Source organism: Aerococcus sp. UMB1112A (assembly GCF_030230715.1).
In the GTDB taxonomy this organism is placed as follows: Bacteria; Bacillota; Bacilli; order Lactobacillales; family Aerococcaceae; genus Aerococcus.
On sequence record NZ_JASPDS010000004.1, the window covers coordinates 55,915 to 113,091 of the forward strand.

At 48.3% G+C, this 57,177-nt stretch carries 59 protein-coding genes (2 of these 59 cut by a window edge); 11 read left to right on the forward strand and 48 right to left on the reverse strand.

The annotated features are described in order from the left end of the window. The 4 genes from QP860_RS03530 to QP860_RS03545 form a co-directional block, all read right to left on the reverse strand. Positions 1-8, reverse strand: the 5' end (the start) of a protein-coding gene (locus tag QP860_RS03530; protein WP_284912194.1) for a CopG family transcriptional regulator. 166 nt of this gene lie to the left of the window's left edge; only the first 8 of its 174 coding nucleotides appear in the window; its start codon is at positions 6-8; its stop codon lies off the left edge, out of view. Positions 9-123: 115 nt separating this feature from the next. Beyond that, entirely contained in the window at positions 124-783 is a 660-nt protein-coding gene (locus QP860_RS03535) for a Fic family protein (protein WP_284912195.1), read from the reverse strand. Between the two features lie 270 nt (positions 784-1,053). Further along, positions 1,054-1,695 carry a Rha family transcriptional regulator gene (locus tag QP860_RS03540; protein ID WP_284912196.1) on the reverse strand — a complete coding sequence of 214 codons (642 nt, stop codon included), beginning with the start codon at positions 1,693-1,695 and terminating at the stop codon, positions 1,054-1,056. A gap of 235 nt (positions 1,696-1,930) precedes the next feature. After that, positions 1,931-2,143 carry a helix-turn-helix transcriptional regulator gene (locus QP860_RS03545; RefSeq protein WP_284912197.1) on the reverse strand — a complete coding sequence of 71 codons (213 nt, stop codon included), beginning with the start codon at positions 2,141-2,143 and terminating at the stop codon, positions 1,931-1,933. A gap of 119 nt (positions 2,144-2,262) precedes the next feature. On the opposite strand from QP860_RS03545, the gene QP860_RS03550 reads away from it, so the two are divergent. From QP860_RS03550 to budA, 5 genes are all read left to right on the forward strand, one after another. Next, entirely contained in the window at positions 2,263-3,111 is an 849-nt protein-coding gene (locus tag QP860_RS03550) for a helix-turn-helix domain-containing protein (protein ID WP_284912198.1), read from the forward strand. 93 nt (positions 3,112-3,204) lie between these two features. Continuing rightward, on the forward strand, positions 3,205-4,365 hold the full coding sequence (locus tag QP860_RS03555) for a tyrosine-type recombinase/integrase (protein WP_284912199.1): 1,161 nt from the start codon (positions 3,205-3,207) through the stop codon (positions 4,363-4,365). A gap of 729 nt (positions 4,366-5,094) precedes the next feature. Beyond that, entirely contained in the window at positions 5,095-5,706 is a 612-nt protein-coding gene (locus tag QP860_RS03560) for a hypothetical protein (protein WP_070617805.1), read from the forward strand. 137 nt (positions 5,707-5,843) lie between these two features. After that, positions 5,844-6,134, forward strand: a complete 291-nt coding sequence (locus tag QP860_RS03565; protein WP_070617803.1) for a CC/Se motif family (seleno)protein — start codon at positions 5,844-5,846, stop codon at positions 6,132-6,134. Between the two features lie 14 nt (positions 6,135-6,148). After that, the gene (budA, locus tag QP860_RS03570) at positions 6,149-6,856 is read left to right on the forward strand and encodes an acetolactate decarboxylase (RefSeq protein ID WP_070617801.1); all 708 of its coding nucleotides are present in this window, start codon (positions 6,149-6,151) and stop codon (positions 6,854-6,856) included. Positions 6,857-6,968: 112 nt separating this feature from the next. Here budA and rny read toward each other — a convergent pair whose 3' ends face one another. The 5 genes from rny to QP860_RS03595 all read right to left on the reverse strand — a co-directional run bounded on the left by rny (position 6,969) and on the right by QP860_RS03595 (position 14,347). Then, positions 6,969-8,540, reverse strand: coding sequence for a ribonuclease Y (rny, locus tag QP860_RS03575; protein ID WP_070617798.1), 1,572 nt, complete (start codon positions 8,538-8,540; stop codon positions 6,969-6,971). A gap of 280 nt (positions 8,541-8,820) precedes the next feature. Continuing rightward, the gene (recA, locus tag QP860_RS03580) at positions 8,821-9,906 is read right to left on the reverse strand and encodes a recombinase RecA (RefSeq protein WP_070617796.1); all 1,086 of its coding nucleotides are present in this window, start codon (positions 9,904-9,906) and stop codon (positions 8,821-8,823) included. 85 nt (positions 9,907-9,991) lie between these two features. After that, positions 9,992-11,233, reverse strand: coding sequence for a competence/damage-inducible protein A (locus QP860_RS03585; RefSeq protein WP_070617791.1), 1,242 nt, complete (start codon positions 11,231-11,233; stop codon positions 9,992-9,994). 154 nt (positions 11,234-11,387) lie between these two features. Continuing rightward, on the reverse strand, positions 11,388-11,966 hold the full coding sequence (gene pgsA, locus QP860_RS03590) for a CDP-diacylglycerol--glycerol-3-phosphate 3-phosphatidyltransferase (RefSeq protein WP_070617788.1): 579 nt from the start codon (positions 11,964-11,966) through the stop codon (positions 11,388-11,390). Positions 11,967-11,980: 14 nt separating this feature from the next. Further along, positions 11,981-14,347 carry a DNA translocase FtsK gene (locus QP860_RS03595; RefSeq protein WP_070617785.1) on the reverse strand — a complete coding sequence of 789 codons (2,367 nt, stop codon included), beginning with the start codon at positions 14,345-14,347 and terminating at the stop codon, positions 11,981-11,983. Positions 14,348-14,531: 184 nt separating this feature from the next. Between QP860_RS03595 and QP860_RS03600 the strand changes: the two genes are divergently transcribed. Continuing rightward, on the forward strand, positions 14,532-14,804 hold the full coding sequence (locus QP860_RS03600) for an acylphosphatase (RefSeq protein ID WP_070617782.1): 273 nt from the start codon (positions 14,532-14,534) through the stop codon (positions 14,802-14,804). A 65-nt stretch (positions 14,805-14,869) separates the two neighbouring features. Continuing rightward, positions 14,870-15,799: a membrane protein insertase YidC gene (gene yidC / locus QP860_RS03605; protein WP_284912200.1), complete on the forward strand. Its 930-nt coding sequence runs from the start codon at positions 14,870-14,872 to the stop codon at positions 15,797-15,799. 128 nt (positions 15,800-15,927) lie between these two features. On the opposite strand, the gene QP860_RS03610 is transcribed toward yidC, so the two are convergent. Then, positions 15,928-17,037 (reverse strand): sensor histidine kinase, encoded by a 1,110-nt coding sequence (locus QP860_RS03610; RefSeq protein ID WP_070617780.1) that lies wholly within the window; start codon positions 17,035-17,037, stop codon positions 15,928-15,930. Further along, complete coding sequence (locus tag QP860_RS03615) at positions 17,034-17,738, reverse strand: response regulator transcription factor (RefSeq protein ID WP_067972011.1); 705 nt, start codon at positions 17,736-17,738, stop codon at positions 17,034-17,036. Before QP860_RS03615 ends, QP860_RS03610 begins: the two co-directional genes overlap by 4 nt. A 120-nt stretch (positions 17,739-17,858) precedes the next feature. Here QP860_RS03615 and QP860_RS03620 point away from each other — a divergent pair, with 120 nt between their 5' ends. Continuing rightward, positions 17,859-18,011, forward strand: a complete 153-nt coding sequence (locus tag QP860_RS03620; protein WP_141744581.1) for a MerR family transcriptional regulator — start codon at positions 17,859-17,861, stop codon at positions 18,009-18,011. Positions 18,012-18,533: 522 nt separating this feature from the next. Here the strand turns inward: QP860_RS03620 and thiI are convergent. The 7 genes from thiI to QP860_RS03655 form a co-directional block, all read right to left on the reverse strand. After that, entirely contained in the window at positions 18,534-19,760 is a 1,227-nt protein-coding gene (gene thiI, locus QP860_RS03625; RefSeq protein ID WP_070617777.1) for a tRNA uracil 4-sulfurtransferase ThiI, read from the reverse strand. Between the two features lie 8 nt (positions 19,761-19,768). Continuing rightward, positions 19,769-20,920 (reverse strand): cysteine desulfurase family protein, encoded by a 1,152-nt coding sequence (locus QP860_RS03630; RefSeq protein ID WP_070617774.1) that lies wholly within the window; start codon positions 20,918-20,920, stop codon positions 19,769-19,771. Between the two features lie 75 nt (positions 20,921-20,995). Next, a complete protein-coding gene (locus QP860_RS03635) occupies positions 20,996-22,720 on the reverse strand; it encodes a septation ring formation regulator EzrA (RefSeq protein WP_284912201.1) in 1,725 nt (574 codons plus the stop codon). 251 nt (positions 22,721-22,971) lie between these two features. Then, complete coding sequence (rpsD, locus tag QP860_RS03640) at positions 22,972-23,586, reverse strand: 30S ribosomal protein S4 (RefSeq protein ID WP_067972024.1); 615 nt, start codon at positions 23,584-23,586, stop codon at positions 22,972-22,974. 210 nt (positions 23,587-23,796) lie between these two features. After that, on the reverse strand, positions 23,797-24,492 hold the full coding sequence (locus QP860_RS03645) for a 5'-methylthioadenosine/adenosylhomocysteine nucleosidase (protein WP_070617927.1): 696 nt from the start codon (positions 24,490-24,492) through the stop codon (positions 23,797-23,799). A 13-nt stretch (positions 24,493-24,505) separates the two neighbouring features. Next, positions 24,506-24,892, reverse strand: a complete 387-nt coding sequence (locus QP860_RS03650; RefSeq protein ID WP_284912202.1) for a hypothetical protein — start codon at positions 24,890-24,892, stop codon at positions 24,506-24,508. Beyond that, positions 24,885-25,442, reverse strand: coding sequence for an NUDIX hydrolase (locus QP860_RS03655; protein ID WP_284912203.1), 558 nt, complete (start codon positions 25,440-25,442; stop codon positions 24,885-24,887). The genes QP860_RS03650 and QP860_RS03655 overlap by 8 nt, the downstream gene beginning before the upstream one ends. Positions 25,443-25,612: 170 nt before the next feature. Between QP860_RS03655 and QP860_RS03660 the strand changes: the two genes are divergently transcribed. From QP860_RS03660 to QP860_RS03670, 3 genes are all read left to right on the forward strand, one after another. Continuing rightward, positions 25,613-26,179, forward strand: a complete 567-nt coding sequence (locus tag QP860_RS03660; RefSeq protein WP_284912204.1) for a 5-bromo-4-chloroindolyl phosphate hydrolysis family protein — start codon at positions 25,613-25,615, stop codon at positions 26,177-26,179. 14 nt (positions 26,180-26,193) lie between these two features. Further along, a complete protein-coding gene (locus QP860_RS03665; protein WP_284912205.1) occupies positions 26,194-27,357 on the forward strand; it encodes a toxic anion resistance protein in 1,164 nt (387 codons plus the stop codon). A gap of 76 nt (positions 27,358-27,433) precedes the next feature. Further along, on the forward strand, positions 27,434-27,682 hold the full coding sequence (locus QP860_RS03670; RefSeq protein ID WP_070429985.1) for a GlsB/YeaQ/YmgE family stress response membrane protein: 249 nt from the start codon (positions 27,434-27,436) through the stop codon (positions 27,680-27,682). Positions 27,683-28,452: 770 nt separating this feature from the next. On the opposite strand, the gene QP860_RS03675 is transcribed toward QP860_RS03670, so the two are convergent. From QP860_RS03675 to QP860_RS03820, 30 genes are all read right to left on the reverse strand, one after another. Beyond that, a complete protein-coding gene (locus QP860_RS03675) occupies positions 28,453-28,665 on the reverse strand; it encodes a cold-shock protein (protein WP_070617758.1) in 213 nt (70 codons plus the stop codon). A gap of 4 nt (positions 28,666-28,669) precedes the next feature. Beyond that, a complete protein-coding gene (gene ileS, locus QP860_RS03680) occupies positions 28,670-31,453 on the reverse strand; it encodes an isoleucine--tRNA ligase (protein WP_070617755.1) in 2,784 nt (927 codons plus the stop codon). 305 nt (positions 31,454-31,758) lie between these two features. Beyond that, positions 31,759-32,541, reverse strand: a complete 783-nt coding sequence (locus QP860_RS03685) for a DivIVA domain-containing protein (RefSeq protein ID WP_070617752.1) — start codon at positions 32,539-32,541, stop codon at positions 31,759-31,761. Between the two features lie 16 nt (positions 32,542-32,557). After that, positions 32,558-33,346, reverse strand: coding sequence for a YlmH family RNA-binding protein (locus QP860_RS03690; RefSeq protein ID WP_070617748.1), 789 nt, complete (start codon positions 33,344-33,346; stop codon positions 32,558-32,560). A 507-nt stretch (positions 33,347-33,853) separates the two neighbouring features. Beyond that, a complete protein-coding gene (locus QP860_RS03695) occupies positions 33,854-34,105 on the reverse strand; it encodes a YggT family protein (RefSeq protein WP_083294330.1) in 252 nt (83 codons plus the stop codon). Then, positions 34,098-34,634, reverse strand: a complete 537-nt coding sequence (locus QP860_RS03700) for a cell division protein SepF (protein ID WP_070617742.1) — start codon at positions 34,632-34,634, stop codon at positions 34,098-34,100. The genes QP860_RS03695 and QP860_RS03700 overlap by 8 nt, the downstream gene beginning before the upstream one ends. Before the next feature lie 11 nt (positions 34,635-34,645). Then, positions 34,646-35,317 (reverse strand): YggS family pyridoxal phosphate-dependent enzyme, encoded by a 672-nt coding sequence (locus QP860_RS03705; protein WP_070617739.1) that lies wholly within the window; start codon positions 35,315-35,317, stop codon positions 34,646-34,648. A 2-nt stretch (positions 35,318-35,319) separates the two neighbouring features. Beyond that, positions 35,320-36,585 carry a cell division protein FtsZ gene (gene ftsZ, locus QP860_RS03710; RefSeq protein ID WP_070485703.1) on the reverse strand — a complete coding sequence of 422 codons (1,266 nt, stop codon included), beginning with the start codon at positions 36,583-36,585 and terminating at the stop codon, positions 35,320-35,322. 28 nt (positions 36,586-36,613) lie between these two features. Beyond that, entirely contained in the window at positions 36,614-38,026 is a 1,413-nt protein-coding gene (ftsA, locus tag QP860_RS03715; RefSeq protein ID WP_070617736.1) for a cell division protein FtsA, read from the reverse strand. 429 nt (positions 38,027-38,455) lie between these two features. Beyond that, positions 38,456-39,727: a cell division protein FtsQ/DivIB gene (locus QP860_RS03720; RefSeq protein WP_070617733.1), complete on the reverse strand. Its 1,272-nt coding sequence runs from the start codon at positions 39,725-39,727 to the stop codon at positions 38,456-38,458. A 19-nt stretch (positions 39,728-39,746) separates the two neighbouring features. Next, entirely contained in the window at positions 39,747-40,850 is a 1,104-nt protein-coding gene (gene murG / locus QP860_RS03725; RefSeq protein ID WP_070617729.1) for an undecaprenyldiphospho-muramoylpentapeptide beta-N-acetylglucosaminyltransferase, read from the reverse strand. An 18-nt stretch (positions 40,851-40,868) separates the two neighbouring features. Continuing rightward, positions 40,869-42,266, reverse strand: a complete 1,398-nt coding sequence (murD, locus tag QP860_RS03730) for a UDP-N-acetylmuramoyl-L-alanine--D-glutamate ligase (RefSeq protein WP_070617726.1) — start codon at positions 42,264-42,266, stop codon at positions 40,869-40,871. Positions 42,267-42,275: 9 nt separating this feature from the next. Beyond that, a complete protein-coding gene (gene mraY / locus QP860_RS03735) occupies positions 42,276-43,223 on the reverse strand; it encodes a phospho-N-acetylmuramoyl-pentapeptide-transferase (protein WP_070617723.1) in 948 nt (315 codons plus the stop codon). Positions 43,224-43,248: 25 nt separating this feature from the next. Continuing rightward, positions 43,249-45,390: a penicillin-binding protein gene (locus tag QP860_RS03740; protein WP_070617721.1), complete on the reverse strand. Its 2,142-nt coding sequence runs from the start codon at positions 45,388-45,390 to the stop codon at positions 43,249-43,251. After that, positions 45,387-45,812, reverse strand: a complete 426-nt coding sequence (gene ftsL / locus QP860_RS03745) for a cell division protein FtsL (protein WP_070617718.1) — start codon at positions 45,810-45,812, stop codon at positions 45,387-45,389. The genes QP860_RS03740 and ftsL overlap by 4 nt, the downstream gene beginning before the upstream one ends. A gap of 25 nt (positions 45,813-45,837) precedes the next feature. Then, entirely contained in the window at positions 45,838-46,794 is a 957-nt protein-coding gene (gene rsmH / locus QP860_RS03750; RefSeq protein ID WP_070617715.1) for a 16S rRNA (cytosine(1402)-N(4))-methyltransferase RsmH, read from the reverse strand. A gap of 14 nt (positions 46,795-46,808) precedes the next feature. Then, positions 46,809-47,240: a division/cell wall cluster transcriptional repressor MraZ gene (gene mraZ / locus QP860_RS03755; RefSeq protein WP_070617712.1), complete on the reverse strand. Its 432-nt coding sequence runs from the start codon at positions 47,238-47,240 to the stop codon at positions 46,809-46,811. Positions 47,241-47,502: 262 nt separating this feature from the next. Next, entirely contained in the window at positions 47,503-47,880 is a 378-nt protein-coding gene (locus tag QP860_RS03760) for a DUF3397 family protein (protein ID WP_067972090.1), read from the reverse strand. A gap of 766 nt (positions 47,881-48,646) precedes the next feature. Further along, a complete protein-coding gene (rpmF, locus tag QP860_RS03765) occupies positions 48,647-48,832 on the reverse strand; it encodes a 50S ribosomal protein L32 (RefSeq protein ID WP_083272321.1) in 186 nt (61 codons plus the stop codon). Positions 48,833-48,856: 24 nt separating this feature from the next. Further along, a complete protein-coding gene (locus QP860_RS03770) occupies positions 48,857-49,408 on the reverse strand; it encodes a YceD family protein (protein ID WP_070617709.1) in 552 nt (183 codons plus the stop codon). A 114-nt stretch (positions 49,409-49,522) separates the two neighbouring features. After that, positions 49,523-50,728, reverse strand: a complete 1,206-nt coding sequence (locus tag QP860_RS03775; protein ID WP_284912206.1) for a nucleotidyltransferase family protein — start codon at positions 50,726-50,728, stop codon at positions 49,523-49,525. Position 50,729: 1 nt separating this feature from the next. Further along, positions 50,730-51,494 (reverse strand): class I SAM-dependent DNA methyltransferase, encoded by a 765-nt coding sequence (locus QP860_RS03780; protein WP_284912207.1) that lies wholly within the window; start codon positions 51,492-51,494, stop codon positions 50,730-50,732. A 1-nt stretch (position 51,495) separates the two neighbouring features. Beyond that, positions 51,496-51,855 (reverse strand): ribosome silencing factor, encoded by a 360-nt coding sequence (rsfS, locus tag QP860_RS03785; protein WP_284912208.1) that lies wholly within the window; start codon positions 51,853-51,855, stop codon positions 51,496-51,498. Further along, the gene (yqeK, locus tag QP860_RS03790; RefSeq protein WP_284912210.1) at positions 51,855-52,472 is read right to left on the reverse strand and encodes a bis(5'-nucleosyl)-tetraphosphatase (symmetrical) YqeK; all 618 of its coding nucleotides are present in this window, start codon (positions 52,470-52,472) and stop codon (positions 51,855-51,857) included. Before yqeK ends, rsfS begins: the two co-directional genes overlap by 1 nt. Further along, positions 52,462-53,100 carry a nicotinate-nucleotide adenylyltransferase gene (locus QP860_RS03795; RefSeq protein WP_070617697.1) on the reverse strand — a complete coding sequence of 213 codons (639 nt, stop codon included), beginning with the start codon at positions 53,098-53,100 and terminating at the stop codon, positions 52,462-52,464. Before QP860_RS03795 ends, yqeK begins: the two co-directional genes overlap by 11 nt. Positions 53,101-53,111: 11 nt before the next feature. Then, complete coding sequence (yhbY, locus tag QP860_RS03800) at positions 53,112-53,423, reverse strand: ribosome assembly RNA-binding protein YhbY (protein ID WP_067972107.1); 312 nt, start codon at positions 53,421-53,423, stop codon at positions 53,112-53,114. Between the two features lie 17 nt (positions 53,424-53,440). Continuing rightward, complete coding sequence (gene yqeH, locus QP860_RS03805; RefSeq protein WP_284912211.1) at positions 53,441-54,541, reverse strand: ribosome biogenesis GTPase YqeH; 1,101 nt, start codon at positions 54,539-54,541, stop codon at positions 53,441-53,443. After that, complete coding sequence (locus QP860_RS03810) at positions 54,531-55,064, reverse strand: YqeG family HAD IIIA-type phosphatase (RefSeq protein ID WP_070617691.1); 534 nt, start codon at positions 55,062-55,064, stop codon at positions 54,531-54,533. The genes yqeH and QP860_RS03810 overlap by 11 nt, the downstream gene beginning before the upstream one ends. A 208-nt stretch (positions 55,065-55,272) precedes the next feature. Continuing rightward, entirely contained in the window at positions 55,273-55,845 is a 573-nt protein-coding gene (locus QP860_RS03815; RefSeq protein ID WP_070617689.1) for a histidine phosphatase family protein, read from the reverse strand. Between the two features lie 163 nt (positions 55,846-56,008). After that, a protein-coding gene (locus QP860_RS03820) for a pyruvate kinase (protein WP_168162701.1) crosses the window boundary here: on the reverse strand, positions 56,009-57,177 show its 3' portion. Its footprint extends 271 nt past the window's final position; 1,169 of the gene's 1,440 nt are visible here — the last part of the coding sequence; its start codon lies off the right edge, out of view — the gene reads right to left on this strand; the stop codon is at positions 56,009-56,011.

Here is a 57,177-nt window from a genome sequence, read left to right on the forward strand (position 1 = left end):
TCGGCCATTAAGGTTCGTCACTCTCCTTTCTGTCGACAAAACTATAATAAGTTATGTCGACAAAACTGTCAATACCTTTTTTACAAAAAATACCCTCACTTTTTTAAGCAAGGGTACTTTTTTTTATTGAAATTGAGTGATTCGCTCTTTCTCGTATTGGTATGACTCTTCTAACATTTCCGCTAGTTGGTCAGTATCTTGGTTAGCTAAAAATTCCATATACTTCGCTCGGGAATCCTTGTTAATGATGACTGGGAGGCCTAAATATTTCATTGCTAGAAACAATAAAATCATTCGGCCCGTTCGTCCGTTTCCATCGCTGAATGGGTGGATTCGCTCGAAAATAATATGTGTATCAGCTAAGACGGTCAAACAGTCCTCACCGCTTTCAAGTCGGTAAGTGGTGTTCTCTGTCCACTGGCTCACTAGAAAAGGCGTTTCCTGTGGTGAAGCGGTTTTGAACTCTGCCCCAACAATTGCATTCTGGTAAGTCTTGAACTGTCCATGGTCATGTTGTAGGCGGTCAGTTAACAAAGCATGAACTTGTTTCACCATCTCAACGCTTAGACTTTCATCATTTTCTAACTGCTCTAGCAGGTATGAAAAGGCCTGTTTGTGGTTCTCGATCTCATAAAACTCCCTAATGCTCTTAGATTGATTGGGCAAGGCGTTTTCTACAATGATTGATACTGTTTCAGGTAAACTAATCGTATTCCCTTCGATACCGCTGGAATGGTAAGCCATTCGTACAAGTAAATCATTTAAATAATCAGTAGTAAACATTCTTCTTCTCCTTATGAGTGATTCTGTAACTACATCATAAAGCAATTTTACTCAATTAGCTAGCTTTGTACCCTTATTATTCAGTTGTCAAAGGTCTGTCAGTTCTTGCCGTCAAGCAAGCGTTTTGATATACTAGACGTACATGGCAACACATACCATGTTTCAATTTATCACTTTAGAAAATCTTTGTAACTATGTGCAATAGACGGCTGAAGACTTTCTATCTACAATCTAATTTTTAAGGCGTTAGGGTAAAACCTAGCGCCTTTTTTATGCGCTCTTTTCGGAATGCTGGCACAAGTTCCGCTTTAGCTCCTCATAGGTGCATTGCTGATTTAAGTACATGATGGCTAGCGTTGCCTGCTCTCGGTACTTGGTCAACTCGTCCCCGCTCATCAGGTCAAGCGCTGGAACTGTCTCGGGTGCATTTTCTCGTTCCCTTAGCTTAACCGTGGAAAGCCCTGTAATCGTTCGGCATAGAAGACTGGCAATATTACTATAGGCAAATTTGTTAACATACTGCCATCTGCTTATAGCTTCGTTCAGTTCTTTATGAATGACTTTTTCTATTTGTCTTTGAACTTCAAAATGCTTAATCTGTTCTCGCATTTGGTAGAACTCTTTGACAAGGGCCTTCTTGAACTCTCGAACTGGTTCGGTATTATCTAGCCAAGTGATAAGTAATGTTGCTTGCGGTTCAGTCAAACGGTAGTCCTTACCTGGTCGACCACCTTTTGACCCTTTTAGAGGTTTAGCATTTTGAAATGTCAAAACCCCTAATTCCTCTAAATCTGTTTTATATTTATAAATCAAATTCTTAACCGCTTTATGCTGTACTTCAGCACATTCGGCCACAATCGAACTTAATGTATATGGCGCTTCTTTACCGTTCTCTAAATAAACTAATTGCATAGCTATAGCTCCTTCCTATTTTGTATGTAAACGTTTTTTCATGAATTAACTTTTATTTCACCTTTTTAAATTTAGCTGATTGGCCAAGTGCTGGGCTTTTTTTATATGTTTTAGATACATATATTCTTATCTAGTTCAGTCTTGGGGGACTGGTTAATTTCAAGTGCTTTTGAAGTGCTGTTTTTCATACATACTTATCAATTTAGCCGTGGGGTGTATTGTGTAATTTCTGTAATTAATTATCAAAAAAAATATTTGCTACATTTAAACTTGGATCAATTTCCTTAAATATTTCAACTAACTTAATTTTTTCGTTGTCCTTAAACGGGAACTTCCCGCTTTCTTTATTTTGCATCGATGAACGACTGACTCCAATCATTGAAGCTAGTTGTGCTTGCGTAAGACCTAGCATTCTTCTGTACCCTGCTACTTTATTTACTTTTCTCATTTCCTCACCTCCTGTAATTTCTGTAATCAGTTTATCTAACAATTTAAGCCCTGTCAACAATTATTTGTGTAATTTCTGTAATTAGTATATACTAAGGGAAAACTTACAAGGAGGCATATATGAAAAAAGAAGAAGATATAAGAGTCGGGCAGAGAATAAAAAATATTCGTTCCACTCTTAAATTGGATCAAAAAACTTTTGCTAAAAAAATTGGTGCCACAGTCTCAGCGCTTAGCAATTGGGAAAACGGTAGGAATAAACCAAATGATATTAAAGCTAAAGCTATAGCCGACTTAGCGGGCATCACAGTAGATGAGTTGTTACATGGCCAACAAGATAATGAACTAGTTCAGATATACAATAAACATTCTGCTGAAGATTATGGGAAACTTTTCAAATACTACCGCTTAATAGACGGCATGACGATAGAAGAGCAGGCACAAGAATTAAGCACACCACATTTTATTGGATCAGTGCCCAAGGTGACTATATCAGTTGAGCGATTAGAACAAATTGAAGAAGGAAATATAAAGCCTTCACTAGATGAGTTAATGAGACTCTTTGCTAGCAACTCAAACGGCACTATGATGGATATGCTAAACCTTAGATTCATATTCAAATTAAACTTAAATAGCGTATATGATTTTTTGAAAAATATATCTTTTGAAGAAATTGACAAAAATAATGTTAAAAAGATGGTGGATACTCTGAATTTAGCTCCAGTTATTCGCTATGATACTTTTGATTTAGTAAATATCTATAATTACATGGTTTCCGAAAATCAGTTTCAAGGATTAGATATACTAAAATCATATTTTAGAAATACAATAGAAAATATATCTGAATTTCTATCTGATAAGGAAGATGGCCCCAGCTCCCAAGATATGGAAATGGATTTAATAATTACTCAAGGAGAATTAGCTAGAAACTTGAACAAAATTGAAGCTTATGAGGAAGTCTATCTATAATTACTAATCCCAGTATTCAAAACATTAACACCGCCAACATGTATTCTTATCTAGTTCAGTCTTGGGGGACGTATTAGAAAAGAGGATACATAAATGGCAAGCTATACACAATATCAGACAAGCAAGGGCAGTTTCTGGCAAGTTCGGGGCTACCTGGGCATTGATCAATCTACTGGTAAAAGTGTTAAAGTTAAAAAACGTGGATTCAATACAAAAAAGGAAGCGCAAGCCTACTACAAGCAATGTTTCATTGAATTTGAAACAAGCTCCTTTAAGGTTGCCCTTCCTAAAAAGATAAAGTTTAATCAAGTATACCATGAGTGGTTGGAAATTTATAAAAATGATGTGGAAGATTCCACCTATTCAAAAGCTAAGCGACAAGTTGAGTTGCATATCCTTCCAACTTTCGGGGACTGCTACATAGATAAGATCACCGCCAACATGATTCAGAAACAGTTGAATCAGTGGCATAAAGAATTTAAAAAATTTCGATTATTCTACAGTTATTTTAAAAGAATAATGAAGCTGGCCTATAGTAGAGGTTACGTTAAAGAGCTAGTTACTGATAAAGTCGTTACACCGAAAAAGCGTTTGAAGTATGATTGCGACAAGCGGGAAGAAGTACCCTACTACAACATTGATGAACTGCGCCAGCTCATGAAGATTTTAGAAGCAGAAGAAAGCCGCAAATGGCATGCTTGCATTCGCACGTTAGCCTATACGGGGCTTAGACGTGGGGAAATTCTGGCGCTGACCTGGAATGATATTGACTTCACCAACAAAACATTAACGGTTGATAAGGCGCTGGGGCAAAGAAACGGTAATGAGCTATATTTAAAAGGCCCTAAAAATGATAATAGCTATCGTACAATAAGCGTTGACGATACCACGCTAAATGTATTGAAAAGATGGCGAGCTGAACAAAGTCAGTCACTTTTGAAGTTCGGTTTTAAGCCCCTGGGCAAGAATCAACTGGTTTTCAACAACACTAAATCAAATAGCTTTCTGAATCTTACCGCTATTTATAACGCTTTTAAACGTATATGTCGGCAAAATAATTTTAGATTTATCAAACCTCACGGCCTTAGGCATACACATTGTTCCCTACTCTTTGAGGCTGGTGTCCCTATGAAGGATGTCATGGCCAGATTGGGGCATGGAGATATTCAAACTACTATGAACATTTACACTCATGTCACGGAACAATCAGAACAGAAAAGCGCCCAACTATTTGCAAAGTATGTTAATTTTTAGTGAAATAGCTTAAATGGGGTCACATTTGGGGGCACTTATCTTATATAGGTGATATTGAATCACTAGAAACGCTTTAGATACAAGCTTTCTAGCTTCTAATTTATTTAGAGTGTTCATTTCCCTTCGTCTCCTTTTTGTGAATTCTAGTGAGGGCTAGTAAAGGCCAATGTTGATTTATCGGGCTTTATCACACTTACTAATAGCCAGTAATGTCTAATAAATGCTAGTTTTTACTCGGAATTCTATAACATTTCTATAACTTTTGGACCGTTAACCAGCTAAATCAGCTGACGAATAGCGTCCATAAAAAAACAAGCAGCCCAGCAGGTCAATCTGCAAGGCTGCTTGTTTTCTGTTCATCCATCTCATTTGATTATTTCTATCTAAAGGAAACAAAGTCAATTAATTATCTTGGTCATTATTATCGCCATCTTTTGTCTTAAAGAAGCTTGACCAAAAGCCTCTTAAGGTTAAATGTTTGCAGAAATAGAACCATGCTAGCGTTACGAAAGATACAAACAACACATATAATACGAATAGTAGACGGTCTAGCATTTCAATCATTGCTCCCCTATATTTCAAGCACAACTAAGAATTTAATTTTTTTGCACTTTTATTATACTATATAACCAAAAAAGTACTTAGGCAGGCATCGTTATATTTCTTGACATTTTATTTCCACCTGGTATTGTGAATAAAAATATTTATATTTTACGAGGAGGAAAAGAAATGAAGAAATTGTTATTACTAGCGCTAGCCGCTGCTACTTTAAGTGCTTGCGGTGATCAGGTTAAGGAAGCCCCTGCTGGGAAGGTTGAACTGCAGGAAGAGAGTAAAGAAAATAAGCCTGAAGAACTCACAGAAGTCGGGCAAAAATCAAATGATCCAGAATTTGGCAGTCTCGAACTCAAAAAAATCGCCCAACCCGAAGAAACGCTAGATATTGCTCCCGAATTAAAAGCGACCATTCATAGTGTCAAACTTTTTCAGTCTGATAAAGGCGAGGCAGACCCTGTTTGGGACATGGTTGGGGGCAATCCAAAAGAGGGTTACTTCTTACAAATTGTCTATTCCATTGAAAACCTATCAGATCAAGAAATTATTGGTCCTCATTTTGATCGGCTAATTTTAGATAATGGTGAACAAATCGATGACCATGTCCTCCTCAATCAAACGACTGAATTAGCTCCTAAAGCTAAAGCCTCTGACCAAGTCATGCTGGTTGGCGTCCCGACTGAAAATTTTTCTGGCTTCTCTCTCGAAATGACCACTGCTATGACCATGGACGAGAATGCCATGGACCCCATGATTCAAAGCCAGGCCATTAATTTTCAATTTTAAATGCTAACTTTCTTAAAGTGCATACATATTTTATCGGACCCTAGAGCCAAACTTTAGGGCCTTCCCTTTTTTGCTCTGCCTTCATCCCTTGTGCTAAAATAAGCTTAAATAACTAAGGATAATAAAAGGAGGATGCGATGATTTCCAAGGCAGCTCAAGACTATTTAGAAGCTGAGGGGATCCATGATTTACGGGTGGAATACCCCCAGTCTGTATTCAATTCTTGCTGTGAAGCTAGTAATTTTGAGCCTGAGGTCAAGTGCGGACAGCCCGACCATCCGGAGAACTATCAGAGCTACCAAGCCGGGCCGGTAACGATCTTCCTGCACCGATCTGTCCGTCTCTCTGACCGGGGCGACTGGGAGATTGGACTCTTTCGCTTCTTAGGCTACAAAAAACTAGTTTTCTCTGGCTTTCGTCCCATTTAATGAAAGGAGTCTATATGTCTAAATTATTTCAACACCAAAGCTTAGGCGATTTGATGGCGGGGTTCTTTGATGGCAGTATCCGTTTCGGTGAGCTCCTTGACCATGGCGATACCGGTCTTGGCACCTTCCACGCCTTCGACGGGGAGTTTATCATGGTCGACGGCCAAGCTTATCAAATTCAAGCTTCCGGCCAGGTCGTAGAGGTCGAGCCTGAATTGACCAGCCCCTATGCTGCCGTCACCTTCTTCAAACCAGACCGCTTTGAAGAAATCAAGCGGCCCACGACCCTGAAAAAAATGCGTTCTGAGATTGGACAGATGGTCCAAAGCAAGAACGTCTTCTCAGTGATTCGGATTGACGGGCACTTCGATTATGTCCATACCCGGGCGGTACCAAAGCAAGAGAAACCCTATCCGCGCTTAGTTGAAGCCACCCGGGTCCAACCTGAATTCGAACAATACGATATCATGGGGACGGCAGTCGGCATCTATACGCCCCACCTCTACGATGGCGTAGCCAAGGGCGGCTTCCACTGCCACTTCATTAGCGATGACCGCAAGTTTGGCGGCCACATCCTGGACTACATCGTCACCGATGCCAAGGTCCAAATCCAAACCATCGATAGCCTAGAGCAACACTTCGCAACAGACTATACGGAATTTATGGAAAACGACATCGACTACGACAACCTCGCCGCCGAAATGGAAGAAGCAGAGGGCTAAAGGGTGAGAGCAAGAGCGTTTAGCTTTCCTTCACTGGAGCAAGTAAAGATAGCAAAAAGAGCTTGGAAATTCCCAAGCTCTTTTTGCTGCAAATTATAAGGGGTAATACGACTTAACGTGCATAGTCGACAGCACGTTTTTCACGGATTACCGTTACTTTAATTTGACCTGGATAGTCAAGTTCTTTTTCGATTTGCTTGGCTAAGTCATGCGAGAGTTTCACTGCTTCAAGGTCATCTACCTGGTCAGGTTGGACCATGACGCGGATCTCACGTCCCGCTTGAATCGCATAAGACTTGCTGACACCGTCGGCACGGTTGGCAATGTCTTCCAAGCTGCGTAGGCGTTGGATATAATTTTCAAGCGATTCTGACCGGGCACCTGGACGTGCAGCAGATAGCGCATCGGCAACTGCGACAAGCACTGAAATTGGTGAAATGGCTTCTACATCCCCATGGTGGCTTGCAATCGCATTGATCACGAGGTCATTCTCATGGTAGCGTTGGGCCAATTCGACACCAATTTCAACGTGGGTCCCTTCAATTTCATGATCCACGGCCTTGCCGATATCATGCAAGAGACCGGCACGTTTGGCGCAGGCTTCATCTAAGCCTAATTCACCAGCCAGAGTACCCGCTAATTTAGCCACTTCGATACTATGGCCCAGGACACTTTGGCCATAACTGGTCCGATAATTCAAGCGTCCCACTAGCTTAATTAAGTCCGGATGCATATCATGGATGCCGAGGTCGAAGACGGTATCCTCCCCAATGGTACGGATACGGGTATCCATTTCTTTGCGGGCTTTTTCCACTGCTTCCTCAATCCGGGCCGGGTGGATCCGACCATCTGCGATCAAGGCATCGAGCGCGATCTTAGCAATTTCTCGGCGCACCGGGTCGAAACCACTCAAGACGACAGCTTCAGGGGTATCATCGACAATTAAGTCAATCCCCGTTAAGGATTCTAGCGTCTTAATGTTCCGCCCTTCTTTACCGATAATCCGGCCCTTCATATCGTCATTAGGTAAGTGGACAACTGTCACTGAACTTTCAGATACAGTGTCCGCCCCACTCGTTTCAATGGCTTGAAGGATAATCGATTTAGCGATTTTATCAGCTTTTTCACGAATTTCTTGTTCAGCATCACGAATTTTAATCGCAACTTCATTACTCAATTCACGTTCTGTTTCAGATAAAATCAAGTTTTTCGCATCTTCTTGGCTTAAACCCGATACTCTTTGAACTTCTTCTTCACGTTTTTGGATCAATTGGTCCGCATGGGCTTCTTTTTCTTCAAGATTGGTCATGCGGTCACGCAAGGATTGTTCTTTGGAGTTGAGCTGATCTTCTTTATTATCTAGCGTGTTTTCGCGGCGGGTCATGCTTTCTTCCCGCTGGTTCAAACGGTTTTCACGTTGTTTAAGTTCATCACGATCAGCTTTTAAATCTTTCTCAGCTTCGGTTCGATAAGTTTGGGCTTCTTCCTTCGCTTCAACAATCATTTCTTTATATTGGGATTTGGCATCACGCTCGGCACGGTTGATAATATCCTGGGCTGAACGTTCAGCTTCAGCGAGGTCGGCTTCCATCCGTTCCTGGCGACGCTTGTCCCCAACATAGTTCCCGACTAAAAGGCCAACAATTAAAGCAACGATAACGAAGGCTATTCCTGTAAACTGCATAGTTCACCTCCGTTTCTATTTAATTGTAGTCTTAAATACTTTAAATATTTTTACTCAGTGTAAAAACTTTTACACCTATTATATATTGTATATTTTTGTTTCTAATCTGTCAATTGTTCTTTAAAGGCCCCTCAATTTAGACCAATGACTAAGCACAAAAAAGACTAGGAAAACTCCCAGTCTCTTTGTAAAAATTATGATTTACGAACGCTTATTCTTAATCTTTGGCAGTGCGGTTAATTGTTGCTACTGAAGGACTAAGAGGTCTTCAGCTCTGGCCCTATTCCTTATTGTCTTCCTTCTCGTCCACGTCTAAAGCAGCTTGCCCAGTGGCTTCTTCTGAGTCAGACTCAGCGGCTTCACCGCCAAAGCCATAATGGGCACGGACTTGTTGGTCCACCGCTTGGAAAATATCCGGATTTTCCTTCAAGAAGTTCTTGGCATTTTCGCGACCTTGGCCGATCCGGTCATCCCCGTAGGAATACCAAGAGCCTGATTTTTGGATGATATCCAAGTCAGCGGCTAGGTCAACCAATTCGCCAGCTTGGGAAATTCCTTGGCCGTACATGATATCAACCTCTGCCACGCGGAAAGGTGGGGCTACCTTATTTTTGACAATTTTAATCTTGGTCCGGTTACCGATTACTTCCCCTGCGGCTTTCAGTTGTTCACCGCGTCGAACTTCTAAGCGGACGGTAGAATAGAACTTCAGAGCCCGACCACCTGGTGTAGTTTCAGGGTTTCCGAACATCACGCCCACCTTTTCACGGATCTGGTTGATAAAGATGGCAATGGTCTTCGTCTTGTTAATAGTCCCGGATAGTTTACGGAGGGCTTGCGACATGAGTCGGGCTTGTAGACCCACGTGGGCATCCCCCATCTCCCCTTCAATTTCAGCCCGGGGCACTAGGGCAGCGACAGAGTCAACGACTACAATGTCGATGGCCCCTGATGAAATCAAGGCATCGGCAATTTCTAAGCCTTGTTCACCCGTATCAGGTTGGGACAGGAGCAATTCATCAATATTGACCCCTAAGTGTTTGGCATATTCAGGGTCTAGGGCATTCTCCGCATCGATAAAGGCTGCAATGCCACCCCGCTTTTGGACTTCAGCGACCGCATGAAGGGCCACCGTTGTTTTACCTGAAGATTCTGGACCATAGACTTCAACAATCCGGCCCCGAGGATAACCGCCGACCCCTAAGGCGATATCGAGAGTCAGTGACCCAGACGGTACTGTTGATATTCTTTGGTCGGCCGTGTCACCTAACTTCATAATGGCACCCTTACCAAAATTTCTTTCAATTTTTTTGAGGGCTTCGTCAAGGGCTTTTTGACGGTTGGAATCGTTGTTGGATTTACTCACAGTACTTCCTCCTTGTCGTACATTTACTCTAGCTATATTGTAGCGGGCTTCTGCTCAAATAGCAAGCAAAAAGCGAACAGTTGTTCTAATTTAATTTTTGGATAAGGGCCAGGCAAGCGGCATGGACTGCTGACCGGCGGATGTTCTCACGCTGGCCTGATAAGTGCAGACGGTGGACTTGGCAGTCGGCGGGACCGGCTAGGCCAATAAAGACCGTTCCGACATCCTGACCTTCCATCTGGTCTGGACCGGCAACCCCCGTAAAACTCAAGGCATAGTCCGTCTGAAAGAGCTGGCGGCACCTCTCTGCCATTTCCTTGGCGCAAGCCTGGCTAACCATGCCTTCTTGGTCCAATGTTTCAGCGGAGACGCCTAGGACATCGCGCTTGGCTTGGAGGCTATAGGTCACGACGCCCCCTTCAAAAATTTCTGAAGCGCCTGGGCAGTCAACAATAGCAGCTGCCGCCATCCCACCCGTTAGGCTTTCAGCAACTGAGACTGTTTTTTGCTGGGTCTTGAGGGTCTGGACCAGGGCCTGGCTGGGCATATAGTCCAGGCCTTGGCCATAATAGTAAGCCCCGAGGCGGTCATTAATTGTTTCTTCGAGGGTATCTAAGAGGGCCTGGGTCGTCCCTTCATCCGAGCCACTAGCCGTCAAGCGCAGGGTCAGAACATTATGCTTAGAATAAGTTCCGATGGTGGGATTTTCCTGGCTTTGAATCAAGTCATCTAAGCTTTCGGCTAGCTGGGACTCCCCCAGCCCATAATAATTCAAGTAGCGCGAGCTCAGTACCTGCCGGCTATCTTCAGCTATAAAGTCTTGGATTAAGGCCTTGCCCTCTTCAAGGAACATGGCCCGCATCTCCTTAGGGAAGCCAGGTAGGACTATATAAAGTCGACCATCCTTGACCAGGGCCGTGCCCACCGCTTGCCCCACAGGATTTCTGAGACTTTTCCCCCGGCTAAAATAGAGGGACATGCGTTGGTTCAAGTCCGACATGGTCGCTTTACGCCGGCTAAAATCTTGGCGGACCCGATCTAGATTCTCCTCATCATAGACCAAGGGCTCATCGAGATAGGCAGACAGGGCCTGCTTGGTCAGGTCATCTCGGGTAGGCCCGATACCGCCTGAATAAATAATTATATCAGACCGCTCTTCTGCCTGCTTGGTGACCGCTGCTAGGCGGTCGGGATTGTCACCGATAGCCGTTTGGATATAGTGCCCCACCCCCAGTTCTGTCAGTTGTTGGGCCAAAAATTGGGCATTAGTGTTCAGGATTTGCCCCATAAGAATTTCCGTCCCAATCGCAATAATTTCAGCTTTCATTTCTTTCCTCCTTATTCATATATAGACCATTTTTTCCAAAATTCACTTTTATTCTAACAAATTTTTAAAAAAAGCTTGGGCCAAAAGTCCTTGCCTGATAAAAAAGTGACTAGGAGCTTGACCTAATCACTTTTCTTTTTTCTATGCTGAGCCCTTAGAGGCCATCACTAAATACTTTTTTGTTCTTAATGAAATAGTCAAAGCCCGAATAGAGGGTGAAGAAGAGGGCGAGGTAGAGCAAGACCTGACCGATTGAGAAGGGTAGGAAGCCAAAGGGCGCATCATCAACCAAAAGGAAGATGACAGCGAACATTTGCGTCATAGTCTTAACCTTGCCGATAAATTTAGCTGCCATGACCTCCCCTTCTTGGACCAAGATCAAGCGCAGGCCAGAAACAGCTAATTCCCGCATGAGAATCAGGCTGACCACCCAACCTGGGGACTTACCCAGAGTCACCAATTCAATCAAGGCCGTCGCGACGAGCATTTTATCAGCGATGGGGTCCGCAAACTTACCGAAATTAGTGACTAAGTGGTCGCGGCGAGCAATATAGCCGTCCAACCAATCAGTAAAGCTAGCAAAGATAAAGACCAAGGCCGCTAAAAACAAATGAGGGTCGATCGCACTGCCTAAGAAATGCCAGGTCCCCCAATCCAAGGGGAATTCCACTAAGAGCAGGAAGACGGGAATCAGTAAAATCCGAAATATCGTTAATTTATTAGGTAAATTCATCTCTCAATTCTCCTTTAATTTGCTTGTGAAGGCTCATCGCTGTTATCGGAAATGTTGACAACCCGTGGCTTAGATCCATTAGCCGGTCCGATAATTCCCCGCTGTTCCATATCATCAATGATACGGGCGGCCCGGTTGTAGCCGATGCGGAAGCGGCGCTGCATCATGGACGTGGATACTGTATCCCGACCCTTGACAAATTCCATGGCGTCAGACCAGATCTCATCAAGTTCATCAGCTGGATTATCTTCACTGGCTTCACTGGGCATCATCGCTTCAACATAATTTGCTTCTTGCTGGGACTTCACAAAATCAACTACGCGTTCCACTTCATCATCATCAATGAAGGCCCCTTGGACTCGGATCGGCTTGCCCTCACCCATCGGCATGAAGAGCATGTCGCCGCGACCTAGCAACTTCTCGGCCCCATTCTGGTCGATAATAGTCCGCGAATCTGTCCCACTGGAGACCGCAAAGGCGATCCGAGAAGGCACATTAGCCTTGATAATCCCTGTAATAACGTCAACAGAAGGTCTCTGGGTGGCCAGGATCATATGGATACCAGCTGCTCGGGCCATCTGAGCTAGACGGATGATGGCGGCTTCCACTTCCTTGGAGGCGACCATCATCAGGTCAGCCAATTCATCAACGATGACAACGATATAGGGCAGGCAGGGATCGTCCGTCCCCTCTTCCCGGTTCTTTTCACGGATATGTTGGTTGTAGCCCTTCATATTCCGAGCCCCCGTTTCAGCAAAGAGTTCATAGCGCCTTTCCATTTCTGCCACAATCTTATTCAGGGCTTGGGCAGCCTTACGAGGGTTGGTTACAACAGGGGTTAAAAGATGGGGGATGCCGTTGTAGACATTCAATTCCACCTTCTTAGGATCGATCATCATTAACTTAACTTCATGAGGTTTGGCCTTCATCAAGATCGAGATGATAATCCCGTTAATACAAACCGATTTACCCGATCCCGTAGAGCCCGCTACCAGCAAGTGGGGCATCTTGGCCAGGTCAGCCATCTGGATGGAGCCCGCGATACTCCGTCCCAGGGGAACTTCCAAGAGTTTGGGCGACTTGGGAGCATTCTCCAAGCTATCACGCAGGGCGACCAGGCTGACTTGTTGGTTAGGAACCTCAATCCCAATGGCCGATTTGCCAGGAATCGGCGCTTCAATTCGAATATCCTTGGCTGCTAGGGCCAGGGCAATGTCATCCGCTAGGTTGGTGATCTTGCTGACCTTGGTCCCGATAGCTGGCTGGATTTCAAACTTGGTCACAGCTGGTCCCAAGTTAGCCTTGACTACCTTGGCATCGACATTAAAGCTCTCGAAGGTCTCCTCTAATTTCTCAATATTGTGTTGGATCACACTATATTCGCCGGACTGGTCCGTTTCTTCCCGATCATTCAAGAGATCAGGCTGAGGCAGGCGATAATTAGGATTCTCTTCCTCGGCTTCCATTTTCATGTCAGCCAGGTCTTCATGGTCCTCCTCTTCTTCCTCATCGTATTCAAATTTTAAGGGAATATTTTGGGCAGGCGCGCCGGCTTGAGCAGGAGCTTCTTGTTGACTCGGACTCGACTTAGCCCGGCTCCCTCCTGAAGACTGGGAAGAGGATAGGCCGACGATTTCCACCGGCTCTCTTGGTGCAGGCTGGGCCTCTTGGTCAGTCCTTTCTTTTTTAGGCCGGATGCGGTTCTTCTTTTCTTTGGGCTCAGACTGCTTAGCCTTTTGCTTGGCCTTGGCCTGGCGCTTCTCTGACTGCTTCTGCAAGTTCTCCTTACTGTCTGCCAGGAAATTGGAGAACCAATCTGAAAAGACCGTCCAGAGCATCTGGATGCCTTCCAAGAATTCCTGCCAGGAGATATTCATGACAAAGCAGAGCAGGACCAGGATGGCGATAAAGATGAGAACATAGGTCCCCACTTGGCCCAGAGTAAAATAAGAGACAGTGTAAAGCAAGGCCCCAAGCATGCCCCCACCCAAACTCTGGCTGAAGGTCCCCTGGCGGAGGGCTTCCGCCGCTAAAGACCAGGTCACATTAATCAGAGACTGGCCCTGATCCGCAAAGGCTGAAAAATACCAAGAATGTAAGATCAGTGCTAGCAGGGGCAAGAGCCAGAGACAGGCTTGGGACAGACGGTTGCGCAAGTTAGGGCCCTGACCTGTTAGAATCAGCCAGACCATGGCCAAGGCCAAGCCAACAAAGACCGGCAAGTAAAGCTCGCCCACCAATAAGCGCATAACCTGGGCAATGAGCCGGCCGACAAAGCCTAAGCGGAAAATGCCAAATAAAGTCACCACAAGCATGCCAAGGGCAACCGCTTCATTTTTAAATGTACGTTTTTTTGTTTTTTTCCTTCTTCTTTTTGCCATTGACTTCCGACAACATCCTTTCTCGACTAATCGATTCGACGATTATACACTCTATATTATATACAATTTTCAGCTTTTACGCAGCTTATGGGCTAGGAATAATTTCCCCACAAGTTAGATTTCTTTACTAGCTATTCCCCCAGCCCAACAAAGCATGCTATGATTAAGGAAAGGAGGTTGCAAGATGTTAACCAGTAAACTTCGTATCAGCGGCCGGGTCCAAGGGGTCGGCTTCCGTTTTCACTGCAGTCAACTAGCCCGCCAGTGGCACTTAGGGGGTTCGGTTAAGAACGAGGCAGATGGCAGTGTCAGCCTGGTCCTCCAAGCAGATGCCCAGACCCGAGAGGAATTTCTCCAAGCCCTCGAAAAAGCCAATCCCTATGCGCGGATTGACCAGGTCGACCTGATAGCCGAGGAAGACTTAGACTTTAAAGATTCTTTTGAAACGCTTTATTGAAATCATAAGCGAGTTTCGATAGAATAATAGGGTAAGTTTTATCAAAGATTAAAGGACGTGACATATTGTTTAAATCATTGACAGGCAAGCGGGCCAAACTGCTTGCCCTGACGCTAACTAGTAGCCTATTACTAGCTGGCTGTGCCAACCCAAATAATCCGGACGGCTTTGGCTTCCGTTGGTTCGCCATGCCGATCAACCGTTTACTCAACTGGTTTGCTGAGATCTTTAATGGAAATTATGGCCTAGCCATCATTACCATGACCATCCTGGTGCGTCTGGTTCTTCTACCGCTCACCATGCGCCAGTTGAACTCCACTATGGAACATTCGGTCCGGATGAAAGAATTCCAGCCCTATATGAAAGAAATGCAAGAGCGGCAAAAGAATGCCAGCTCTGACGAAGAGCGGATGCGCCTCGCCATGGAGCAGCAAGAATTTCTTAAAGAAAATAATATCTCCATGCTAGGCGGGATGAAAGGCTGCCTGCCTCTCCTCATTCAATTACCGATCTTCTCTGGCCTCTATGCAGCAATCCGAACCAGCCCTGAAATCAAGGCCTACACCTTCTTTGGCATTCCTCTAGGCGAACCAAGCCTACTCTTCGCCATCATTACGATTGCCCTCTATGCCCTGCAATCTTGGGTTTCTCTCCAAGGTATTCCAGAAGAGCAACGGGCTCAAATGAAGATGTCGATGTTTATGATGCCAATTATGATGGGCTTCATCGTCTTCAGCGCACCTGCTGGTCTGACCCTTTACTTCATTGTATCAGCGCTCTGGGGTGTTCTCCAATCGCTCTACACCAATCTCATCTACCGGCCACGCATCACAGCCCGTATTGAAGAAGAGATGAAGAAAAATCCAGTTAAAGTGAAAACTAGTCCAAGCACACAAGCCAAAGACGTCACCCAAAGCGTCAAAGACGACGCTCCTCGTCAAATTGACAAGGGTCCGAAAAAAGGTCGGAATGCCGGCAAGCAAAAGCGTAAGTAGACGCTAGCAATTCTTGAACATCTGTAACTTAATGACCAAATTCAAAAAAAGAACGGATGCTCACTTATCACAAAAACAAAATTAAATGCCTTAAAGCAGCACACTCTGTCCTGCTTTAAGGCATTTTTTTAATTTGCATCTGAGTCTTCTTCCACTGACCGGACCTTATCATCAACTTCCTCAGCTAAGGGCAGGCGGATGTGGAAGACCGAGCCGCTATTCAAGGAAGATTCTACGAAGAGCTGACCCTTGTAACCCTCGATCAGCTGACGAGCAATGGGAAGGCCGAGACCATTGCCACCTCTTTCCCTAGACCGGGCCTTATCCACCCGGTAGAAGCGGTTAAAGATCTTATCCTGGTCTTCTTGAGAAAGCCCTTCGCCAAAGTCCTGGATGGCGATTTCCACATAGCGGATCACATCCGTAGATACCGTAATATGAATCAAGGGGGTATCGGTGGAATACTTGACTGCATTGTCCAATAAGATAATGAGGCACTGCTCTAAATGGTGGCGGTTAATGGCCACATAATAAGGCTTAGAGAGCTCATTATTCAAGATGAAGGTGAAGTCAGGGTGGAGCATCTTGAAGTTCTCATAAGACTCTTCCACCACCATACCGGCATCAACCGCCTCATCTTGGTAGTGAATCTCCACTTGGCCAGCCCGCGACAGGTCGAGCATCTCTTGGACCAAAACGCGCATGCGCTCAATCTCACTCAGAGCCGATTGGATGGATTCCTGTAAGACTTCTGGATCATCTTTGCCCCAGCGGTTGAGCATCTTTAAGTGCCCCTGGACAATCGCAACTGGAGTCCGCAGCTCGTGAGAAGCATCCTCGACAAAATGCACCTGCTGGTCGATATAATGGGTCATCCGGTCTAAGAGCTGGTTAATCCCCAGGGAAATATCCGTCAGCTCATCCTGGCTATCGCGGATGATCACCCGGGTATCGGCAATGCTCTTAAAGGAGATCCGGTCCAGGGTGAATTTAATATCACGGATGGGCTGGAGCATCCAAGATGCCGTTAAGAAACCTGCCACCCCTGAAGCAAAGAGGAGGAAAAAAGCGATAAAAGTGAGCGAGACCACCAATTCTCCTGGACTCAAGATCACAATCGCTATTGGTACCAGCATGGCAATGAGCCAGATAATCCCTGATAGGCAAAGCCCCCATTTCCAAAAAAGTGAAATTCGCTTTTTCTTCTCTTGGTTATCAGGTTGATTATCTAATTTCATTGTTCAGTCCTCATCACATAGCCTGTTCCGCGCACAGTTTGAATATAAGAAGGTTGGTCTTTGCGGTCAATCTTATTGCGCAAGTAACGGATATAAACATCCACAACATTAGTTTCAATCTCAGTGTCATAATTCCAGACCTTATTGAGTAATTCCTGGCGGGAGAGGACGACGTTGACATTCTCCATCAAGGTGACTAAGAGCTCGTATTCCCGCTTGGTCAAGTCGATGATATCATCCCCCCGGTGAACAATCCGGTTTTCTTTTTCGACCGTGATATCCTTAAAGGTCAGCTTGGTTTGCTTCACTTGGAATTCACTCTCTGCAATATTGATGCGACGAAGCAAGGCCCGCATCCGTGCCAGGAGTTCTTCAATCGCAAAAGGTTTAACAATATAGTCATCGGCACCCTGATCCAAACCAGACACCCGGTCAATAATAGAATCGCGAGCAGTCATCATAATCACTGGTGTCGTCTTCTCATGGCGCAGGCGGCGGCAGACTTCCACCCCATTAATTTCTGGGAGCATGAGGTCGAGCAGGATAATATCCCAGTCTTCTTCAAGAGCGGCCTTGAGTCCCGTCCGTCCATTGTAGCAAGTTTCCACTTCATAGCCCTCGTATTTCAGCTCCAATTCAATGAAACGGGCTAAATTCTTTTCATCTTCAATAATTAATACACGTGTTGCTTCTTCACTCATCTCATTCACACTCCATCTCCATAATATTTAGTTTTTGTGAAAAAATATTCCTTAAGCAATTCATATATCCCTATGCTATAATAAAAAGCGTACAGCTTACAAGAGAAAGCGAGGTTTCTTATGCCACAGCACATGCCAAAATCTAAAATGTACAATAACAAAAAGAAGAAAAAACGTCGTGGCCAAATCTTAATCTGGATCGGCCTCATCGCCATCATCGGCTCCGTCGTCTTCGCCACCGCCATGGCCCTCTACGGCTACTACGCCGGGTAAAACAAGGGTGTGAGCAAGAGCGGTTAGCTTTGGCTGCTTGGAGTAAGTTGGAATAAGGGCAAGCCAGGCTTGCACGTTTCCAACTTGCGAAAGCACGCCAAAGCTGCTCTTGCAAACCCAACTAACAAGGGTGTGAGGGCTGGCGCTTAGCTTTCCTTCACTGGAACAAGTCACCAGAGCAGTCTGCAAGACTGCGGCGGAGACTTGTGAAGTGACAGGAAAGCTGCCAGACCGAACCCGACTAGCAAGGGTGTGAGCAAAGGCGTCTAGAAAGGGATGACTGGAGGAAAAGCGGATAAGAACGGCTTTAGCCGGTCGTTCCACTTTTCTGAAGTCACTCCCTTTCTGCCTTTGCGAACCCGACTAGCAAAGACTGGGAATCCCCCAGTCTTTTTTGTATGCTCCCGACTTTTGTTACACTCTAATAAAACCTGTTCCAAAAGGCAGCTCTAGCAGCCACTTCACTCATGATGATGATCTAGAGCTCCCAACTTTTATCACACTCTAATGCTTACTTCTATTTTACAACAAATCTTCAAATTCATCTGCAATATGCTCAGCTTCTTCGACTTGGTCTTGCCATTCAATCCGCTCAAACTTGGTCTGGTCGACTGCTGCTTGGACGAGTTCATCGATGGCTAAGCGTTTTTCCAAGTATTCCACCTCGTCCAAATGGGGCTTGGTCTTAGGCGATGGCGGCGCAAAGACGGTACAGCAGTCTTCGAAGGGTTGGATGGATAAGTCATAAGTGTCAATTCTTTCTGCAATATCGATAATCTCAAGCTTATCCATGGTCACTAGGGGACGAAGAATCGGGGTTGAGCTGACTTCATTGATGGTGTACATACTCTCTAGCGTCTGAGAAGCCACCTGGCCTACCGATTCGCCGTTCACAATAGCCAAGCCGTCATACTGGTCCCGCAAGCGGTCTGCCACCCGATACATCATCCGCCGGGTCACGGTCATCAGGTATTCTTTAGGGATTTTTTCTTTGATTTCTTCCTGTATCTCGGTAAAAGGCACTTCTAAGAAGTTAATCCAGGCCGAAAAACGACTAAGCTTGCCGGCTAATTTTTTAGCCTTTTCTAGGGCTTGGGGGCTGGTATAAGGCGGTGAGGCGAAATGGAGGGCGGTCACCCGGATGCCCCGCTTCATGGCCAAGTAGCCAGCTACCGGCGAATCGATACCTCCCGACAACATGAGCGTCGCTTTGGCGCTGGAACCCACGGGCAAGCCACCCAGCCCTGGCAGCCAATCCGTCGATAAGAGGAAGTCTTGTTCGCGCACCTTCACCCGCAAGGTCAGATCAGGTTGCTTGAGCTGGACCTTGAGCTCTGGATAGGCTGCGCCGACATGGGCACCTAATTCCCGGTTGATGGCATTAGTATCTAGACGATAGGAATGGTCCGAACGCGAGGTAGCAATCTTAAAGGTCTTAATATCAGACTTGGCCATCTCCTTAGCGACTACTTCAACAGCCACTTCTTTAAGTTTCTCGAAGTCGCGTTCGATAGTCAGAGCCGGACTGTAGGACTGGATGCCGAAGACATCCTGCAGGCGCTCGAGAATCTTGTCTTGAGGGGCATCTTCAAGATGTAGGAACATAAAGTCGTGTTGCTGGCTAACTTTAACTTGGGGATAGTCATAGAGGGCGCGCTTGATATTATCCGAGAGTATCCGAATAAAACGGCGCTTATTCTTACCCTTAATGGACAATTCCCCATAGCGAATCATAATAATTTTTTTCATAGGACCTCCTATTGGATTTTAGCAAATTTGTGGAGTAAGCGGCGGTAGACTTCGATAAAGTCTTCCACTTCTTCCATTCGGTTGTCATATCCGAAGCTCAAACGGATAGCACACCGGGCCAGGCTAGGATCTACCGGCATAGCGGCCAGGGTCGAGGATCCTTGCTGGCTCTTCCGGCTGGCACAGGCAGAAGTCGTTGACACATAGATGCCCTCTTCTTCTAAGGCGTGGACCATCACTTCACCACGAACGCCTTTGAGAGCAAAGCAGAGAATATGAGCCGCACCATCCTGGGGACTGAAGACAGTTACCTGGTCCCCCTCTTCCGCCAAGAACTGACGGAGCCGGTCTTGGAAGGCTTGGTGTCTCTTACTTTCCTCATTAGCGCCTTCCTGGGTCAAGCGCATAGCCTTAACGGTAGCCACAATGGCGGGCAAGTTCTCAGTCGAACTCCGGAGCAAGTGCTCTTGGCCGCCCCCATCTAAGAGGGGCAGGATCTGCCGGTTGGCCTTCTTATATAGGATACCACATCCCCTAGGCCCATTGAACTTATGTGCTGAAAAACTCATCAAATCCACCCGGGAATGGATAAGGGGAAGTGGGGTCTTCATGAAACTTTGAACCCCATCCACATGAAAATGGATGCTCGGATAGTCTTCTAAGACCTCAGCCAATTCCGCGATAGGTTGCTGGCTCCCAATTTCATTGTTGATGGCCATCACAGAGACCAAGGTCGTATCAGGACGAATGGCCGCCTTCAAGTCTTCGGCATGGACCTTGCCCTCCTTGTCTACAGGCAAGTAGGTCACTTCAAAGCCTTGTTTCTCAAGGGCCTGCATGGTATTCATGATGGCGGGATGTTCGACCTGACTGGTGATCAGGTGCTTGCCTGCTCCAGCTTTTTCCAGGGCTGTTCCTTTAACCGCCCAGTTGTCTGACTCCGTTCCCGATCCCGTGAAAAAGACTTCCTCTGGCGAACAGCCTAAGATATCAGCAGCCTGCTTGCGGGCTGAGTCTAGGAGACGGTGGGCCTGGTTACCCAAGGCATGGAGGCTGGAAGGATTGGCATAGTAAGTCTCCATCGTTTTAAGCATAGACTCTGCTGCTTCTTTAAAAATCTTAGTGGTGGCACTGTTGTCAAAATAGATGGTTTTTGACATAAAGTTAGCTTCCTTTCTCTTAAAACAGTGAACCCTCTCCAGATTTCGCCGATCGGGAGAGGGAACTTGACGATACTAATAATTATATTTGTTCTTATCTGCGCGGTAAATTTTCTCGATTTCGCTCTGAGCTTGGCTATCGAATTTCGCTACACAATCCACGATGGCCTGGTAGGCTCCCTGATAATCGTAGCGCTCATTGAAGAGGTAGTGGGAATAGTCCACCGCATCATTAATCTCAGGATGGTTAGCTCGGTAACGGTTGGCATATTGGATAGCTGTCTCGGTCAAGCGCACATAGTCGAGGGTCTTCTCAATTTCCGTATCCAAATATTCAATATCCTCAGAAGCAATTTGGCTCAAGCGGTTGATTTCTTCCATATCCAACTTGACTCGGTTGAGCTTGGAGCGCATGGCATCCAAGGTATCCTCACAAGCAAAGAAACGGTCCAGATAACTTGGATCTAGGCCAGGCAGGTGGTACTGGCCAACCTTGCGCTTGATATTGCGGAGGTCGAGCTCGTAGAGATAGAGCTGGTCGCGGGCTTCCCGCTCCTGCTGCTTGAGACCAGCCAATGACGAAACAATCTTGGACTGGCCTTTCTCAATCTCAGCTAGGGTCTCATAACTATCCCGGTAGCGGGTTTCCATATCGCTGTAGGCAATGGTATGGTTGCCTTCCTGCTGGTTAGTATAATCGATCGTTTCCTGGAGGCGGTCAATCTGATCAGCATAGTCACGCATCTGGGACATCTCGCTACCCGATAGCTGGTAATTCTGAGCAACACGGTCGATCTCTAAGATGGCATAACGGTTGGACTGGTGAACCTTACTTAGGGTTTGTTGCATGGCCCCCTGGTTGCCGCCGATGTATTGCTTGGCTCGAAGTTCTGCTTCCATCAGTTCATAGGTCCGGTCAATCTGTACTTCCGCCCGCTCCATAATGGCTTGGGCTTCATCCAGGTCAGCCCGAGCAATGGCTTCCTTGGCATTATTGATGACCTTATCGACTTGGTTGATCTCTTCAGGAATATCCACATCCATAGGGAAACGATAGTCTTCATCCAACATAGCCTTATAGCCTTGGTTGAGGTCTTCATACTGGGCCAGGTATTCTTCATCAATCCGAGTCAAGAGGCTAGGAATTTCTTCCATCATCCCCTCTAAGGACTCAATGTCCTGCTGGATCTGTTCTAAGATTTCATGAGCTCCGATAAAATCCCCATCATTCATCAATTCATTGTATTTGGTGAAATCTAATTCAATATAGGACAAGTTCTTCTCTAATGTTTCCTGGGAAGGGCCGTAAGCATAGCTATGGGCAAGTAATTTCTTGCGGATCTTAGCATAGCGGTCATAGAGCTCTTCATGGTAGCTCGCATTGGCGTCCTCCTGGTCCAAGAGCTTCTCCAATCGCTGGTTAATCCCCTCGACTTCCGTCCGAGCTTCCTGGAGTAGGTCTTCCGCCTTGTCCGACATTTGCCGGGCTTTAATTTTTGAAAATAATTTATCTGTAGCGTCCTGGGCTGAGACGAGAACCGCTTCAATTTCGGGTAACTTGTACTGGGTTACGGTTTGCCAATTGGCCTGTTCGTTCTCGAGCGCCCGTCCGGTTTTACCTGTTACATTCTTGTTTTTGATCGTATAGAGTTTGTCAGCAACCGGAATCGCCATGATTTCTTGTTTCTGCTCATCCAGTTCCTGATTGGTCTTAGTCTGCTTCTTACTTAAATAATACAGTATGCCATAGCTGATGAGCACAATCAGAATCACGACGAGCAATGCGATTAATAGCTCCACATTCGCTCCTCCAATTCATTAATATTTTATCATGTCTTACTTTCTTATACTCATAAATTATAGCAGAAAAAAGCCCTTTAGCCTAGGGAGAGTCCATAAAAAGCCCTTGACTGCTCTTCTTTCTTTTCTGATCTTTTGTCAAAGTGTCTGCTTAAGCATCCAAAATTTTAATTTTGCTCTTTGGAAATTATTTTTTCCGACAAAAAAAGGAGCCAGCCAGGCTAGCTCCTTTAAATCGTTTAAGCTTAAAATTAAGATAATTGGTTGTAGTATTCAACGACGAGTGATTCATCGATATCTGGGTTCATTTCGTCGCGTTCTGGGTAGCGAGTTAATGAGCCTTCGAATTTTTCTTCATCGAATGATACATATGGAACGTGGCCGTATAAACCTTCAACAGAATCCTTGATCACTTGGATTTCTTTAGATTTTTCACGAACGCCGATCACTTGGTCAACATCCACTAAGTAAGAAGGGATATCCACACGTTTGCCATCAACTAAGATGTGGCCGTGGGTAACCAATTGACGAGCTTGGCGACGAGTTGAAGCCAAACCTAAGCGGTAAACCATGTTGTCTAAGCGACGTTCAAGTAAGATCATGAAGTTAACCCCGAGCTTACCTTCTTTAATTTTACCAGCTTTTACGAACAAGTTATGGAATTGTTTTTCAGTCATCCCATAGATGTAACGTAATTTTTGTTTTTCTTGTAATTGTAAACCGTATTCTGATAGGCTCTTACGGCGTTGGTTAGGTCCGTGTTGACCTGGTGCGTAAGGGCGACGGCTTAATTCTTTACCTGTACCTGATAATGAGATCCCTAAACGACGGGATACTTTCCATGTTGGTCCTGTATAACGTGACATTGATGAATTCCTCCATATAAATTGATTTATTGGAGTAAAATAAGTCATTCAGCTGATCGCATTCGTGCAGTCCGCTCCTTGGCTTTCTCCTATTGCAGCCGCGGATACTTGCTTCACCTATGTGGGAGGACTGTTGACGAGCTTGCTTCAACTGTGCTGCATTATTTTACACAAAAATTATCTTATCAAGCTTTAATCGGCTTGTCAAGCTTAATCTTTCAAATATTGGCCGATAAAGTTCAAAGTCAACCGGGCGCTCTTAGGCCCCACTTCAGAAATAAATTGGTCAAAGTCAATAGCCGCATCCTGCTCAGCAGTGTCTGACATAGCCCGAGCAATCAGGAAAGGAAGCTGGAACTGATAGGCGACATGAGCAATTGCTGCTCCTTCCATCTCGGTACAGAGGGCACCTGGAAGATTCTGGGCGATCTCTTCCACCTTGGCTGGGCTTGCTACGAAGCTATCCCCTGAAACGACTAAGCCTCGGTTGACTGTCTCGCCCTGGTCAGCCAGGCATTGTTCGAAACGTGAAAGGTAATTGGAATCTGCTTGGAAACGGGCAGGCAAGCCCTCAATTTGGCCATAAATCTGGTCAAAAGCGGTCATGTCAACATCATGGTAGGCTGCTTCCTGGGCAAGGACCAGGTCGCCCACTGCCAGGTCCTTGTCGACAGCTCCCGCTGAGCCATTATTAATAATCAGGTCAGGTCCGTCCATAGCCAGCAAAGTTGTCGCTAGGGCCGCATTGACCTTGCCAATCCCACACTGGGCAATGGCAAGCTCGTGGCCTTGGTAATGGCCCCGCCAGATCTTAACGCCTGCCTGCTGAGAAGCTTCGAGGTCCGTAATTTCATCTAAATAGTAGCTAATTTCCTTGGTCAAGGCTGCAACAATAGCAATCTTCAAGCTTTTCATCCTCCTATACAAAAAATGCAATCAAGGTAACAATGATAATTCCTAAGAGACTGAGCCCAATTCCCCAGTTGAGGTATTCATCAATCGGTCTTGGGTCAGGCTTCTGGTCGGCCTGGTCGGCCAGCTGCTTAGCTTCCTGACCCTGGCGCCAGTGCCAGGTCCTGCCCCGGTCTGAAGACTTAGCCGGCTTGGACTTGGTCCGGGGGCGCTGGCTCGCTTGGGAAGCGGGACGAGCTTTTTGCTTGGGCTTTTTGCTGGCAGCCGCTGCTTTCGGCCGAGACTTCTTCGCCCCTTGTCCGGCTTCCTGCTTGGCTTCTTCTAAGGCCTTTTCTCTTTTTTTCTTTTGGTATTTGCGATAAGACTGTCGAGTAATTAGAGGATCTTTAGCCATGGTTTCCTTCCTTCAATAGTTGCTTTTCTAGGTATTGGATGGCATAGATGGTCTTCATGTCACAGATCTCCCCGCTAGCGGCAGCTTGCTTGGCTTCACTCAAGTTGAGACGGAAGACTTCGATATGTTCATCCGCATCCTGGGGCCTAGGATTGCTGACTGTTTCTAAGCCGCGACAAGAGTAGATCTGCAGGTATTCATCCAAGTAGCCGGGCGAAACATAAAATTTATCCAGGGTCTGCCAGTCCTCGGCCTGAAGCTGGGTCTCCTCTTCCAGTTCACGCTGGGCAGCGGCGAGGAAATCTTCCCCGGGATCAACTAAACCAGCTGGAATCTCAAGAATCGGCCGTTCAATAGCCTTACGAAACTGCTTAACCAAGACCAGCCGCTGGTCCTCATCGATAGCAATAATGCCAACTGCTGGGGCATGGTGGATGATTTCGCGATTGGCCCTTTCACCATTGAAAATCTCCACAGTCTGCTTCTCTAAGGTCAGTAGACTCCCCTCATAAATCACTTCACTACTTAAAGTTTTTTCACCAAATTCCATGACCTACCATCCTTTCACAAAATTATCACTTTATATTATACATGGAAAATTATAAATATTCTTCTAAATCCACCCTCCCTTGCTAGCTAAGCAAAGTCATCCCTAAGACGGATGGGCCAGGGAGAATTCCTTGCTATAATAACATTAAAATTAGTAAAGAAGGCGGTTTAATGAAGAAAATATGTAAAAGAACTTGGGACCAGGTCCTCTACAGTCCCTTCAATGTCTTATTGATTCTAGCGGCCTGGTGGCTAGACTTAAAGTTCTGGCCGACCCTAGCGACCATCCTGCTAGTCAACTTTGCCATCTGCTACTATCTTAAAAAACGACATTCAGCCCCCCATCTCTCTCGGAAAAATTACCAGCACTATAAGGAACATGGCCTGTCCGACCAAGACATCCAGTATTTTCGCCAGGAGATGGCAACTAGCCTAGAGCAAATCGAACGGATCTTAGCCCTCCTCGCCCAAACAGGCAGGAAGTCGCATGGTCAAGTCAAGGCCCAAGAAATCAAGGCCTACTTCCACGCCATCCAGCAGGACCCCCATTTATTGGCTGATTCAGCGGACTTTCGCTACCAGCTCCTCCCTAGCTTAGAGAAGGAATTGCGCCACTACCAACTCTTAACTACAGCTCGGGAAGACGCCAGTGAACTGGCTGCCAGTCGCAAAGAACTCGACCGCTTAGGCAAGGAGATCCAAGCATCTTACAAAGACTTTCTTGCCCTCACTATCTAGAAGGAGTGTTGTTAATGACTCAGAATAATTTTTCTAATGATTTCGATGATCTATTAGCCCAGCCTTTTGCCCTCGACCAGGAGGAAGGAGAGCTCCAGACCCAAGCTCAAAAGCAGGATACAAGTCTCTTCGACCGCTTGTCGGATAAGGAAAAACAGCAAGCCCAGGCCATGGCCAAGATGATTGACGAAAAGAACATGTCCGGCTTAACCGCTTACGGCAGCAAGGCCCAATCCAAGCTCAACCAATTCTCCCATGCCATGATCGACCAGGTTCGCAATAAGGATACTGGAGAGATTGGGGTCAGCCTGCGCCAGCTCATGGATCGCTTAAATGAGAGCGAGTTGAACAAGCTCCAACAAAATGAGACGAATCCCATTAAACGTTTCTTCAACCGGTCCAAGCTATCTCTCTATGAGGCCAACGCCAAATTCCAACAAGTCGCCGTCCAAGTCGACCAAATCGCTGACCAATTAGACCGCCACCAGACCCAACTGCTCAAGGACAACCAAGACCTCGATGGCCTCTATGACGAAAACTACGAATTCTTCAAGGTGCTGAATATCTATATTGCAGCAGCCCAGCTCAAGTACCAAGAGCTCGAAGAAGAATTAATCCCTCAGAAGCTTCAAGAAGCCCAGGCAGCAGACAATCAAATGGTCGCCCAAGAACTTGCCGACCTCCGTCAATTCGCCAGCCGCCTAGAGAAGCGGATCTACGACCTCAAGTTAACCCGCCAAGTCTCTATCCAGCAGGCCCCGCAGATCCGCCTGATCCAAAATACCAACCAGGCTCTGGCTGAAAAGATCCAGTCCTCAGTTCACACGGCAATCCCCCTCTGGAAGAACCAGATGGCCATCCAACTCTCCCTCCAGCGGCAAAGCGATGCCCTCAAGGCCCAACAAGCAGTTACAGATACAACTAACCAGCTCCTCCGTCAGAATGCAGATATGTTGGAGCAATCTAGTTTAGAGATCAGCCGGGAAAATGAGCGGGGCATCGTCGACATCGAAACCCTGGAACATGTTCAAAAGAGCCTGGTCCATACCATTGAAGAGACCTTCCAAATCCAACAGGAAGGCCGGAAGAAGCGCCAAGAAGCAGAAGGCCGACTCATCAATATGGAAGACCGACTCAAAGAAAGCTTGCTCAAAGATATGGACCGCCGCCAGGCCTAGAAACTGGGCCTGGGGCTAAGAATTGCTTCAAATACACGAATGTACTATAATTGTTATATATTAAAGAAGGAAAGGGATGAATCACATGCTTTGGACACTTATCTGGGGCGGTATCGTTGGTGCAATCGCAGGATGGATTGCAGGCAAGGATATCCCATTTGGAATTATCGGTAACATCGTTGCTGGTCTCATTGGCAGCTGGATTGGCGGTAAACTCCTACCCGTCTTCGGCCCAGTTTGGGGCGGAATCGCTATTATTCCATCCATCATTGGTGCCGTTATTTTAGTCATCTTAGTTTCTTGGCTCATGCGCCGCTTCGCATAAAACGGTAGTATAAGCTAAGAAAAACACAGGCTGTGTCCCTCCGGATACAGCCTTTTTTATTTCAGGGTGTGAGAGGATGCGGGAGAAAGGGACCTCTGGAGTAAACGACCAGAGAAGACTGGAAGCCTTCGACGGTCATTTACGAAGAGGAGCCCTTTCTGCATCCTCGAACCCGACTAGACAGGGTGTGAGGGAGCGCGGGTAGAAGTGGACCTCTGGAGCAAAGCGACAGAGAAGACTGAAAGTCTTCGACGGCGCTTTGTGAAGAGGAGCCAGTTCTGCGCGACCGAACCCGACTAGACAGGGTGTGAGGGAGCGCGGGTAGAAGTGGACCTCTGGAGCAAAGTGACAGAGAAGACTGAAAGTCTTCGACGGCGCTTTGTGAAGAGGAGCCAGTTCTGCGCGATCGAACCCGACTAGACAGGGTGTGAGGGAGCGCTTAGCTTTGGATACTTGGAGTAAGGCGGAATAAGGGCAAGTCAGACTTGCTAATAGACGCCTCATTAGCAAGTTATTGCCAAGCTACTTGCTAATGGGAGGCTTGTCCACAAGTTACCAGCAGTCGACTCGCTAATAGAGGCCTTATTCGCTAGTTGAACCCAGCCTACTTGCTAATAGAGGGTCCATTTGCTAGTAGCCACCAGTCAACTCGCTAATAGTGGCTTTGTTCACAAGTTGCTAGCCCAAGTCATGCTCACTAACAGACTTTATTAAATACAAAAACTGTGCGAAACCTAAATCCTAGGTCGCACAGTTTTATTTTCTAGCAATTATTGGTCAAGATGAATGTTCACAGCCTGTGGGCCGCGCTCCCCTTCCGCAATTTCAAAGCGGAGTTTTTGTCCTGCTTTGAGTTGCTGGCTGAAGGCCCCTTGGAGGGCAGAAGCATGGAAGAAGAGACTATCTTCTTCGGGATTTTGTGGGAGGTCAATAAAGCCATAGCCCTTATCAGCTGAATAAGATTTCACAATTCCTTGGTACATGAATTTACTCCTCTTCTTCTACTAAAGCTTGAGGGAAGTGTTCGCTGACAATGTCATAGCAGCGTTGGCAAAGCGTTGGTGCTTCAGGGATTTGACCCACACTTGGGTAAACGCCCCGGCAACGCTGGCAAACTTCACCGTCTGCCTGGGTCACCTCCAAGGCATAGTGGTCATAGTCATGGGCTTGGTCAGTCTTCTCTTCTAGCGGCTTGATTTCAACTTGGGAGACAATCAAGTAGGTCCGGAGTTGGTCGCCAACTTGGGCCAGTTTGCTTTGGGTATCCGCATCGGCATAGATAATCAGGTCAGCTTCAAGTGACTTCCCGATTAACTTAGTATTTCTAGCTTCTTCCAAGCTCTTGTTGACATCGTCACGGAAATCGAGGAAGGCATTCCAGAAGTCCAATAATTCTTGGCTGTTGCTGTAGTCTTTTAGCTCAGGGAATTCAGCCAATTGAGCATAGTCCGCCTCTTCATCCAGATATTGCCAGATTTCTTCAGTCGTATGTGGGATAACTGGTGTAAGCAAGAGGGTCAGGTCTCTAACCACTTGGTACATCACAGTTTGCATCTTCCGGCGGGCTGGGCTATCCGCTAATTCGATATAGGTCACATCCTTGGAATAATCCAGGTAGAAGCTGGACATTTCCGTTGTCAGGAAGTTGAGGATACCTTGGTAGACGGTCATGAAGTCATAGCGGTCATAGGCAGCTTCCACTTCTTTAACCAGTTCATTGAGCTTGTTGAGCATGAATTGGTCGATGGGGTCTAAGTTATCATAGCTGACAGCATTTTCACTTGGTTTGAAGTCGGTCAGGTTACCCAGCATAAAGCGAATTGTGTTGCGGATCTTGCGGTAAGCTTCAGACACTTGGCCGAGGATATCGTCAGAAATCCGCACATCGTATAAAGTATCAGCAGAAGTTACCCAGAGTCTCAGGATATCGGCCCCGCGTTGCTTGCAGACATCATTTGGTGACACGGTATTACCTAAGGACTTACTCATCTTGCGCCCTTCCCCATCATTAACGAAACCTTGGGAAAGTACGGCCCGGTAAGGGGCTTGGTCGTTGACAGCAACTGAGGTTAAGAGGCTTGAGTTAAACCAACCCCGGTATTGGTCAGAACCTTCTAGATAGAGGTCGGCTGGGAAGGTTAAGTTATCCCGTGTGCCTAAAACGCCGGCGTGGGTTGAACCAGAGTCAAACCAAACATCCATGATATCCATTTCTTTAGTGAATTGGCCGTTAGGTGAGCCTGGATGGCTGAAACCTTCAGGGAGTAAATCTTTAGCCTCCCATTCGAACCAAACATTAGAGCCATGTTCGCCAACAAGCTCTGCCACATGGTTAATGGTTTCTTCGCTAATAATTTCTTGGCCATCTTCGGCATAGAAGATAGGGAGCGGCACGCCCCATACCCGTTGGCGGGAGATCACCCAGTCGCCCCGGTCGCGGATCATATTGTAGATGCGTTTTTCACCAGAAGGATGGAGCCAGTCCACTTCATTCTCAATGGCTTCAAGCGAACGGTCACGGATCTTATCAACGGAGCAGAACCATTGTGGGGTTGCCCGGTAGATGACAGGTTTCTTGGTCCGCCAGTCATGAGGGTAGCTGTGGGTGAAGTAAGACACATGGAGCAAGGCGCCAACTTCTTTTAACTTGGCGAGAACTTTTTCGTTCCCATCTTCATAGAAGACCCCTTCCAGGCCTGGCGCTTCGTCGGTATAGCAGCCTTGGTCGTCAATTGGCGACAGGGCGTCTAAACCGTAAGCTTGGCCAATGTAAAAGTCGTCTTCCCCGTGGCCAGGAGCGGTGTGGACCAGGCCAGTACCGGAATCTGCAGTGACATGGGTCCCTACCATAACAAGGGAATCCCGGTCATAGAAAGGATGCTGGGCCACCATGCGGTCCATATCAGAACCTTTAATTTCATCAATTTCTTGGTAGTCTTCCCAGCCTAAAGTTTCCGCTACGTCTTCTAGGAGCTCTTTAGCAATCACAAAATGACGGCCATCCACTTCAACCACGGAATAGATAAAGTCAGGATGGACGGAGATCCCTAGGTTAGCTGGCAAGGTCCAAGGGGTCGTGGTCCAGATAACGAGTTCGCTATCTTCTGGCAACTTACCATGACCATCCTTTAACTTGAAGGCCACGTAGATACTTGGGGATTCTACATCCCGGTATTCCACTTCAGCTTCGGCTAGGGTCGATTCGCTAGATGGTGACCAGTAAACCGGGCGCTTGCCCTTGTAGATAAGACCCTTGGCGGCCATCTTCCCGAAGACACGGATTTGTTCTTCTTCAAATTTTGGATCCAAAGTCACATAAGGTTTGTCCCATTCACCGGCAACCCCTAAACGTTTGAAGTCTTCCCTTTGGCCTTCAATTTGTTTCCAAGCATAGTCTGCGCAGATCTTACGGAATTCTGCGGTTGACAAGGCCTTGCGGTCAACACCGGAATTGGTGACAGCTTGTTCAATAGGCAGGCCGTGGGTATCCCAGCCTGGCACATAAGGCGCCCGATAACCCGACATGGACTTGGAACGAACAATAATATCCTTGGCAATCTTATTCATAGCATGGCCAATGTGGATAGCGCCATTAGCATAAGGAGGGCCATCATGGAGGACAAAGGGTGTCTTGTCCTTGTTTAAGGCTTGGCGCTTGCCATAGATATCCTGTTCTGCCCATTCTTTTTGTCGTTCAACTTCTTTAACTGGTAGGTTCCCACGCATTGGGAACTTGGTTTTCCCTAAATTAAGGGTTTCTTTCATCTTCATGTTTTTCCCCGCTTTCTTTGATCCATATCCTGTACATAAAAAAAGCTCCATCCGCAAGGGACGAAGCGATCGTGGTACCACCCAAATTTAGTTGCAAGCAACTCTTAAAGCGTTAACGCCGCTAACGTCTCTGCCTACTCCAATTCAGCAGAGCCTCATTCGGATGATAATCTTAAGCTTAGCTTAGTCTGCTTCACAGCTACCGCAGATTCTCTGATAAGCGCCCCTTAAGACCGTGTTCCGTTCTGTTTTATATACATGGCTAATGATACTAAAATTCTTCTCATTTTTCAAGCCTAGACTTCTTAATCGTCCGGCTCGTCCGCATTCTTAAAGACTAATGCTTGCTTTTGCTCAGGGGCTGCCCCTGTTCCCTCCTGGCTTGGCGCTTCTTCTTCGGCGGCTTGGCCTTGGGTGAGGTGCTCAACATCTTCGGGCTCGAGGACCTCCTTGACTTCATCAGGCATCACAGCTACTTGATCATTGTTGAAGAATTCTTCTTTCTGCTTGGCTTCATCGACTTGGGCATTGGCCAGGTCAAAGATCTCTGCCGCCTTGTCATTACGCACAGGCAGGTCCAAGTCAGCAATCAATTCTTCCAGATTAGGGCACTGGCCCCGGGCTTCTTCGCGAGCGGTGAAAATCTTATCCCAGCGTTCATCTTCTAAGCTCTGTTGGCTATTGTGGATGAGTCCTAAGAGCTGCCCCCTTAGCACCTGGCCGTGCTGTTGGAGATAGGTTGTTTCGGTATCGACAGCCACAGCCCGTTCTGCTGCCTGGGTCAAGAGCTCATTGGCCGATTCTTCAGCCCGGCTGACAATCAGCTCAGCCTCATTGAGGGCTTCTTCTCGCAATTTATCTGCGGCTTCCTGGGCCACCACGATGGACCGGTTGAGGGCTGATTCCTTGCCCCGGAATTCATCCAATGCAGCATTCTTTTCGAAGATTTCTTGTTGCATGTACTGATTTAAGGTTTCCAGATTATCCATGGCGTGTCTCACTTCTTGCAGGAAACTATCTACCTCTTGTTTGTCATAGCCTGATAATTTACTCTTGAAAGTCTTATCCTTTAAATCACTTGCATTCACTATCATCAACCTCTTTTCATTGATTCGCTAAATACTGGATGGCCAAGCGGACCTTGCCCTTCTTGGACTGGCCGAGAATCTGGTCGATATAGAGCCGGCCGTAGCCGCGGACACTGAGGGTATCGCCAACAGCCACTTCCCGGTCTACCCGGTCTTGGACCTGCCAGTTCTGCTTAATGGCCTTAGCCTGGACCAGTGACTTGGCCTTGGTTCGAGACAAGTTAAGAGCTTCAGCCAGGACTAGGTCCAAGCGCAAGGAGGCCGCACTAATCGTCCGCTCTTGCCAGTTCTCCTGACTCTGGACGCGGTCTGACCAAGGGACGGGCTGGAGCTCCACCTTGGCCCGGCCCACCCGGTCGACTTCCTGGATGAAGAAAGGCAGGAGCTCTTGGCTGCTAATGAATTGCCATCGCTCGCCATCGCTAAGGATATCTCCTAAAACCTTGCGCTCGAGCCCCTGTCCCAGCAAACTGCCCAGGACCTGGCGGTGGCTCAGCTGGTTAAACTTCTTGGCATAGGAAATCTCAACCAGGACCAAGTCGTAGTCCCCTTCTTCCGCTTCAAGATAAGGAGGATAGATGAAGAGGCGCTGGCGCTCTGCCTGGTCATAGCCACCCCAGAAAGCATAGCGATAGTCTGAATGCGACTTTCCCAGAACTGTTTGAGCAATTACCTGTTCTCTCGGATCGAGAAAGTCGGACAAAATAGGCCGGTATTGGTCAAGAACCTGGCCTTGCCAGTCTAGCACTTGTTCGACGAAATTTTTTTCTTCTGCAGGAAAATGTTGGAATAGGTCTCCCGACAAATCGGAGCCCTCCTTTCTTCACTCTTTCCTTTATTCTACACTAAGACTTGCCCAAGTGGAAAGAATTCGTTGAAAATTGCTGGCAAGATTGATAAAGTTCACAGCAGACTATAGGAAGTTGTGCTGGTTCTTTTATCAATTAGCTTGCTGGGCGTCCCTTGTGTCTAGCGACTTGCGAACAAGCCCTCCATTCGCAAATAGGTTTGCGGCAACTTGTTAACAAGGCTCGCATTAGCAAGTAGGCTAGCGGCAACTTGCGAACATGGCCCCTATTAGAAAGTAGCTTGGGGTCAACTTGCGAATAAAGCTCCCATTAGCAAGTCGAAACTCTGTTAGCAAGATGCCTGAGATCACCATAACGAAAACAAGCTAGCAAGGTTTCTGCTAGCTTGTTAATTCTCACTTTAATCACTAATTCGGTTCATATCTAGTCAGGTTTGCAAAGGCAGAAAGGGCTCCTCTTCATAAAAATCCCTTTCGCATGCATCCTCTCATATCCCTGTCCTCTTAATAAAAGATTGTCAGGCCGCGTTGGGCTAATTGGAGCACGAGCAGACCAATCACTACATTGAAACTAATTCCTCCGAGTGAAGGAATGAAGGAATCAAAGAAGGAGATATAGGGCTCGGCCAGGCTATTGATCAATTGTCCTAACTTGCTATCTCTTGCCCCGGGAAACCAGGAGAGAAGGGCATAAATAATGAGAACAAAGCTGTAGAGCTGGATCAGTTCTTGTAGTAACCAAATGATATTAGTCATGGATGTCTTGTTCCTCCTTGAAAGGGTCATAACGGCGGTCGGACTCGTAACGATAATGGCTCGGATCGACTTGGTCTTCGTAGACCCCTTGGATATCAATCGTCGCCGGAACAGCTAGGAAGACATCCTGGCCAATTCGCTGCATGTCACCATGGATGGCAAAGACCACACCCGCGATATAGTCGATAAAGCGGCGAGCATCGGCATCGTCCATCCGGTCAAAGTTCAAGATCACACCCTTGCCTTCTAAGAGCAGGTCACCGATACGCTCCGCTTCGCCAAAAATTCTCGGCAGGAAGATTTGAATCGTCTGTTGGCTTGCTTGACGGCCCCCATCCATACGAATTAATTTTTGATTGGTCTTCTTTGCTTGGTCAGCCATCTGAACATCCTCCTCCGGTTCAAAATCTTCTCTAGCCAAGGCATCTACAGCTTCTGGGGAAGCCGCTAGGTCATCGTCGAAGGCGTAGTCCTCCACCTCTTGGTCGTCATTGATAAAAATCGATTGCACAAAGTCTTTAAATGCCATAAATCCCCCACTTATTCTTGGTACAAGGCAGAGCCTATCCGGACACAGGTCGCCCCTTCAGCAATAGCTAAAGGATAATCCGAACTCATTCCCATGCTCAGTTCTTGGCAAGGGGCATAGGCTAGCTTCTTAGCTTGGATACTTTGCCCCAGCTCACGCAAGCGGCCAAAGTAGCTATGGATGGCCTCGTCGCTGGCGTCATGGGGGGCCATGGTCATTAAACCGACCACTTCCACTTTGTCAAACTTGGCCAGGTCTTCGATAAAAGCTTCTAATTCTTCTGGAGCCATTCCTGACTTGCTTTCTTCCCCTGATACATTGACCTGGACGAAACACTTGACGACATGGTCGGCTCGCTTTTGAATCTCTTTAGCAATCTTTAACCGGTCCAAAGCATGGAAGTAGTCCACTTCATTAATAACATCCTTGACCTTACGCGATTGCAAGGGGCCGATTAAGTGCCAAACACAGTCATCAGGCATGGCTGCCTTCTTCTCTAAAAGACCATCCACATAATTCTCAGCATAGTCTCTCAGTCCCACTTGATAGAGTGACATGGTCTCTTCCACCGAATGGTACTTAGAAACACAAATCAGCCTGACATCCTCAGAGGCCAAGGCTGATTCCTGCTGCACAGTTTGAATCCGTTGGCGAACGGCCTGTACATTATCTTGGTAGGTCATGCTTACCGACGACGCTTTCTAAAGAATGGTGGGGTATCTAATTCATCCTCACCTAATTCATTGCCATAGCTTTCGTTCGGTGCATTGTAGTTGTTGTAGTCATCTCCAGCTGGGCGACGGTTATCGCGTGGTGCTTCCCAATCATCATAGTTATCTTGACGGCTTGGACGGGCTGGACGACTTGGGGCTTGTTTTTGCTCAAAGTGTTCAGGACGGTTGCCATAGTCACGGCTGGCTGCACTTTGGGCACCAGTCTTGAAGGCAGAGCTTTGACGGCTAGCTTTCTTTTCTTCATGGCGACGTTCTTCGTCAATCCCAGTCGCAATGACCGTTACGATAACTTCATCATCCAAGTCTTCATTGATTGTTGTACCAAAGATGATGTTCACTTCTGAAGAAGAAGCAGCAGAAACAATATCAGCAGCATCTTGAGCTTCGAAGAGGGTCAGGTCTTCGCCACCAGCGATGTTCAAGAGGATTTGTTCTGCCCCATCGATAGATACTTCAAGTAATGGCGAGGAAATGGCCTTCTTGGTCGCGTCAGAGGTCCGGTTTTCACCTTGGCCAGCGCCAATCCCCATTAAGGCTGTCCCTTGGTCTTGCATCACGGTCCGTACGTCCGCGAAGTCCAAGTTCACATAGCCAGGCGAGGTAATCAGGTCAGAAATCCCTTGAACCCCTTGGCGTAAAACATTGTCAGCTTCACCGAAAGCTTCCCGCATTGGAGTCTTCTTGTCAACGATTTCTAATAAGCGGTTATTGGAGATTGTAACCAAGGTATCGACATGTTCCTTCATCTTGGCAATCCCTTCCGCAGCTGAGCGGCCACGCTTAGGTCCTTCGAAAGTGAAGGGACGGGTCACAACCCCTACCGTTAAAGCGCCTAATTCTTCTTTAGCGATTTGAGCGACGATCGGTGCGGCACCCGTACCGGTCCCACCGCCCATACCAGCTGTGATGAAGATAAGGTCTGCCCCTTGCAGAGCTTCACGGATTTGGTCTTCACTTTCTTCAGCGGCTTTGCGGCCAACTTCTGGTTGGGCCCCAGCACCGAGTCCACGGGCAATCTTAGGCCCGAGGTGGATCTTCACGTCAGCGCTTGAGTGCGCTAAGGCTTGGGTATCGGTATTCGCTACAATGAACTCTACGCCACGTACATTTTCTTGGATCATGCGGTTAACCGCGTTGTTACCGCCGCCACCAACACCAATAACCTTGATGTTAGCGCCGCGTTCAAAATCTTGTAAATTGTCAAATTCTAAATCCATCTTTTATCCTCCTGAATCATTACTCGTCTTAGTTAAAGATATCTTCAAAAAAGCTCTTCACTTTATCAGCGAAGCCTTCATTGCCTTCTTTAGCCGCATGGTCGGCTGCTTGGCGAGTGCCCCTACTTTCTTCTTCATGAAGCTCTTCTTCATAGCTAGCATAAGGCGCTTCAGGAACGCTCTCTGCTTGAACTTCATGGTCGACTTCCGGCTCGTAAGCCCGGACTTGAGGGCGGGTATAGCTTTCTTCCTCTTGCTTGGCTGCGTCCCGACTCCGGTTGTCAAAGTTATAACCTTGGGCCACATGGTAAATTTCTTCGAGACCCGAAGCATATTCCACCAGGCCAACTGCTGTCGCGAACATCGGATTGCGCAAACCTACATGCTCAGGAATATAGAAACGCACTTCCGTTTCAAAATACTCTGAAGCCAGGTCAATCACGCCAGGCAGAGCAGCTGCCCCACCCGTGATAACCACGCCACCAGGTAGGTCAAAGGCTTCGACTTGGTCTAAGGCACGCTTAATCGTTTCCAAAATTTGCATCACGCGAGCTTCAATAATTTCAGAAAGATAGTGTTCGTCTACCTTAGCAGGTTCTTTCTTACCGATAATTTCAACCGGGAAAAATTCATTCTCGCTGGTATGGCGGGAATCCGCATAGCCGTATTCTAACTTAATCTGCTCTGCATTCTCGATGGTTGTGTTTAGGACAGTAGAGATATCTTTAGTGATATACTCCCCACCCTCTTGGTCGATGTAGGCAAATTTTAATTGTTTGTCATGGATAACGCTGGCGCTTGTTTGGCCACCACCCATGTCGATAATAATCGTTCCGAAATCTCTTTCCCCTTCAGATAAGGCTGCAGCTGCTGTTGCTAGGGGTTGAACGACCAAGTCGGCAATATTCAAACCCGCATTCTCAACACAGCGGCGAATATTGTGAATAATCGTCTTGGTCCCCGTAATCATGCTCGCATAGAGTTCTAAACGAACGCCAATCATCCCACGTGGGTCGCGGATGCCATCGAAACCATCAACCACGAACTCTTCAGGGATCACCGAAATGATCTCCCGTTCTGGTGGAACTGCACGTACCTTAGCTGCAGATAGGACATTGTTGACATCTTTGTCCGTGATTTCACGGTTCTCATTTGCCACTGCAATCATCCCATAACAAGGTTCTATGTTCACTTGATTACATGGTACGCCAACAATGACGTTTTTGATTTCACAGTTTGACTTGCGTTCAGCTTGACGGACAGCACTCTTGATGGCTTCGACCGTTTTGTCGATATCCACAATCACACCCCGGCTCAAGCCTTCTGAACGTTCACTCCCAACACCGATGACATTCAGGTGTTGGTTCACATATTCGGCAACAACAACTTTTACTGAAGTGGTTCCAATATCGAGACTCGCATAAACTTTTGGTTGCACCATGTAATTGAAACCTCCAAATTCTTTAATCAATAATCAAGATATGTCTATATCGCTTCTATTTTAACATAAATAAAGTAGCAAAAGCAGTAAACTTTTCCTAAATCAATGAAAGAAAAGAAAGCTAGCAAGTGCCAAGCTTTCCTCTTGATAAAGAGACTAGGACCTGCTCCAAAAGCCAAGTTTTACTTCAAGTTCAGCAATGATAAATTCCCTTACCATCCTTGCAAAATCCAAAGCATGTTAGCTTTTGTCACACTTTCCTCTTCATAGAAGCTATAAATATCAGATTATAATCAAGTTTACCATACAGAAATACCTATAGCAATCAGAAGCAAGCACCCCAAGAGGAAAAGCTGGGTTTTGTCAAGAAATTCAAAATAAAAAAGCGAAAAGAAAATTCCGCTTCTGACTTAATCGACTGAGTGTCTGCTATTGGGCCTGGCTGCTGGCATGAGCTCCGCTTGCTTGGCTAGCTGGTGGGACCTGACTAGGCGGATCCTGGTCAGGAGTCGCCTGGCTGGCCGTGCTCGCTGCACTGTCTGTGCCAGATGAACCAGCTGTACTAGCCTGACTCTGGCTCGAAGCGCTTGATGACTGACCCGCTTCAGCACTTGCCTCTGCTTGGTCTCCTTCCGCCTTAACTTCAATTTCTTGCCGGTCCTCCTGGGCAGGCGATGGGTGGGCGGCTTCATAGGCTTCCTTCTCTTCTGGGCTGGCAAATGGATTATTGTCTGGTGTCAATTCGGTAAAGAAAATGCCCAGGTCCATATCCAAGAGCCCTTTTTGCCCGTCCAAGATTTCCAGGACTTGGTCATAGTATTGGAGATAGTCCACAAATTTCAGCATAAAGCCCGTGACAATATTCCCGTCCCGCATCTTTAGAGCGAGATGGTTGGGATAATCAGCCGTTGAGATATTGTGGATCGATCCAATCTGCTGGAGGATACGGTCTGGCAACTTGCCTAACTGCTCCGCAAGTTTAAGGATTTGACCGTCATCGAAGTCTTCAAAGACCGGCAATTGCTTGTCGGGTTCAGACAAGGCCTTATCCAAGATCATCTGGTTTTCCAAGACCGGATAGTAGAAGTCCTTCTTCTTCACGTAACCGACTACCCGGTGTTCTTGGACATTGATCAAGACATTGCGCTGGTCGTCCAATTGGATGTTCACGCTCTGGACCTGAGGATAGGCGGTATTAATCCGCTGCATGGCGCTTTCCTGGAGGGATTCCACCCGGCCTAGGCTCATGGAAGGATGGAGGCCGGATACCCGGACCAGGTCTTCTTCCTTGATTTGCCGCGTCCCCCGCACTTGGATGTCGCGCACATGGTTGAGCGGCGAGGCCAAGTAGATGGCGACTAACAGAAGAAAGATAAAGAAGCCATAGTAGGCCCAGCGTGTCTTAGCCGGCACCTTGGCTTTTTTCTTTTGCTTAGGGGGCTTAGGCTTGGCCTGGCCCTTGTCCTGACGCCCGAATTGGTCTTTGACCGACCGCCAAACTTTAAACCGCCGCCCCTGCTTCTTTGGAGCTTGGGGCTTTTGGCTGGCTGGTCGGGCCTGCTTTTTCGGCTGGGCTGCAGAGCTTGCTTGCGACTGGTGCGAGGAAGCTGGCGACGGCTGGCCTTCCTCCCGGCCACTAACCCGGGATCTTGAGGGATGTGCTTTATTTTGATAACGTCGTCTTTCTTTCTCCCAGTCCATGCTTTTCCCCCTTTAGGCTTTATTTTTCTTCGATGGCTGTCTCCAGGACCCGGCGGAGACGGTCCGCTGCATCTGGTACTCCGAGCAGTCGGGCTTGTTGGCTCATCTGTACCCGCTGGATATCGTCGGCCATCAATTCGTCAATCATTTCCAAGAAGAGGTCATTATTCAGGTCCTCTTCTAAGAGCATCTTGGCTGCCCGGTGGTCGACCAGGGATTCGGCATTGCGCTGCTGGTGGTTGCCCGTCACATTAGGGCTTGGAATCAGCAGACTCGGCGTCCCCAGAGCCGTTAGTTCAGTTAACGTGGTTGCCCCTGACCGGCAGACGACTAAGTCCACCGTATTAAAGAGTTGGGGCATATTCTTGATATAAGGGACCACCTTGACATTGGTCAGCTGGTCCAAGTGATCAAATTCTTTTTGGTAGTCGTCGTAATAGATCTCACCCGTGGCGATCAGGACTTGGTAGGGCCGCTTGGTGAAAGCTTCCAGCGAGGCCATGACCGCATCATTAATCCGCTGAGCGCCCCGGCTACCCCCGAAGATCAGGAGCGTCGGACGATTGTTGACCAGGCCATATTCCGTCAAATCAACCTTGTCAGAGATAGCAGCCACTTCCTGGGCTCGAGGATTGCCGGTATAGACAATCTTATGGGCATAGCGGCTAAAGTCTGCCTTGACCCGGTCGAAGCAAATTGCAATCTTATCCACATAACGACTTAAAAACTTATTAGTAATCCCGGCTACCGAGTTCTGTTCATGGATCACGGTTGGCAGGCCCAAGTGTGAAGCGGCGTAGAGGACAGGCGCGCAGACATAGCCCCCTGTGCCGACTACTACGTCAGGTTGGAAGTCTTTCAAGAGTTTGCGGGCCGCTGACACACTCTGGAGCATATAAAAGGCCGTCTTCAAATTATCCATTGATAACGACCGTTTCAGGCCTTGGATTCGGACTGTCTTGAAGGGGATCCCCTGTTCTGGCACAATCTTCGCTTCCATTCCCTGGGCGGTCCCAATATAGAGGAATTCAGCATCTGGGTAATGGGCTAGTATATTCTTCTGTAAGGCAAGAGCGGGATAGATATGGCCTCCCGTTCCGCCACCCGATAAGACAACGCGCATGCTTTCCATCCTTCCTAGTTAATGATCCTTTTTACTTTGGGCTAAGTGCTTGGCCGCTTGGACAAAGCGCTCGCCCCGCATTTCGAAATTGAGGTACTGATCCCAAGAGGCACAGGCTGGCGAGAGCAAGATCACATCGCCGGCTTGGCTTTGGGCATAGGCTAAGTCAGTGGCTTCTTCGATATTCTTGGCATGGACATAAGGGATTTCCATGTCTTCAGCCAGCTTGGCAAAGCGGTCAGCTGTCTGCCCCATCACGACCATGGCCTTGACCTGGCCGAGTTCGGGCTTCAAGTCCTCTAAGCCAAGTCCTCGGTCGAGGCCTCCTGCAAGCCAAACGATAGGGGCTTGGAAGCTCCGCAAAGCTGTCTTCGCGGCGTCGTTATTGGTTGCCTTAGAGTCATTATAGAAGCGACGACCTTGGTAGTCCAAAACAAATTGCATCCGGTGGGCGACCCCATGGAAGCTCTGGCAAGCGGCTTGAATGGCCGTATTGGAAACACCTAATAATTTAGCAATGGCCATCGCTACTAGGGCATTTTGGACATTATGGTCGCCAGGAATAAAGACCTGGTCCCGCTCAACAACGGCTTCTTCTCGCCACATCAAGCGCTGGTGATCCCGATCGTACCAAGCTCCTTCCCGGGACTGACCCGTTAGTGACACAGGAATAACTTGGGCTTGGGTCTCATGACGCTTGTCCCAGAGCACTTCCTGGTCGGCGTTCAAAAGCAGGTAATCGGAAGCCTCCTGCTGGGCCGTAATCTGCCACTTGGCCTCCAGGTAAGCTTCGATACTCCCGTGGTAGTCCAAATGTGTCGGATAAAGATTGGTAATGGCGGCAATCTTAGGCTTGAAGCTGCAGGTCCCCATCAATTGGAAACTAGAAAGCTCGAGCACCAAGCGATCGCTAGCCTTGGCATCCAGGGCCACATCCAGGGCCGCTAGACCGATATTCCCTGCCAGGTAATTCTTGCCCGACAAGTCCGTCGCAGCTTCTAAAATATGAAAGGTCAAGGAAGCGGTGGTGGTCTTGCCGTTAGACCCCGTGATACCAATAATTTCAGCTGGCGTCAGTTGGCCGACCAACTCAATATCCGTGTAGACCGGCAAGCCTTTAGCTTGGGCGGCCTGGACCATGGGATTGCTGTAGGGAATGCCAGGGTTTTTGACCATAAAGGCAAAGTCTTCCTCCAGCAATTCCACCGGGTGCGAGCCCGCAATGACCCGGACATTCTCTTCGATCAAGGTCTGGGCTTCCTTATTTTCTTCTAAGGGCTTGATATCATTAACAGTGACGAAGGCGCCCAGGTCCGTCAGGTGTCTAACCACACTCATCCCTGTCATGGCCAAGCCTAGGACCAGGACTTTTTTATTTTTTAGCGATTCCCGATTAATTTCTAGTCTTTCTTCCATAATTTCCTCCTAGAAGATAGCGATGGCGATCAGTGCGCCGATAATTTGAACAGCCCAGAAGACTAGGTCGACCTTCCATTCGGACCAACCTAGCATCTCGAAGTGGTGGTGGATAGGACTCATCTTAAAAATCCGCTTGCCCGTCAGTTTGAAAGAAGCTACCTGCAAGATCACGCTGGCCGTCTCTGCCACATAAATAATCCCAGCAAAGAGCAGGGTCCACGGGTTACCAATCAAAAGAGAGAGAACGGCGAGCACCGCTCCCAAGGCCAAAGACCCCACATCCCCCATAAAGATCTTGGCTGGCTTCACATTGAAGAGGATAAAACCGAGCAAGGCAGCAATCATGGTCACGCAGAAAAGGGCAATGCCTTGCTCGCCAGCTTGGAGGGCCATGGTCAAATAAGCAGCAAAAGAAATAATCCCACAACCTGACGACAGGCCGTCCAGCCCATCGGTAAGGTTAAAGGCATTAGAAAAGCCGGTGATCCAAAAAAGTAAGAAGAAGAAAATCAAGATGGGATGGCTCAGGCTGGCGATGTTGAAGATAGGAATTTCAACTTCCAAGCCAAAGAGGACAAAGATAAAGGACATCAGTGCCGATCCCAAGAGCTGGAGGACAAACTTCTGCTTGGAGGATAAGCCCTCATTTTGCTTCTTGAAAATCTTCAGAAAGTCATCCGCAAAGCCGATCCCGCCAAAGAAGAGGAGGGCGATGACAAGGGCCCAAGCACTGTTAGACCAGTGCTGTTGGACAATACTCATCATCAAGATGGTGACCACACTGGCCCCCAAAAAGACCAGGCCCCCCATGGCTGGAGTCCCACTCTTGGCTTGGTGCCAGGCCGGCCCTTCTTCACGGATAGCTTGTCCAAACTGTTTCTGGTGCATGTACTTGATAAAGAAAGGCATGGCCAACGTGGTGATGGCATAGCAGAAAATGAAACTTAATAGCATATCGAAACCCTTTCGTTGTTTTCAGTTAAGGTTGTTGGAGTTGTAGGAGGACTTGGTCGACTGATTCAATCGGTGTGTTCACATCCACACTCTGACCGACGACGAGCCCTTCGCCCTCAATCCGCACCGGGATGTTGAGGAGCTTGGCTAGTGCCTCGCTCTCGTTGCGTGTCAGACCGCTAAAGTCTGGCAGGCGGACGCCTTCATCAGTCAAGAGATAGACCTTCTTGGCCATAGAATAGTTACTCCCTGGCTTAGGTGACTGGTCGATGACCTGCTTGCCAGTTCCCAGGACTTCCACCTTGAGGAAGCCTTGGCGCTCTAATTCTTGTTGGGCAGCGCCCGGATTCTTCCCAGTCACATCGACCATCTCAGTCTGGTCATAGCCTCCTGTCTCAGCTAGCTTAGCATAATCTAGGGCCCGTGTTAATAGGGGAACAAAGATATCTGCTAACATGACTGCTGGTTGCTTACCATCCCCTGCCATCTTCGGTTTTTTGATGGTGAGGTAGAGGATGTATTGGGGATTATCAGCTGGCGCAAAACCAACTACCGAATAGAGGTAGTTAAAGCCTCCACTCAGATAGGTCTGCTTGTCCGTATCATAGATTTCAGCCGTCCCCGTTTTAGCCGCAATCTCGGTGCCTTCCACGGCATACATTTGTCCGGTACCTTGGGGATCTTCGACCACCCGGCGCAGGTATTGGAGAGTCTTTTGGGCCGTTTCATTGGAGATCGGGGCGGCAATCTTCTCGGGTTGGACCACTTGCAAGTCGCCCTGGCTGTTTTCCATCCGGTCGATAATTTGCAGGCGCATCATCTCTCCCCCATTAGCAATGGCAGTGAAGGCCTGGACCATCTGCCAAGGCGTCACACGGAGACCCTGACCGAAGCCGGTTGAGACTTTTTCAATTTCATAGTCATAGGACATAGACCCCGCAACCTCTTCCTTGAAGACGGAGTTAGGTTTTTGCATGAGGCCAAATTCGTACATGTATTCCTTCCAAACATCATAGCCCATATCGCCCACTAATTGGACAAAGAGCACATTGGAGGACCGGGCTACCCCGTCCAGCTGACTGATCATACCCCAGCCGACATGGTTGTAGTCGCGAATCACGCCGCCATCCACGCTGATAGCCCCTGACATATAGCTTGCATTAGGATCAAAGACCCCTTCTTCAATGGCAGCTGCCAGGGTCAAGACCTTCATGGTAGAGCCCGGCTCGAAAGATTCTTCGACGAGCAAGTTCTTCCACATGGTATCCAGCCCTTCCCGGGTCTGCGGGTTAAAGGTGGGGCGCTGGGTAGCCGCTGCGATCTTACCGGTCTTTGGGTCCACCAGCATGGCTGTTAGGTTCTCTGGCTTGTAGGTGTCATTGACCTGGGTCACCAGGGTCTCTAAATAGGTTTGTAAGCGAGAGTCCAGGGTCGTGTAGAGATTCTGTCCATCCACAGGGGCGATTTGGTCATCTGCCGCCTCCTCTTCCTGGTCGTTTTGCTCGGCCTTGCTGAAGCTCACATAGCCATTCTTGCCTTGGAGTTCCTGGTCCTTGTTCTTCTCCAGACCCAGCTGGCCGACTAAGCGGTCATCCATGGCATTCTCAGCCTGCTTGAACTGGGCATAGCCAACCAGGTGGGAAGCAAAGACCCCATTAGGATAGGACCGGCTCGGTGTTTCTCTAAATTCAATGCCTGGTAATTTTTCCTGGCGGATAGCATCCATTTGGGCATAGGAGAGGTCTGACCCCGCATTGCCGAATTCTACCTGGTTAACATTCTTCGTTGAGAGGATCTTCAGGATCTCTTCCTTATCCATATCCAAGTGCTGGCTTAAGACCTCAGCCGTATGGTCACGCGTTTCTGCGGTAACGTGTTCAGCGTCCTGCCAAGCCTCGGTCAAGACGGCATACAATGAATAAGAAGTAGCATCCAGGGCGAGGGGGTTGCCACCGATATCATAGATGGTCCCCCGTTTAGCCGTTAAGATACTACTTCGTTGATACATGGCTTGGGCGCTCTGCTCGAGGTCCACTCCATTAACATGGCCACCGAGCATAATAAAGGCAAATCTCAAGATCAAGCTAGCGAAGAGGACGGCAACAGCGATCAGCATCCAATGTAGGAATTGACGCCGCTGTTTTCTTTGCTCTTGGCTTGTTTTCATTCTTCCACATTCCTTATATTGTCTTCATCCATGGTCAAACCTTGGTCTTTAGCGACCTCCATGACCCGGTCATAGTTGCCAAGTTCGTTGACCTTCTGTTGGATATTATTCTTGTTATTCTGCACATCCGAAATTTGAGCCTGGATGCCTTTGAGTTCCTGGTCGGCCTGCATGTACTGGGCCTTGCTAGCGACGAGAAAGATCAGGCAGGCAGCAGTCGCCATGAACATACTGATCAATTTGACCCAGTCTACTGTCGTCAGAAAACGCTTCTGACTGTGCTGTTTATGGGCCGCCTTTTGGACCAGGTGGACCTGACTTTTCTTGGGGCTAGACGGTTGATCCTCCAAGGGCGCCGCCTTCTCAGCTGGCATGGCATAGGCAAGACTTGCTTGTTCTGGGTGTAGTGCGAAGAGTCCCATGTTTTTTCTCCCTTCACGAGTGTGATTAATCGTTAATTCTTTCGATAACACGCAATTTAGCGCTTTGGGCCCGTGGATTATGGGCCAATTCTTCTTTTGATGGATAGATTGGTTTACGGGTGACCAAGCGGTAAGAGGCCTCTTCCAGGTCCTGGGCGAGGATTGGAATATTGGCCGGTGGTTGGTCGACCGTCGAGGCGTCCTTGAAGAGCTGCTTAGCGATCCGGTCCTCCAGGGATTGGAAGCTAATGCAGGAAATCCGACCGCCGACCTTGAGCAAGTCCAAGGCCGCTTCTAAGGAATCTTCCACAGCGCCGAGCTCATCGTTAACTGCAATCCGAATAGCTTGGAAGACCCGTTTGGCCGGGTGACCGCCCTTGCGTCGGGCAGGAGCTGGAATGGCTTCTTTAATGAGCTCGACCAATTCGCCAGTTTCCTTGATCCGGTGGTCCTGGCGACGGCGCTCAATCTGCCGGGCAATCTGCTTAGCAAACTTCTCTTCACCATAGCGGTAGAAGATCTTAACTAGCTGGTCATAGGACCAGTCATTGACGACATCTTCGGCCGTCAAGGGAGCAGATTGGTCCATCCGCATGTCCAAGGGCGCGTTCTGGTGGTAGCTAAAGCCCCGCTCGACTTGGTCCAGCTGGGGGGAGGAGACGCCCAGGTCATAGAGAACCCCATCCACACCGTCAACGTCCAAACGCGCCAATTCTTCCTTAAGATAGCGGAAGTTGCGGTGGATCAATTGCAGTTTGCCTTGGGCGATTTCTTCGGCAAATCGTTCTTTTGCATGTTGGATAGCTGTGAGGTCCTGGTCAAAGGCGTAGAGCCGACCTTGGTCAGACAAGTGGTCTAAAATCAGCCGGCTATGGCCCCCACCGCCCAAGGTACAATCCACATAGATGCCATCTGCTTTCACCTGCAGGGCCTCCACGCTTTCCTCACGCAGCACGGTAATATGTTTAAAGTCTTCTGTCACCCTAGGACCTCCTCCTATAAACCTAAGTCAAATAATTCTTCAGCAATATCTTCAAAGCTATCATCAAGTTCGTCTTGGTAGGCTTGCCAAGTGTCGCTACTCCAGATTTCTACCCGGTCCATAACGCCCACAATCTGGCAAGCCTTCTCAATCTGAGCATGGTCCAACAAGACCTGGGGGATGTTAACCCGACCCTGCTTGTCGACCGAGACTTCAACCGCTGCTGAATAAAAGAAGCGGGTGAAAGCCCGGGCCTGGCGTTTCACCAAGGGCAGGTCCTTTAATTTCGACTGGATCTGCTCCCAAGTGGCCAAGGGATAGGCGAAGATGCAGGCATCGAGCCCCCGGGTAAGCACAAAAAGCTCCCCTAATTCTTCCCGCAGTTTCGCTGGAATAATTAGACGACCCTTGCTATCGATATTATGTTTGTACTCGCCCATTAACATCTTATCGTCACCCTCAGCCTCAGCCCCGATGGTTTAAACCACTTTTCAAAGATTTAATTCCTAAATTAAGTTAAGTTTACCATAATCTACCACTTTGCACCACAATTCTCCACAATTTTTCCCCTTTCGTGAACAGACTAAACAAAACTTTAAAGATTGAGGGGAAGATACAAAAAAAGGCCCCAAACCAGGAGCGGTGGGCTGCTGGCTTGGGGTCCATGGATTGATGGATTTCAATTGATTTAATATTTAGATAAGCAATCTAGGCGAAGATCAAAGCGAAGATCCGGTAGAAAACAAAGCCGTAATAGAGAAGAAAAACGATAATAAAACTTAGGTTGGACAGCCGACGCAGGAAGCGCCCCGGTGTGAAGGGCAGGTTATCGCGGAACTGGATGGCGAGGATGGCTAGGGCCAGAACGGAAACGATACCGAGCACAATAGGCAGGAAGGACCAGTGGAGAACCAATTGAGAGACGAGGTGGAAGCAGAGCCAGAGAATAGGGTGGACCACATCAATGACCACCAAGTTAATATGCTTGCCGTCCGACAAATAAGGCTTCCCATACTTAGCCACCAGGATAATGGTGAGGATGGGAAGGATATAGAGAATAATTTCAAACCAAGTAAAAGCTTCCATGAGCAACACCCCGTCTTTTTTCTTTTATTTTAGCATACTTTTAATAAGGAATGTGGCAAAAGTCTGTAAGCACTTACGCTAAGTTTTTGTAAGAGTAGTCCGGGCCTAGTTATTAGCTCTTGCTCTCACCCTGTAGTCGGGTTCGCAAAGGCAGAAAGGGCTCCTCTTCGCAAAAGGACTCCGAAGACTTTCAGTCTTCTCTGTCCTTTTACTCCAGAGGTCCCTTTCTCCCGCATCCTCTCGCACCCTATAGTCAGGTTCGCAAGAGCAGACTTGAAGTGATTCCAGCTCATCGAAACGTCTGACCAAGGTCAGCCTTTTTCGATGAGCCTCCAATCATTCAAGTCTGGGCGCTCTTGCTCTCACCCTAGTTGGGCTCAGGCTAGCAGAAATAGCTCCTCTTCACCAAAATCTGTCGAAAGCCCTCAGTCTTCTCTGGCTCTTGGCTCCAGAGGTCTATTTCTCCCGCTAGCCTTCACACCCTTATTAGTCGGGTTCGCAGAGGCAGAAGCTTCTCCACTTCACACGAACGAAACGTGCAAGAGGGGCTTGCCCTTTTTCTGACTTGCTCCAATCATCCGAGTCTAAGCGCCAAGCCTCACACCCTAACTAGTCGGGTTCGGTCGCTCAGCTTCCTTGTCACTTCACAAGTCTCCGCCGCAGTCTTGCAGACTGCTCTGGTGACTTGCTCCAGTGAAAGGAAGCTAACCGCGCGCCCTCTCACCCTAACAAAAAAAGGCTGGGGATCCCAACCTTTCTAGTCAACTTATTCAGCTGCTTCTTCAGTCATCACATCTTTACCGTTGTAGTAACCACATGCTGGGCATACGTGATGTGATTTACGTAATTCGCCGCAGTTAGGGCATTCGTTCATACCTGGTACGTTTAATTTATAATGTGTACGACGTGAACGTTTTTTTGCTTTTGATGTTTTACGCTTTGGTACTGCCATCATTCACACCTCCTATATCGTCATTTAATCTTCAGACGCTTCATCAGCAAACAAGTCCTTCAGCTTTGCAAGGCGCGGATCGATTTTTTCCTCGCCCTTAAGACTTGAGCGGTAAGAATCCTCCGTCATCATATCCCAGTCCTTGCCCATTGGAAGCTCTTGCTCCTCTGCTTCTTCAGCTGTTAAGCGCTGTTGCGGCAAATGGAGCAAGATGTTGTCTTCAATCGCTCTTTTGAGATCGACTGAATTCCCTTCAACTTCGATTTGTAGAACCGCCTCATCATCAATGATATCTGTTTCCATGCCCTTAGGCAAGTAACGCTCATTAATGGAAAAGGCCATCGACACATTGACAGGCTCTAAGGATCGTGAAGATGGTAGCGTCACATCTAATGCTATTTGCAGTTGTGCCAATACAGTTGCCTCTTCATAAATCACGAAGCCGTCAACCTTCACGGGCGACATGGCTAGGATCTCATCGCTACGCTCCTGCATCTCATCGGAGATTTCGATGCTGGTATCGATGGCTAGAGGATCTTGTGCCTGAATTCGTAATTCTTGAAATGACCATTTCATGATTGACCACCATTAAGCAACAAGAAAAATTATACCGACTCATCGAGCATTTGTCAATGATATTTCCTTGACAAGTCATTTTTTTCTTCTTGCTCCCTTTCTATGATTATTTTTTCAAGGGCTTATCGGCCAACGCCCAAAGTTCTCGTCTCGGTCTGTTTGGAGTAAATAGTCGCTGTAGATTTGGTCAGCCGCTAGCCACTCGGGCCAGGTCTGGGCGACGTCGCGGTTGACCCGCCCTATCCAGCGGTAATTAGCGGGTAAAGCTTTCTTGATGGACCGGCAATAGGCCCGTCCTGCCTCTGACTGGGCCAGGATAAAAATGGGCTGGGACCCCTGGTGGAGGTCTTGGAGCCGGTCTTTGGAAACTTGCAGGGCCAGCATGAGAAGGAGACGTTGGAGCCGTAAGCGGGGCCAGGACCGCGTTTGAGCGCTAGTTAAGAAGTCCTCCAAATTCCGGTGCTGACGGGCGGCGTCTTGGAGCCGACCTTCAATTCCCCCATCCATCAAATGAATCTGGGCCAAAGTCTTTCGGTCCTGGACTAAGAGCAGGTAGCGAATATAGGGATAAAGAGCTTCGAGACTGGGAAAAGTCTCCTGCTTGGCCAAGCGTGAAAGCATCTCTTCCGGCAAGTAAGGGACTAGGTCTCCTAGCTCCCCTGATTGGAGGGCCTGCCTGAGATAGGTCCCCGAGACGAAGTGTTGGTCCACCGCCTGATCTTGCCGGTGGCCGTCGCCTTGCCTCTGGATAGGATGGGGCATCATATGGAATTGACCACGGTAAATCGTTAAGGCGTAGACCATGGCCAAGAGGGTATTGGACTGGTCTTCAAAATCTAAATGAAGACCTGCCAAGTCCTCTTCCTGGTCCAAAAGATAGGCCCAAGCCGCCAATTCCTGGTCAGCATGGCTGTCCTTGACTTGGCTGACTGTCTGCCGGGCCCGGTCCAGAGCTTCAGGATGTTGAGCCAACCAGGACGCAAAGGCCAGATAAGGGCTAAAATCAGCCGTCTCAACGCCAAAAGCGATATCCTGGCAGCCCAGGACATTCAGATAAGCAATAGCTGCTTGGGCAAAATAATTGGCCGACTGGCTAGCCCACCAAAGCGGCAGTTCCACGACCAAGTCAGCCCCATTGGCCAAAGCCGCCCCAGCCCGGTCCCACTTCGAGGCGATGGCCGGTTCCCCGCGCTGGCAGTAATTGCCGCTCATCACGGCCACAACCAGGTCGGCTCGGCTGACCCGCCTGGCCTCACTCAACAAGTAAGCGTGGCCATTGTGGAAAGGATTCCACTCTGCAATCACACCACAGGCACGCATCCTAAGCCTCCTTCACACAGGTAAAAAAGAGACGCTGACTTTCGGGACCAGGAGCTTCAAAGCTAAAGTCAGCACTCACCTGCACGTTCACAAAGCCGGCTTGCTTGAGCAAGTCTTGGTAGCAGGACAAAGGAAAAATCTGTTCCCGGTGAAGCTCTTCATGGCGTTCATAATAGCCCGTTTCTGGGTCTTCGACAAAGATATTTAGCAAGTGGTCGATGGTCCCTTCGCCCCGAACTTGTTCACTCCGCCAAGTAAAAACGGCATCATCCCATTCTTCAATATATTGGTAGCCGGGATAGACCTGGTTCATCTGGTAGGCCGAATGGATGTCAAAGATAAAAAGTCCCCCAGCTTTTAAGGCCTTGGCCTGGGCCATGAAACATTGGCTTAGCTCTTCAGGCCCCTCCAAGTAGCAGAGGCTGTCGCAGAAAAGAGTCAGCAAGTCATAGCCTGTTTCTGCTTGGTCTTCCAACATATTCCCCTGGTAGATGCGGTCCTTGTAGCCAGCTTCTGCCAAACGGGCTTGAGCGCGATCTACCATGTCTTCGGACAGGTCATAGCCCCTGGCGTCAAAACCGCGCTCAAGCATCTCCAAGGCAAACTCCCCGTCCCCACAGGCTACATCCAAGAGCCGGTAGCGGTCTTGGCCTGGCAGGTAGCGGTCCAGAGCCTCCTGGCAAAAATCAGCCCAAGCCGGATAGAGGGACTTGTCGAAGAGGAGGTCGTAAACCTCCTGGAAGACTTGGTAATTCTTGTCAGCCATCTTAGCTCAACCAGTCGTTAAGGTTTAGAAGTGGGGCTTCATGCCAAAGTTTTTCCAAGTTATAGCGTTCCCGCTCATCCGCTTGGAAGATGTGAACAATGACATCGTGGCAATCAAGTAGGACCCATTTGCCTGCTTGGCGGCCTTCCACTTGTTTGACGTCAAAGTCGTTCTTGTAGACCGCTTCTTCCACAGCATCGGCGACTGCGTTCACCTGGCGCTCATTATTGGCCGTTACGATCACGAAGTAGTCGGCCAAGGTGGTCAAGCCCGCCATATCTAAGGCAACAATGTCCTTACCCAAACGGTCGTCCGCCGCTTTTACCACGCATTCTAATAGTTCCGTATTCTTAGCTGTCATTAAAAGGCATCCTCCTCATGTGCTTGCACCCACTGGTTATAAACGGCAATCGTTTGTTGGTGGATTGGCTTCCTTGTTTCCAATAAATGCATTAAACTGTGCCGGATCTTGTAGTCAACGGCAGCGTCCAGTGATTTTTCAGCGACTTTGCGAGCTTCTTTGACCCCGGGAAAGTCGCGGTTGGCTTCAATATAATCGGCAATGTATAAAATCTTATCCAAGCCCGTCCAGGCTAAACTCCCCAGGGTATGGTTCCAAACGGCTTGCTCAATCAGCCGATCGTCCAATCCCAGATCGCGCTTAGCCATCAGAACAGCAAGAGGACCGTGCCAAATGGCATTGCCCGCTTCTGGCCAGTCTGGATCGTAATCTGGATGGTCAGCAAAGGCCTGGAGCTCGTCTAAGCTCGCCTCCTTGGCATAGTCATGGAGCAAGGCTGCGATACTGGCCCGCTCCTTATCTTCACCATAGCGGTCAGCCAGGTGGACGGCTGCCTCTTCTACCCCTAAGAGGTGGCGGAAGCGTTTCTTAGACAAGCGGGCTTGGGCCCGGTCCAAGAGTTCTGCTCGAGAAACCTGGATTAAGTTTTTTTGATAGGTCATCTCGTCAAGCGTCAAGATACAATCCCTCCTCTTCAATATAGTGTCTGACAGCTTCGGGGACAAGGTAGCGGATACTGTGGCCCTGGCTAACGGCCTGGCGGATCTGGGTCGAGGAAATCGCCATTTCCGGCACATCGACATAGAGGACCGGATAGTCTGTTTCCAGTTGATAACCTGGACGCTTAACCCCAACAAATTGAACCATCTCGACCAAGTCGTCGATCCGGTACCAGGTCGGCAGGTATTCCACCATGTCCGCACCAATAATGAAATAATAATCCGTATCGGGGTTGAGCTTGGTCAGGATATCCATAGTATCAAAGCTATAGGACTTGCCCTTGCGTTCGAGTTCAAGGCTTTCAATAGCCAAGTGTTCATTGCCCGCAATCGCCAACTCTAACATGGCCAAGCGCTTGTCTGCATCCAGAAAAGCCTTGGGATCCACATGGGGGGCCTGGTAGTTGGGCATCAGGTAAACCTGGTCCAAGCAGAGCTTATCATAGACCTGGTCGGCAATGATTAAGTGGCCCTGGTGGATGGGGTTAAAGCTCCCGCCTAAGATCCCCACACGGCGCCGCTTCTTTGTCCTTTCTTCTAATTGGCTGGCTAGCGCAAGGCCAGCGCTTTGCTCACGCGCTCCCATACGCTCGCCTCCTAGCCCAAAGCCTTGACTTCAGCTGACAGCTTTTGGTTCTTGGCTTCTTGGGAAGGCCGGTAGAGAACCAGGGTCTTGCCGATGGTTTGGACAATCTCTGCCCGCAAGCCAGTCGCCAATTCCTCAGCTGCTTGGTCGACCTCGGCGCTGGAATTTTGGAGGATGTTTAATTTTACCAATTCCCGCTTCTCTAGGGCCTGGTCCACTTGCTTAATTAATTCATCATTCAAGCCATTCTTTCCAATTTGAAAAATGGCCTTTTCCTTTTGGGCAATCTTTTTGAGATACTTCTTTTCTTTATTGTTTAACATCTTTCACACTCCTTAACTTAAATGAGGGCTTCCCGCACGAGGACATCGATCCCCTTAGGACTGTAAATGGCTAGCTTGGCATCCTCTGCCACCGTCAACCAACCCAGGCCTGAAATCACCAGATCCTGGCCGGCCTTGACTTGGAATTCACGCCGGACCCGGTCACCAGCTCCCTCAATCGTAGGAGTCAGAAGTTCCCCCACATGGTCGACATAGAAGGCTTCAGCCCCCTCCAGCTTGCGGCGGTGGATCTTCAGAGCATTGCTCAGGTAGAAGGTGAAACTATTGCGGTCCCCCGCCAAGTAGTCAACCTGGACCAGGCCTCCGATAAAGAAGCTCTGCTCAGGGTTGACTTGATAGGTCCGAGCCTTAACTCGTTTCTTGGGCATGACTTGCTTGAGCCCTTCAGCGGACAGCTGGGAAGTGAGCTGGCCGTCTTCCATAATCCCCGGGGTATCGATGAGATAAGAGGATTCATCGAAAGGAATTTCCACCAAGTCCAAAGTCGTTCCGGGAAAAACGCTGGTCGTGATGAGGTCCCCAGCAATCCCTGTCGCCTTGAGGATACTGTTAATTAAGGTTGACTTGCCGACATTGCTGACACCGACCACATAGACATTGCGGCCCTTGCGCAAGCGCTCGATCTCTTCCAGTAAATCATCCACATGGTGCTGGGTTTGGGCGCTGGTTAAGAGCAGCTCCTCCACCACTAGGCCCTGGGACCGGGCGTATTTCTTCACCCAGTGTGTCAAGCGACTTTCCTTGATGGAGCTGGGCAGAAGGTCCAGCTTATTGGCCACCAGCAAGAGGTCGTTGTCCCCTACAAAGCGCTTGAGGCCAGGGATCAGACTGCCCGAGATATCAAAAATATCCACCACATTCACCACCAAAGCATCCTCGTCGCTAATCCCATTGAGGATAGCCAGGAAGTCGTCGTGGCTCATGGTCACCCCCTGCAATTCATTGTAGTGACGCAATTTAAAACAGCGCTGGCAGTACAGTTCACCAGTCTCAAGTCCAGCCTCATAGGCGGACTTGGGCGTATAGCCTCGCTGGTTCTTATCAACTGTCTGTATGCTAGCGCCGCATCCGATACATTTCAATGACTCATCTGTCATCTAATTGATTCCTCCATTCCCAATTCTTATGGAATTTATCTAGTAAAAATTTCAAGGGTTTCTCAACACCGCGGTTGACCCGGGTCCACATACCATCTGTCTTGACGACGGGCTTGACCAAGATGGTACGGATGCCCAGACGGTTGGCGCCGAAGACATCGGTCAGGAGCTGGTCACCCACAAAGGCCACCTCTTCCTTGGTCATATCCAATGTCTTGAGGGCCGCCAGGTAACCCGATGAGCGCGGCTTGTAGGCTGGAGCCAGATAGCGGACCCCCAACTGCTTGGCCACATCGGCAACACGGAGGCCGTTATTATTGGACAAGATCAAGATCTCAACGCCCGAACTGGTCATCTCCTCCGCCCACTGTTTCAAGTATTCCGGAACCTGGGCGGAATTCCAAGGTATGAGTGTATTATCTAAGTCCGTAATGATGGCCTTGATCTGGTGCTTTCGGGCCTGGTCCGGGCTAATCTGTAGAATCGTATCCAACATCCAGGTCGGTTGGAATTTTTTTAACATAGCTTGTCCTCCGTTTATTTCTTAGCCTAAGTATACCATAGCCAAGACGGTGACAAAAGCCGATTGGACCCTAACCAGATCGAGCACCCGATCACTGTAACTGCCAGGCTTTGAAAATTAAAGGGTCTTGCCCACACCCTGCGAAGACTTTCAGGCTTCTCTGCTGCTTTGCTCCAGAGGTCCACTTCTACCCGCGCTCCCTCACACCCTAGGGGACGATGATTTCTTTGAGTTGGAAGGCTTGGCCGTCGTAGTTAAAGACCAAAAGTGAGCAGTTGGCGATTTCCCCGACCGCTTCTTGGCCTTGTTTGGCCTGCCAGTAATCCGCAAAGAGGCGGATACAGCGGCCATGGGCAACGGCAAAGGCCTTCTCGCCTTCTTCAATCTGTTCCATGATATAGGTGCAGGTGCGCACCAGCCGCTCTTGGACTTCGGGGATGGTCTCCCCACCCGCTGCCTTGATCTTCCGGTTGAAGTCTTCCCGGGGCAAGTGGTCGCGAGACTGCTTCTCGTATTGGCCGAAGCAAGCTTCTCTTAGCCCCGAAAGCAGGTGGAAATCTTCTCTGGGGCTCTGAGCCAAGGCCAGGGTATCCTGGGCCCGCTTTAAGTCAGAGCTAGCCAAATAAGCCCAGTTTTCTAGCCCCTCTGCTTGGAGGTAGCCATTCACCCGGCTGGCCTGGTCGCGCCCTGTTTCCGTTAGGGGCGAATCGCACCAGCCCTGGATCAGGCCTTCCACATTGTATTGGGTCTGGCCGTGTCGCATTAAATATAGAGTTTTCATCCTTTACCGCCTCTTCATTTCCTTTTTTTCTCCCCTAGTATAGCACGGGCCAGCCCGCAGTAAAAAGGACGAGAGGCAAAAGCAGGGCTATGACAAAAGCCTTTAGCCCTGGTCCATCATTTTTGAAATGAAACCAGGGCTAATTTTTTGTAAAATTCGTGAGTTAAAAGCTAGTGGCATCTTTTTTGTCAGGCTCTAAACCTAGTGGACGCAAGGGAGAGGGACTGGTTGGCATATAGTAGCGTGACTGGTCTAGGACCTGGTTGAGGAGTTGGATGCCTTCCTGGATGTGACCGCCCTTATTGAGCATGACCAGGTCACAGCGGCCAGCCAACATGACATCGGCCATCTCAGCCCGGGTAGGGATACCGGTCTTGACCATATTCTCCATCACTTGGGTGGCCCAAATCACCGGAATCCGGGCGGCTCGGGCGATAGCGACCAGGTCTTCTTGAACACTGGCCAAGCGTAAGAAGCCCAGTTCAGCCGCCAAATCGCCCCGGGCAATCATCAGACCCGCATAGTGGTTACGGTTAGCCTCCACTAAGACTGGGAAAAGATTTTCGAGGATCGACTGGGTTTCAATTTTGATAAAGAATGGCGGATGTTGGTCCGTTTCTTCCCCGTAAGCCTCAGCAAGCTGGGCCTTAATCGCCACAATATCTGCCACTTGGCGGACAAAAGAAAAGTTATACCCCCGGGCAAAATCCTTGACTGCTTCCATGGCTTGGCAGTCAGCAGGCGTAAGAATGGGCAGCTGGCTATCTCGCCCGGGGAAGTTCATCCCCTTGGTCGCCTTAATCTTCTGCCCCTTGGCCTTGCGCACCCGGTCGACTTCAACCACAACCCCTTCCTCGTGCTGGGAGGTCACATGGGCGAGGAGGTCGCCATCATACATCACCACCGGATCCCCCACTTCCAGAGATTGGATCAGGTCTTTCTGGGGAGTGTAGAGCACCAAGTTTTGGTCCTGGAAATCTTCCAAGGGCTTGACATGGCTAATGAAGAAAGTATCAGATGCAAAAACCCGGGGATTCTGCTGCTCGGTATAGAGGGCTTCGATGCGGACTTTGGGCCCTGCTAAGTCACAGTAAATGGGATGCTGGCGCACCTTGGCTTTACCAGCTGCTTGGATATTTTTGGCCATAGCCTGCCAGGTCTTAGCCTGGTCATGGGCACAATTAATCCGGGCCAGGTCCATACCCGCCTGGCTTAAATCACTAACATAATGGGGATCGCGACCAGCCTCCGTGGGCAAGGTCACCAGGTTCTGGGCCCGCTTACCAGCTTCTAGGCCGAAAATCTGGAAAGTCTGGGCCTTGGCTTGGTCCA

Coding starts and splice junctions, on each gene's coding strand:
- mraZ (WP_070617712.1), bottom strand. CDS start 47,240: ATGTTAATGGGCGAGTACAAACATAATATCGATAGCAAGGGTCGTCTA.
- QP860_RS03610 (WP_070617780.1), bottom strand. CDS start 17,037: ATGAAATTAGATAATCAACCTGATAACCAAGAGAAGAAAAAGCGAATT.
- QP860_RS03585 (WP_070617791.1), bottom strand. CDS start 11,233: ATGAAAGCTGAAATTATTGCGATTGGGACGGAAATTCTTATGGGGCAA.
- QP860_RS03700 (WP_070617742.1), bottom strand. CDS start 34,634: ATGGCATTTAAAGACTTTGTGCAATCGATTTTTATCAATGACGACCAA.
- QP860_RS03615 (WP_067972011.1), bottom strand. CDS start 17,738: ATGAGTGAAGAAGCAACACGTGTATTAATTATTGAAGATGAAAAGAAT.
- budA (WP_070617801.1), top strand. CDS start 6,149: ATGTCTAAATTATTTCAACACCAAAGCTTAGGCGATTTGATGGCGGGG.
- QP860_RS03595 (WP_070617785.1), bottom strand. CDS start 14,347: ATGGCAAAAAGAAGAAGGAAAAAAACAAAAAAACGTACATTTAAAAAT.
- QP860_RS03560 (WP_070617805.1), top strand. CDS start 5,095: ATGAAGAAATTGTTATTACTAGCGCTAGCCGCTGCTACTTTAAGTGCT.
- QP860_RS03795 (WP_070617697.1), bottom strand. CDS start 53,100: ATGGGAGCGCGTGAGCAAAGCGCTGGCCTTGCGCTAGCCAGCCAATTA.
- QP860_RS03660 (WP_284912204.1), top strand. CDS start 25,613: ATGAAGAAAATATGTAAAAGAACTTGGGACCAGGTCCTCTACAGTCCC.
- QP860_RS03720 (WP_070617733.1), bottom strand. CDS start 39,727: ATGGACTGGGAGAAAGAAAGACGACGTTATCAAAATAAAGCACATCCC.
- QP860_RS03740 (WP_070617721.1), bottom strand. CDS start 45,390: ATGAAAACAAGCCAAGAGCAAAGAAAACAGCGGCGTCAATTCCTACAT.
- QP860_RS03655 (WP_284912203.1), bottom strand. CDS start 25,442: ATGGAATTTGGTGAAAAAACTTTAAGTAGTGAAGTGATTTATGAGGGG.
- QP860_RS03630 (WP_070617774.1), bottom strand. CDS start 20,920: ATGTCAAAAACCATCTATTTTGACAACAGTGCCACCACTAAGATTTTT.
- QP860_RS03555 (WP_284912199.1), top strand. CDS start 3,205: ATGGCAAGCTATACACAATATCAGACAAGCAAGGGCAGTTTCTGGCAA.
- yhbY (WP_067972107.1), bottom strand. CDS start 53,423: ATGTTAAACAATAAAGAAAAGAAGTATCTCAAAAAGATTGCCCAAAAG.
- QP860_RS03600 (WP_070617782.1), top strand. CDS start 14,532: ATGTTAACCAGTAAACTTCGTATCAGCGGCCGGGTCCAAGGGGTCGGC.
- ftsA (WP_070617736.1), bottom strand. CDS start 38,026: ATGGTGCAACCAAAAGTTTATGCGAGTCTCGATATTGGAACCACTTCA.
- QP860_RS03770 (WP_070617709.1), bottom strand. CDS start 49,408: ATGAAATGGTCATTTCAAGAATTACGAATTCAGGCACAAGATCCTCTA.
- QP860_RS03535 (WP_284912195.1), bottom strand. CDS start 783: ATGTTTACTACTGATTATTTAAATGATTTACTTGTACGAATGGCTTAC.
- yqeH (WP_284912211.1), bottom strand. CDS start 54,541: ATGACAGATGAGTCATTGAAATGTATCGGATGCGGCGCTAGCATACAG.
- QP860_RS03650 (WP_284912202.1), bottom strand. CDS start 24,892: ATGGCTAAAGATCCTCTAATTACTCGACAGTCTTATCGCAAATACCAA.
- QP860_RS03545 (WP_284912197.1), bottom strand. CDS start 2,143: ATGAGAAAAGTAAATAAAGTAGCAGGGTACAGAAGAATGCTAGGTCTT.
- QP860_RS03780 (WP_284912207.1), bottom strand. CDS start 51,494: ATGGCTGACAAGAATTACCAAGTCTTCCAGGAGGTTTACGACCTCCTC.
- QP860_RS03675 (WP_070617758.1), bottom strand. CDS start 28,665: ATGTACCAAGGAATTGTGAAATCTTATTCAGCTGATAAGGGCTATGGC.
- ftsZ (WP_070485703.1), bottom strand. CDS start 36,585: ATGGATTTAGAATTTGACAATTTACAAGATTTTGAACGCGGCGCTAAC.
- murG (WP_070617729.1), bottom strand. CDS start 40,850: ATGCGCGTTGTCTTATCGGGTGGCGGAACGGGAGGCCATATCTATCCC.
- ileS (WP_070617755.1), bottom strand. CDS start 31,453: ATGAAGATGAAAGAAACCCTTAATTTAGGGAAAACCAAGTTCCCAATG.
- QP860_RS03550 (WP_284912198.1), top strand. CDS start 2,263: ATGAAAAAAGAAGAAGATATAAGAGTCGGGCAGAGAATAAAAAATATT.
- QP860_RS03695 (WP_083294330.1), bottom strand. CDS start 34,105: ATGACTAATATCATTTGGTTACTACAAGAACTGATCCAGCTCTACAGC.
- rsfS (WP_284912208.1), bottom strand. CDS start 51,855: ATGACAGCTAAGAATACGGAACTATTAGAATGCGTGGTAAAAGCGGCG.
- QP860_RS03565 (WP_070617803.1), top strand. CDS start 5,844: ATGATTTCCAAGGCAGCTCAAGACTATTTAGAAGCTGAGGGGATCCAT.
- QP860_RS03665 (WP_284912205.1), top strand. CDS start 26,194: ATGACTCAGAATAATTTTTCTAATGATTTCGATGATCTATTAGCCCAG.
- QP860_RS03620 (WP_141744581.1), top strand. CDS start 17,859: ATGCCACAGCACATGCCAAAATCTAAAATGTACAATAACAAAAAGAAG.
- rpsD (WP_067972024.1), bottom strand. CDS start 23,586: ATGTCACGTTATACAGGACCAACATGGAAAGTATCCCGTCGTTTAGGG.
- QP860_RS03760 (WP_067972090.1), bottom strand. CDS start 47,880: ATGGAAGCTTTTACTTGGTTTGAAATTATTCTCTATATCCTTCCCATC.
- ftsL (WP_070617718.1), bottom strand. CDS start 45,812: ATGGGACTCTTCGCACTACACCCAGAACAAGCAAGTCTTGCCTATGCC.
- QP860_RS03815 (WP_070617689.1), bottom strand. CDS start 55,845: ATGAAAACTCTATATTTAATGCGACACGGCCAGACCCAATACAATGTG.
- mraY (WP_070617723.1), bottom strand. CDS start 43,223: ATGCTATTAAGTTTCATTTTCTGCTATGCCATCACCACGTTGGCCATG.
- rny (WP_070617798.1), bottom strand. CDS start 8,540: ATGCAGTTTACAGGAATAGCCTTCGTTATCGTTGCTTTAATTGTTGGC.
- murD (WP_070617726.1), bottom strand. CDS start 42,266: ATGGAAGAAAGACTAGAAATTAATCGGGAATCGCTAAAAAATAAAAAA.
- QP860_RS03670 (WP_070429985.1), top strand. CDS start 27,434: ATGAATCACATGCTTTGGACACTTATCTGGGGCGGTATCGTTGGTGCA.
- pgsA (WP_070617788.1), bottom strand. CDS start 11,966: ATGAATTTACCTAATAAATTAACGATATTTCGGATTTTACTGATTCCC.
- QP860_RS03810 (WP_070617691.1), bottom strand. CDS start 55,064: ATGTTAAAAAAATTCCAACCGACCTGGATGTTGGATACGATTCTACAG.
- QP860_RS03775 (WP_284912206.1), bottom strand. CDS start 50,728: ATGCGTGCCTGTGGTGTGATTGCAGAGTGGAATCCTTTCCACAATGGC.
- QP860_RS03540 (WP_284912196.1), bottom strand. CDS start 1,695: ATGCAATTAGTTTATTTAGAGAACGGTAAAGAAGCGCCATATACATTA.
- rpmF (WP_083272321.1), bottom strand. CDS start 48,832: ATGGCAGTACCAAAGCGTAAAACATCAAAAGCAAAAAAACGTTCACGT.
- thiI (WP_070617777.1), bottom strand. CDS start 19,760: ATGAAAAAAATTATTATGATTCGCTATGGGGAATTGTCCATTAAGGGT.
- QP860_RS03705 (WP_070617739.1), bottom strand. CDS start 35,317: ATGACCTACCAAGATAATGTACAGGCCGTTCGCCAACGGATTCAAACT.